This is a genomic window from Kitasatospora sp. NPDC051702, assembly GCF_040681575.1.
Classification (GTDB): domain Bacteria; phylum Actinomycetota; class Actinomycetes; order Streptomycetales; family Streptomycetaceae; genus Kitasatospora.
Map to the genome: position 1 here is coordinate 1 of NZ_JBFAZB010000063.1, position 46,561 is coordinate 46,561.

Sequence of the window (46,561 nt, forward strand, 5' to 3'; positions counted from 1 at the left end):
ACCAGCCGGGCGGGGACGGCACCCGAGGGGGCGGTCGCGGGCCGCGGGCCGTCGGGGCTGCGCGGCTGGACGATGCGCGGCGCGCGGGGGTGGGTCGGCGGGGCGCCGCGTGTGTGGTCCGGCGGATCAGATGGTCGCGGCGTCGATCACGAACCGGAACCGGACGTCACCGGACAGCACCCGCCGGTACGCCTCGTTGATCTGGTCCGCGCGGATCAGCTCGATCTCCGCGGTGATGCCGTGCTCGCCGCAGAAGTCCAGCATCTCCTGGGTCGCCGGGAGCCCGCCGATCATCGAACCGGCCAGCGAGCGGCGGCCGTTGAGCAGCGCATGGGCGTTCACCGTCACCGGCTTCTCCGGCGCGCCGACCTGCACCATGACGCCGTCGGTGCGCAGCAGGCCGAGGTAGGCGCTCAGGTCGAGGTCGGCGGAGACGGTGTTGACGATCAGGTCGAAGCTGCCCGCCAGCTCGGTGAAGGTCGCCGGGTCGGAGGTCGCCCGGTAGTGGTCGGCGCCGAGCTTCAGCCCGTCCTCCCGCTTGCGCAGCGACTGGCTCAGCACGGTGACCTCCGCGCCCATGGCGTGGGCGATCTTCACCCCCATGTGCCCGAGCCCGCCGAGGCCGACGACGGCCACCTTGCGGCCGGGGCCCGCGCCCCAGTGCGCGAGCGGCGAGTACAGCGTGACGCCGGCGCAGAGCAGCGGCGCGGCGGCGTCCAGCGGCAGGTTGTCGGGGATCCGCAGCGCGTACGCCTCGTCGACGACCAGCTCCGAGGAGTAGCCGCCGTACGTCGGCAGGCCGTCCTTGCCCGTGCTGTTGTAGGTGAAGACGGTGCCGCCGAGGCCGGTGCAGTACTGCTGGAGGCCGGCCCGGCAGTTGTCGCACTCCCGGCAGGAGTCGACGAAGCAGCCGACGCCGACCCGGTCGCCGACCCGCCAGCGGGTCACCCCGGGGCCGACCTCGCTGACCACACCGGCGATCTCGTGCCCCGGGACCATCGGGAAGATCCCGGTGCCCCAGTCCTCGCCGACCTGGTGGATGTCGGAGTGGCAGATGCCGGAGAAGCGGATGTCGATCACGATGTCCTGCTCGCCGACCGCCCGGCGGGTCACGGTGGTCCGCTCCAGCGGGGCGTCGGGCTCGGCCGCCGCGTAGGCGGCGACGGTGCGGGTGGTGAGGTGGGTCTCCGAGCCGTTCGTGGCGGTGTCCGCCGTCGTGCCCGTCGTGTTCGTGGTGGTCGGGTCGGTCGTCGTGTTCGTCATGCCCCCAGAGTGCGGCGGCGCGAGGGGGGCAACCAGACCAAGGATCATCGTAGGAACCCCGCACCTAGGAACCCCGCACCTAGGACCCCCGGACGTACGACCCCGGAACGTACGCACGGCAGTGTCACCCTCGCCCGCCCCCGGGCACGCCCCCCGGCCCGCATACTGCACACATGGACCAGCGCACCGAACTCAGCGAGTTCCTCCGATCCCGCCGCGCCCGGCTGCGGCCCGAGGACGTGGGCCTGCCGGACACCACCACCCGGCGCCGGGTGCCCGGACTGCGCCGCGAGGAGCTGGCCCAGCTGGCCGGAGTCAGCACCGCCTACTACACCCGGCTCGAACAGGGCCACGGCGAGAACGTCTCCGCCGCCGTCCTCGACGCCATCGCCCGCGTCCTGCGGCTCGGCCCCGCCGAACGCGAGCACCTCGGCCGGCTCACCAAGCCCGCCCGTCGCCGCGCCGGCCGGGCCGCCGCCCGCCGGCAGCGGGTCCGCCCCGCCCTCCAGCAGCTGATGGACGCGATGGACGGCGTGCCCGCGTACGTCCTCGGGCGGCGGCTCGACATCATCGGCTGGAACCGGCTCGGCACCGCCCTGCTCGGCGACTTCGCCGCCATGCCGCCCGAGCAGCGCAACATGGCCTGGCACGTCTTCCTCGACCCGGCGGCCGCCGAGCTGTACCAGGACTGGGAGGGCAAGGCGAGCGACGTGGTCGGGATGCTGCGCCTCGACGCCGGACGCGACCCGGACGACCCCCAGCTCGCCGCACTGATCGGCGAACTCTCCGTCAAGAGCGCCGACTTCCGCCGTCTGTGGGCCGCTCACGGCATCCAGGACAAGGGGCACGGCACCAAGCAGCTGCACCACCCGGTGGTCGGCGGGCTCAGCCTCCAGTACGAGGCGCTGCGCCCGGCCGGCGACGCCGACCAGGTGCTGATCACCTACCACGCCGAGCCCGGCACCACCTCGGCCGAGTCCCTGCGGCTGCTGGCCAGTTGGGCCGCCACCGAGTTCCTCCCCGAGCCGGGCGAGACCTCCCGCGCCGAGCCGACCAGGTAGCGGCGCCCCGGCCCGCCTCGGCCCCGCGTCGGTGGCGCCGTCCCGGGCCCCGGCCCCCTGGCCCTGTCCCCGGCCCCCTGGCCGGAACGGCCGGAACGGGCCGATGGTCCCGCGGCCGCCCGGGGCCATCGGCCCTTCTGCCGCCCGGCCACCCCGCAGTTGACTGGGCGGGTCATGGACATCACCAACAGCACCGCCGCCACCACCACCGCCACCGCCGAGTACGACCGGCTGATCGCCCGCCACCACGCCATGCGGCTGCGGCGCCAACTCCTCACCCCGGCCGCTCCGTCGGGGCCCGACACCGGGGGCGGAGGGTACGACGGCGCGGCCGACCAGCTGCTGATCCGGCGGGGCCTCGGCCTGGTCGCGCCGCTCGCCGACCTGATCGACCACCTCTACGGCGTCATGTTCCGCCGCCGCCCGTTCCTGCGCCCGCTCTTCCCCGCCTCGATGGAGTTCCAGCAGGCCCACCTGGAGCGGATCTTCCGCCACCTGATCGACCACCTCGACCGGCCCGCCGAACTCGACCAGACGCTCCGTCAACTCGGCCGCGACCACCGGAAACTGGGTGTCCGGCCGGTCCACTACGAGGCCTTCGAGGAGGCCCTGTGCGCGGCGATCCGGCACCGGGCCGGCGCGGACCGGACGGAGGAGCTCGAGGCGGCGTGGACCAGGATGCTGCGCTTCGCCGTCGGCGCGATGACCGCCGGCGCCGAGTCCGCGCTCACCGAACCCCCGTACTGGCACGCCGTGGTGACGGGCCACGAGCGCCGCCGGCCCGACCTCGCCGTGCTGCGGGTGCGCACCGGCGAGCCCTACCCGTACCGGGCCGGGCAGTACGGCACCGTCGAGCACCCGCTGCTCCCGCACACCTGGCGCCAGTACTCGATGGGCTGCGCGCCCCGGGCCGACAACGAGCTGGAGTTCCACGTCCGCCGCACCGGCCCCGGCGGGGTCAGCGCCGCCCTGGTCGAGCGCACCGCCGTCGGCGACCGGCTGCGGCTCGGCCCGCCGCGCGGCACCCTGCTCCCCGAGGACGACACCCGGGACCTCCTGCTCGTCGCGGGCGGCAGCGGCCTCGCGCCGATGAAGGCCATCATCGAGCAGCAGGCCGTCCACCGCCCGCCCGGCCGCCGCGTCCACCTCTTCGTCGGCGCCCGCGACCGCGGCGACCTCTACGACTGGTCGGCACTGGCCGAACTCGGCCTGCACAAGACCTGGTTGGCCCTCACGCCGATCACCGCCGGCCGCCTCGCCGAGGCCGTCACCACGGCCGGTGACTGGCGCGACCACCTCGCCTGCCTCAGCGGCCCGACCGGCATGGTCGGCTCCGTCCGCTCCGAACTGCTCGCCGCCGGCCTGCCCCCGGCCCGGGTGCGCCACGACCAGGTGTTGGTGGGGGCCCGCCCGGCCGGCTGGTGAGGTTCAGCCGAAGGCGGCCCCGCCGCCGGGGCGGCAGGGGGTCGCGGCCGGCCGCCGTGGTCTACCGGTGGCAGTAGGAGTCCGAGGAGGCGTCGCCGCCCGCGAGGTGGGTCTGGTGGACGCGCAGGCCGCGGAAGTCCGCGCCGTGCGGGAAGAACCGTTCGTCGACGGAGAGCCCGCCGGTCTCGGGGTCGGCGTCCAGCTTGACCATCCAGGGCTCGATGCCGTCCGGGTAGAACTGGTCGTCCCAGGCGCCGTACAAGGAGTTGGTCAGGTAGAGGCGCCGGCCGTCGCGGCTGATCTCGACCATCTGCGGGGCGCCGCTCAGCGGGCGGCCCGGATCGGCCGGGTGCGGGGTGCGCGCGGTGATGCCGCCGAGGCGCACCGAGGCGGCGAGCCGGGGGTGGAACGGGTCCGAGACGTCGTACTGGAACAACTCGCCGGTGCCCCAGGCGGAGACGTACAGCCAGCGGTCGTCCACCGACAGGTTGATGTCGGTGACCAGCGGCGGCACCGCGCCGAACGGCTGCAACGCGGGCGGCAGGTCCTCGGCCTTGGCCGGCTCGGCCGGGATCTCGATCACCTTGCGGGCGGTGAACGCCGGGCCCTGGCGATACCAGAGCCACACCGAGGCGGAGAGGTCCTCGACGTTGGTCACCACCCCGGCGAAGCCCCACTCGGCCTGCGGATCGTGTGCCGGGCGCAGCTCCAGCACCATCTGGTACTGGTCGCCGAGGTCGACCCGCTGCAGGTGGCGGCCGGAGTCCAGCTCCCAGAAGTGCAGCGCGTGCCCGTACTTGCGGCCCAGCAGCAGCTCCGGCACCACGCCGGCCTCGACCATCCACGGCGTGCCCCACTCGCTGGTCACGCCCACGTTCGTCCCCAGGTGCCACCAGACGTCGTAGGCGAGGTGCTGCGGCCCGCGCTCCGTCTCCCACGCCCGCAGCACGTCGAAGGTGGTGTGGTCGAGCAGTGCCACCCCGCCGGGCCCGTCGGTGCCCTCCGCCCCGCCCAGGCAGGACAGGAACACGCCGTCGGGCCCGCAGTGCAGCGTGTGCGGGCGCGAGTACCCGGCTCTGGACGCCAGCTCCGCCGCCTCGACGGTCTTCACCAGGCGCGGCCGCACCGGGTCGGGCCGGGTGTCCATCACGTGCAGCCGCGAGGAGCGCAGGCCCGGCAGCAGCAGGTAGCGCCGCTCCGGGTTCCGGTGGCAGGCGTGCGCCAGCGCGCTCGAGCAGGCGTTCCAGCCGAAGTGGTGCAACTCGTCGCCCAGCGTCGGCAGTTCGGCGAAGTTCAGGACCGTCCCGTAGCCCACCGAGGCCGGGTCGGTGTCGACGGTGAGCAGCGCGTCCGGCCGCCGCCCCGACCGGTCGAACCCGGCGACGTACGCCAGCGTCTCCGGCGGCGCGGCGATCGCCTCCGCCGCGGAACGGTACAGCGACGGATCGGTGTGCCCGCCCTGCGGGCCCTGACCGTGCGGCATCCCGGACTCCTCAACTCGCCCTGCTGGTACACGGACTGTGTCCTGCGTCCGGGAAGCGTTCCACAGGTCCACCGGCGCACAGCAGGCGCACGGGGAGCGGGCGGGAGGTGCGGGAGCGGGCGGCGGATCAGCGGAGCATCTTGATGTCCGCGAGCTCCAGTTGGACGTCGAACTCGGGCCCGTCGACCTGGGCGTGGAAGGAGAGTTCGCCGAGGAGGGTGACGGAGACCTCCACCATGTGCTCGTTCACCTCGTTCACCTCGTCCAGGATCGTGAGGCCGTCCTCGAGGAACACGTCCGCCTTGTGGAGGAACGCTTCCAGGGTGAGCTCGGCGGTCACCTTGACCTCGCCCACGACGGTGCCACCGTCGTAGGTCTCCACGGGATACCAGTCGATCGTCGAATCCTTGGGTTCCAGGAAGGAGATCGTGGCCTCGGTGGCGCCCGGAAGTTCCGGGACGGACGGACCGCCCTCGTCGTTGAACTCGATCGATCCGCCCGCGAGGTCCTCGCAGGCCCGCGTCACGGCTCGTCGCAGCGCCTCCTCCAGAGAGGCCGGATCCGATTCCTCGACCGGTACCCGAAGGACCAGATCGACATGGGGCTGGGAGCCCCCACCGGCCAGGCCGACGCGGGGAGAGATGTTGAAGAGCGACCGGTCCCTCGCGCCTCCGGACTGGTCGAGAACGATCGTGACGGTCAAGGGGGAGGAGAACCTCCTGGTCATGATGATGTCCACGGGGGAGAGCCCGCGACGACGGCGCACGGTCCTCACGTCGATCGGGATGTGGAAGGCCCCACCGACCTCCGAGCACGCGAGGTCCGATTCGTTGTCGCCGTTCCGGATCAGCGCGACGTTCTGAGCCAGGGCGTCGCGGAGGTCGGATTCCAGCGTCTCCTGCAACGCGGGGGCATACCCGTCCGGGCCTTGCGCGATGTAGTCGTGGGCGAAGCCGATCAGGGTCCGGAGGATCCGGCGGACGTCGTCGTGGGAGTGTGCCGGGTATTCGGTTTCCAGGAAGGTCTGCAGGGTGGAGCAGACCTCGTCGAAGACCTCACGGACGTGCGGTTCGAGGTAGCCCGGCGCCTGCCGGTTGCGCAGGATGGCGAGCGGCGGTGTGCCGGGGCGGGCGCTGGTGTACCACCAGTTTCCCGACTTACGGGTGAGGAACTCACGACTGATGTGGGACAGGTCGAGCATCTCGGTGGCGTCTTCTAGCCCTTGAGAGCCAGCCTGGAAGAGACAATCGGCGATTCTCGCCAGCGCTGTCGTGCCATCGCTGGCCTCAGCGATCATTATCTCGGCACCTGGATGACGTGTCATACCCGTCAGATCGAACGTCGCAGGCCCGACTTGGTCGCCTCCGCACAGGTCCATCAGCAGCACCACGTGGCCGGCCGTTGCTCGCATGAGGATCTCCGTCAAACGCCGGAGGGGAAGGCGTGAGTCGTCGCCCAGGATCAGATAGGTCTCGGTGCCGATGAGTACGCAGCGTCCGGCAACGTATACCAGCAGTGCGTCGGTCGCTTGGTTGCAGGCTGTTCGGATGGCATTGAGGGTCTCATGCTGTGAGCTCACGTCCAGCAGGACGTGGCACTGTTCGGGGTTGAGGCCCCAGCTGTTCGAGGAACACAGCAGGGTCGCCAGATCGGCCACGGTGTCCGGGACACACGACAGCGCGGGCGACGTGGCCGTGTCCGACACACCGATGAGCAGGGCCGCGCTCCGCTGCGGGTCCGGGAACACCGGCGCCGGCCCCGCGTCCGCCGACGCCGAGTCGTCCGGAGCCTCGGGCAGCGCCTCCGCCTCCGGCGCGCGCCGCGGCCGGCTCCCGTCCAGCAGTGCCAGCAGTTCCGCCGAGGCGGTCGCGAAGGGCCGGAGCTCCGGGGGCAGCGACGCCGTGTCGGCCACGGCGACGGCGGCCAGCCCGTTCCCCGCCCGGGGCCGGCGGGCGGCGACGTGCCGGGTGAGGGCGGCGTGGACGGTCCAGGCGTCGTGGCGGGTGAGGAGCGGGGCTAGGGCGGCGCGGGCGGCTGCACGGAAGGTGAGCACGGTCGGTCCGTCCGCGACGGTCCGGGTGTCGACGAGTCCGCTGGTCAGGAGTTCGGCGAGGTCGCCGACGGTGGCGTCGGGTACGGCCTCCTGGCGGATGAGCTGGAGCAGCGGGAGGCTGAGGCTGCTGAACGGGCTGCTGAGGCAGGCGAGCCGTTTGGCGGCCGGCGAGGCCGTGTGCAGGAAGGCGGCCACGTTCGGGGTGTCGTCGGGGCGTCGTGGGGCGTGCGCGGCGAACGGGGAGCGGAGGACCCCGGAGGCGGGGACGAGGACGGCGTCGTGGCCTGCGGGTGCGCCGCGCATGACGGCGTCGGCCCAGCGGCGCAGCGAGTGGGGGGTGAGCGCGAGGGTCGGCAGCGGGGTCCAGCCGGGGTCCGTGCCGGAGGGAGCTGCGCCGGAGGGAGCTGCGCCGAGGGGGCCCGGGCCGAAGAGGGCGCTGGTCATCAGGGGCAGTTCGTAGCGCAGGTCGGTGTTGCGGGCGGCGGGTCCGTCCTGCCGCACGCGGACCGCCGGCAGGTCGAGGGCCGTGCGGCTCCAGAGACGGCCGGGCAGCGGGTTGAGCAGGACGACCGGGGTGGTGGAGCCCCAGGTGCGCAGCAGCTGCCACACGGCGGGTTCGCGCCAGCCCGGCGCGGTGCAGTCGGAGAGGACGACGAGCAGCCGTCGGCCGCCCGGCGCCGTGACGCGTCCGCGGCCGACGGCGCGGCCCCGGCCGTCCGTGATCGTCGGCTCGCCGTCGACGGAGAGCCGCAGGCGGCGGACGCCCCGGAACGCGCCGATTCCGGCGAGCAGGGTGTCCAGCTCGTCGACGGTGTCGCGCCAGACGTCCATCGTCGGGTGGGTGTCGACCAGGATGACGACGTCGAACCACGCCTCCGGGACGGGCCCGAAGACGGGTGCGAGTTCGCCGCCCCTGGTGTACTCGCGCAGCGTCGCGTCGATGTCCAGGGCGCGGCGGGCGCCCCGTGGGTAGCGGCGCTTGAACGGCCTCAGGGCGCGGGCGAGTTCGAGGGAGCGGGGCAGCGCCCGCCCGGCTGCCACCTGGATGCTCCGACCGGGTGCCGGTCCGGCGGGCAGGTCCTCGTACAGCGGGACACCGGTGTCGTCAGCGACGTCGTCGGGCCGGCCCTGCGGTGCCGGGAGGCCCGGACCCGTGCCCGGGTCGTGACCGGATGACACCTGGGCGGCGTCGCGCGGTGACGGCCCGGACGCGGGCTCCCCGGCCCGGTCGTCCGCCCCGCGCCCCTCGGCGGCGGCGAGCCAGAGCAGGTCGGCCACCGTCGTCGCGTCCGTGTCCGGGGGCAGCGCCCGGCTGAGGGCCGCGACGAGCCGGGCGACGTCCTCACGCACTGGAGAGGTCCCTCAGCATCAGGTCCAGGAGGTGCCGCAGCTGCTCCCCGGACGGTGCCTTCCGGTCGGTGACGAGGCGGACGGCGTTGAGCAGCTGGTCCACCGCGAGGCTGTCCCCGCGGGCGAGGCGTTCGGCGAACGCCGTGATGAGGTCGGCCGCGGGGCCGGGGGCCGACACGGCGAGCCCGAGGTGGGACTCGACGGCCCGGCGCAGCGTGTCGGCTGTCGGGGTCGGCATGTCGTAGCGGATGCAGCGGCGCAGGAAGGGCGCGGGGAGGTCGCGGTCCCCGTTGCTGGTCATGACGATGAACGGGAAGACGGTGCACTGCACCTTTCCGCGTTCGATCAGGTGCGTGGTCGGTCCGTCCCACTCCCGTACCCGCACCTCGCGCTGCGGGTGCCGGACGAGCTCGGGGATCTCGAACCGCCCGCTCTCCAGGACGTCGAGCAGGTCGGCCGGCAGGTCGAGGTCGCTCTTGTCGATCTCGTCGATCAGCAGGGCCCGGGGCCGGTCACCGGGGAGGAGAGCGGTGCCGAGCGGGCCGAGCTGGAGGAACGGGGCGATGTCGGCCTGTCCGGAGTGCCGGGCGAGGCGGGCGACCCGGCTGCGCCGTCCGCCGTTGCCGCCGGAGTGGGCCTGCTGCAGCCGGAGGGCGTGGATGTGGCCGAGCGCGTCGTAGCGGCAGAGGGCGTCGGGCAGGGTGCTGCGGGAGGTGATGTGCCACCGGAGGACGGGGCCCAGCCGCAGCTCGGCCGCGACCTGTTCGATGACGGTCGACTTGCCGGTGCCGGTGTTCCCGGTGATGAGCAGCGGCCGGTGCAGGTACAGGGCGGCGTTGACGGCGTCGGTGAGGCCCTCGGGCGGCAGGAAGGCCCGGGGCCGGTCGCCGGGAGTGAAGCTGCGCCAGGGCGGTGGGGGCGCGAGCGTGACGTCCCGTGGCTCGCCGTCGCCGCGGTAGTAGGTGTTCCAGGACATCAGGTGCTCCTCGGGGCGGCGGGCGGGGCGGGCGGGGCGAGCGGGCGGGGTGGGGCGGCCGTGACGGTGTGTTGCGGGTAGCGACCGCAGAAGTCGAGCCAGTCGGTGTCGTGCCAGGCGGTGCGGAGGTCGGCCAGGCGGTCGAGGTGCGGGTCGGTCTCCTCGCCCGTGTCGCCGTCGTCCAGCCAGCGGCGCCGGTAGGCCTCGCCGAAGCCGTCGGGCAGGGTCTCCCAGAGGCGGTGGAGGCAGGCCCGCCCGGGGTCGGCGTGCTTGCCGTCCGTGTCGGGCCAGATCAGGATCGGGGTGTAGGGGAGGAACAGGGCGAGCAGCTCCCGGAGTCGGGGTGCAGCCGGGCGTCCGGCGATCCCGACGGCCCGCTGGTACCGGCCGGCCGCCAGGTGTCTCCCCAGCCGGTCGGGGGTGACGTCGGCAGGGTCCACCCAGTCGACCGGAGCGTCCTGGTCGAGTGCCTCCCGGCCGAGCTTCTCCAGCTGCTCACGGGCGAACTCGTTGATCCCGGCGAGGTGGTGCGGGACGACGAGCCGCCCCGCCCAGCGGAGCGTCACGGTGCGGGTGACCCCGAGGAGGCGGAGTCCGACCGCGGCCTGCTCGGGGCGCCAGTCCAGCAGGACCGGGGCGGGTGCGACGAGGTCGATGTCCCGGACGCGCTCGCCGGGCGGCAGCAGCCGTTCGGCCCAGGAGATGACGGCGGGCAGGGCCTGCTCGACGCCCGCGCGGTCGGGCTCGCACGGGAAGGTCTCGTGGTGCGTGCAGTCCGGGCCGCTCCGGAGGCAGACGGACAGCGAGTCCGGCCAGTCGACCCGGGCCGCGTGCAGGCTGATGACCAGGCGCCGCGCCCGTTCGCCCGCGCCGCGTTCGGCGTGCGTCGAGCGGGCGTCGTTCAGGGCGATCTCGGCGCCCAGCCGGCCGGACCAGCGCGCCACCCGGTCGTCCCCGGTGTCGAAGCCGCACTCTTCGGCCGCGGCGACGACGTACCAGGCCAGTGCCCGGTGGGTGGTGTCGGCGTCGGTGGTCGGTGTCCGCAGGGCCGCGTGTTCGAGGAGGTACTGGAGCAGCGGCCGGCCGGTGAGCGATGCGGGCGGCCGGACGGGCTCGGCGAGCCGGTGGCCCCACTGGCGGTTGAACGCGGCGGCCAGGCCGCGCAGCAGCGGGGTGGTGAGGGCGGAGCCGGCCAGCTCGACGATGAGGCTGCCGGTGTCCATCGCCGCCAGCACGCCCTCGGCCACCTCGGTGGCCCAGCGGCCGGCCGGGTCGTCGGTCTCCGCGGCGCGGCGGACGAGGTCGAGGAGGGCCGGGCGGGTCCAGACGGACGGCGTCGCGGGGGCGCCGGGCCACGTGGCCAGTGCCCGGGCGAGGTCCGTGACACCGGTCGGTCCGACGCCGCCGGCGGAGGAGGCGGCGGGCGCCTGGGGCGACGCCCCGCGCCCGGTGTTGAGCGCGAGCCACAGCGGACCGGCGGCGTCGGACTCGCCGTCGTACTCGAACGACCTGACGTCCTGCTTTCTGAGCTCCGGGGCGATCGCGAGTTTGACGTCCGCGGGCCGGAGGAACGCGCCGCTGCCGGACAGTCCCTGGGCCAGGGTCGAGCCCAGCGATCGGCTGAAGTCGAGGTCGTAGGCCCTCTGCTGCGCGCCGCAGGCCATCAGGACGGCGAGGCGTTTCCTCCCCGCGCCGAATCCCCCCGCCAGGGCCGCGGTGTCGGGCAGGGCGGCTCCCGCGTGGCAGGTGTCGAGGAGGGCGATGACCCCCGCGACCCCGTCGTGGTCGGAGGCCAGGGAGAGGAGGGCCGCCACGTCCACCGACCGGTCGGCGCGGCCGTCCTCGCTGTCGGAGGCCATGTACAGGAGCCTGCCTCCGGACTGCGGCGACTGGCCGTGCCCGAGCATGGCGATGACGAGCGTGGCCCGGGCGTCCCCCGCCGCGCGGACGGCGGCCTTCACGGCGTCCTCGATCTCGTCCGAGCGCACCGACCCCGACCGCAGGTGGGCGTGGTCGGCGGCGGGGCTGGGCGTGCAGGCTCCGATCGCGGGGTCGGTGAGCACCCGGAACAGGTCCTCGGCGGCCGTCTCCAGGCGCGTCAGCTTCTGTTCCGCCGCGTCCGACTGGGTCGCTATCAGCAGGAGGTGACGGTCCGGGGCAGGCGGCGGGCTCACGGCCGGTCCGGGGTCGCGAGCGCCTCCATCACCGGCCGCGCGACCTCCGGGCGCCGGAGGTACGTGGTGGCGCCGTGCGACCAGAGCGTGGCGGAGTCGAGGAGGTGCGGGACGGGGAGCACCCCGGCCGTGTTCGGCTTGACCAGCTTCGCCAGCGTGCGGCGCGGGACGACGACGTCGTCGCCGTCCCAGAAGTCGGCCCAGGCGCCCACCGACTCCGGGGTCGCCGGCGGCTGCGGGACCAGCCGCGGCCAGACGAGCCCGCGCGTGCCGATGGGCGAGCCGATGGTGACGAAGAGCCGGACCGGTCCGTCGTACTCGGCGAGTGCCTCCAGCGCGACCACGGTGCCGAGGGAGTGCGCGACGACGATCGCGGGCCGGGTGGGGTCGAGCTGCCGGTGCACGCGGTCGCGGATCCGCTGGTCCAGCGTCCGTCCGGTGGCGTCCGGCTCCGCCCGTCGCAGGTAGCGGCCGGGCTGGGACAGCACCTGCAGCAGCCGCGCGGCGCTGAGCCGCTGGGTGCCCCGGCGGAGACCGGGGACGGCGGCGACGGCTGCGACAACGCTGCCGAGGTGGCGGCCCGCGGCACCGACGCCCTGGCCCTGGCCGTCCGGGCGGACCTGTGCGCGCACCCGGGCGAGGCGCGGGTCTCCCCGGTGTTCGGGCCGTTCGGCCAGCTCGTCCAGGAAGTCGCCGAGCAGGTCCAGGATCAGCTCCGCCTGCTCCTCGTCGAAGGTGTCCGGGGCGCCGGTGCCCTGCGCCTCGCCGGTGTCGAAGAGGTCCCCGTAGGAGGCGAAGGCGCTGTCGGCGGACCAGTCCATGGTGAGTGCCGAGATCTCCGGGGCGAATCCGGCCTGCCGCGCGCCGTCGGCCAACGCGCGCTTCCACTCGGCGAGTTCCTGCTGAGGGTCGCGGGGGCCTCCGATGCCGTGCACGAACACCAGCCGGGGCTTCCCCTGGTCCGCGTTCACCGTCGTCCGTCCCCCCGTGCCGTCCGTACCCCGTGCCCGTACCGGCACGCCCGGCCGGCGGTGACCCGCCCTCGGCCCGCCGGCGGAACGGGGCTCAACCGTACCAACTCCGCCGGAGCCGGAGAGCGCCCGTCGGCCAGGAGGGCGGGGTGCCCGCGCGCGAACGTTCCGCTCCGCCGCCGCACTGCTCCCCGCGGGGCGGGGATCAGTGCGGCGGGCCGGGCTACCGGCCGGTATCGTCGGGCGCGGAACGGTGGAGACCCGCCGGAGCGGCGGGCCGAGCGGAGGACGGGTGCGGCGGCAGATGGAGTTTCGGGAAGACGTCCTGGGTGCCCCCTACGAGGCGGCCGAGCTGACCCTGCGGCCCGACGACGAGGGGCCGGTCTGCGCCACCCTGGTGCGGCGTCGGGTGCCCGGCTCGGAGCGGGCCGTGCTGTACATCCACGGCTACAACGACTACTTCTTCCAGACCAATCTGGCCGACCACTTCGCCGAGCTCGGGTTCTCGTTCTACGCCCTGGACCTGCGCAAGTACGGCCGCTCGCTGCGCCCCCACCAGTCGCCGAACTTCGTGCGCGACCTCGCCGAGTACGACGAGGAGATCGACGAGGCGGTGCGGATCATCCGGGAGGTGGACGGGCACCGGCAGCTGCTGCTGAACGGGCACTCCACCGGCGGGCTGGTCGGCGCGCTGTGGGCGTCCCGGCGCGCCGGGCGCGGGCTGGTGGACGGGCTCTTCCTGAACAGCCCGTTCCTGTCGATGCCGACCGCGCCCGCGGTGCGCACCGTCGGCGGCCCGGCCGTCACGGCGCTCGGACGGCTGGCGCCCACCCGGGTGCTGCCCTCCGCCCTGAACCCGCACTACACCCACAGCCTGCACAAGGACCACCGGGGCGAGTGGGACTTCGACCTCACCCTGAAGTCCCCCAAGGGCTTCCCGCTGTACGCGGGCTGGCTGGCGGCGATCCACCAGGGCCACCGCCGGCTGCGGCACGGCCTGGGCATCGACGTGCCGGTGCTGCTGGCGGCGTCCACCGCCTCGATCTCCACCACCAAGTGGCACAACGCGCTGCACCACGCGGACGGCGTGCTGCGCGCGGACGACATCGCCGCCGAGGGCCCGCGGCTGGGCCGGCACGTCACCGTCGTCCGGATCGAGGGCGGCATGCACGACCTGGTGCTGTCCGGCGAGGCCGCCCGCGCGCAGGTCTTCGCCGAGCTGGACCGCTGGCTCGCCGCCTACCTGGACGTCGTGCCGGCGGCCGGGGCCGCAGCGGCCGCGCCGTCCCGGGCCGGGGCACCGGTGGGGGAGTCGGCGTGACGGACGAGCCCGTCCCGGTCGGCCGGCAGACCGACCTCGGCTTCGCCAAGCTGATGCCGGACATCGACCGGGCGGGCGCCTGGCTGCTCACCCTGGACGGCACCCCGCAGTCCTACGTGGACCTGGCCGACCCCACCCACCTGGAGTTCGAGTACACCCGCCGGCTCGGCCACCTCGCGGACGCGCTGGCCCCGGCCGGCCGCCCGCTGGACGTGCTGCACCTGGGCGGCGGCGCGCTCACCCTGCCCCGCTACCTGGCGGCCACCCGACCCGGCTCCCGGCAGCGGGTGGTGGAGGTGGACGGGCCGCTGCTCGCGCTGGTCGAGGAGCACCTGCCCTGGCAGGCGCCCGGCGCGGACGTCACCGCGACGGTCGGCGACGCCCGGGCCGCCCTCGCCGGGGCCCCGGCCGGCTCGCAGGACCTGGTGATCGCGGACGTCTTCCACGGCTCGCGCACCCCGGCGCACCTGACCTCGGTGGAGTTCGTCCGGCTGGCGGCGGCCGCGCTGCGCCCCGGCGGCTGCTACGCGGCGAACCTCGCGGACGGCCCGCCGCTGGCCTTCGCCCGGGCGCAGGCGGCGACGGTCGCGGCGGTGTTCCCGTACACCTGCCTGGTCGCGGAGGCGCCGGTGCTGCGCGGCCGCCGTTACGGCAACATCCTGCTGGCCGGTTCGACGGCGCCGCTGCCGGTGGCGGAGCTGAGCCGGCTGCTGGCGGGCGACGTCTTCCCGGCCCGGCTCACCGAGGGCGCCGACCTGGCCGCCCTGGTCGGCCGGACGGCGCCGGTGACGGACGCCGAGGCCACCGACTCCCCGCCCCCGCCGGACGGGGCCTTCAGCGTCGGCTGAGCCCGGTCCCGCCGCTACCGGGCCCCGGTTTCGCCGCCGACCCGCGGCCCCACCCGGGCGGCGCGTCGTCCGGCGGCGGTGCGTTCTCCGGCGGCGATGCGCGGGCCGGGTGGCGCGATCGCCGGGCCCGCGGAGCCGGACACTCTGCCGCGCCCTCCGGTACCGCGTGCGGCCGTTCGGTAGTCTGCGGGTGATCCAGTTCCAGCGGCTCCGGCCGGGGATGCCGCCCCGGCGAGTCCACCGCGCCGCGCACCGGTGCCCGACCGAGGGCCGGCCCCCGTGATCCTCGCCGCCCTCGCCGTTCCGGTCCGGTCGCGGCGCCCCGCTGGTCCTGCCGCCGTTGATTCCGCCGCTCCTGAGGAGACCCGCGTGGCCACTGACGAACCGCCCGCGCCGCCGTCGACCGGACTGCTGTCGGTCGACCTGGGCGCCGTGCCCGAGACCGCGCTCTGGACGCTGTACCAGCGTGCCGTCGAGGCCGGCCGCCCGGACGCGGTGCTGCGCGACCCCAAGGCCGTCGAGCTGGTCGGACGGATCGACTACCCCTTCGCCGAGCGGTTCGGCACGAGCGGCAGCCAGGCGCAGCTCCAGGCGCTGCGGGTGGCCTGCTTCGACCGCGAGGTGGCGGACTTCCTGGCGCGGGAGCCGCGCGGCACCGTCGTCTGTCTGGGCGAGGGCCTGGAGACGCAGTACTGGCGGGTCGACAACGGGCGGGCCCGGTGGCTCACCGTGGACCTGCCCGAGTCGGTGGCGCTGCGGGAGGAGCTGCTGCCGCCCGGGCCGCGGCAGCGCTATCTGGCCGCTGACGCCACCGACCTGGGGTGGGCCGACGAGGTGGACCGGGAGCACGGGGTCCTGATCACCGCGCAGGGCCTGCTGATGTACCTCCCGCCCGAGCGGGTGAGGACCCTGATCGCGGGCTGTGCCGAGCGGTTCCCGGGCGGCTCGCTGGTGCTGGACGCGGTGCCGCGCTGGTTCGGCCGGGCCACCCGCAGCGGCCGGATGCGCATGCGCGGCTACCAGGTGCCCCCGATGCCGTGGGCGATGGACGCGGGCGAGCAGGTGAAGCTCGGCACCGCGAGTCCTGCGGTGGCCTCGGTGCGGGAGGTGCGGCCGGTCGGCGGCCGGGGGCTGCTCGGCGTCCTGCTGCCCGTCGCGCTGAGCGTTCCGCCGGTGGCCGCCCGTCGTCCCTCGATCACGGTCCTGGACTTCGCCGAGCGGGCCGGGCGTGCCGGGCGGCCGGGGCGGCTCGGGCGCCCTGAGCGCCCTGAGCTGCCCGAGTGACCTGCGCGCCCGGGGGGCCCTGTGCGCCCTGGGCGACTCCGGGCGTGACCGCTGAGGGGGCCGGCCGCTCCGGCTCGGACGGCCCCCGAACGGTGCCGGTGCCGGTCCCGCGGATCCTGCCCGTCCTTCCGGGGCCCGCGGCGTGCGGATCGGACGGCGGATGGATCGGACGGCGGGTGGATCGGACGGCGAGCGGATCGGACGGCGGGGCGGGATTCAGGCGGGCAGTGCGGCGAGCCAGCCGGTCAGGAGCCGGTTGACCTCGGCGGGCCGCTCCTGCTGGATCCAGTGACCGCAGCCGTCGAGCAGGTGCGAGGAGACCAGGCCGGGCAGAGTGGTGGGGAACGCGTCGATCGCGTCCGCCAGCCACCGGGTGGAGGCGTCCAGGCCGCCGCCGGCGAAGAGGGAGGGCTGGGTGATCGGGGCGCCGTCGAGGTCGGCGAGGTCCGCCCAGTCGCGGTCCATGTTCCGGTAGCGGTTGAGTGCGCCGCTGAGGCCGGTGCGCTCGAACTCCCCGGCGTAGACGTCGAGATCGTCCTCGCCGAGCCAGGAGGGCAGCCGGCCGGCCGGGAACCGGTCGCGCAGCGTGCCGCCCCGGGAGACGAAGTGCGGGTCCGCCTCGTGGGGTGCGGGCATGGTGTCGGCGGACAGCGCCGCGTAGAAGCCGGCGAGCCAGCCGCGCACATCGGGCTCGATCTCGGCCTCGGCCCGTCCGGGCTCCTGGAAGTAGGAGACGTAGAACTCCTGGTCGCCGCCCATTCCGGCGAACACCTCGCTGGGCCGCGGCCCGCCGCGCGGGGTGTACGGCACGCTGAGCATCCCCACCGCCCGGAAGACGTCCGGTCGCTTCAGCGCCGAGTCGGCGGCGATCGTGGCTCCCCAGTCGTGCCCGACGATCACCGCCGACCGCTCGCCCAGGGCCTGCACCACGGCGACGTTGTCCTCCACCAGGTCCAGCATCCGGTACGCGTCCACGGCCTCGGGCCTGGAGGAACGGCCGTACCCCCGCACGTCGATCGCCACCGCCCGGTACCCGGCACCGGCCAGCGCCGGAAGCTGGTGCCGCCAGGAGTACCAGGACTCGGGGAAGCCGTGGACGAGCAGCACCAGCGGGCCCGTGCCCTGTTCCACCAGGTGGATCCGGCCCGCCGGGGTGGGGACCGATCGGTGTACGGGGCCTGCGGTGACGTGCTGAGGCATGGGCCCTCCAAGGGGTGTCGACCGTCCCGCGCCGGGTCGGAGCAGGAGCAGCAGTCGGAGAAGGAGAGGGAGCAGGAGCAGGAGCAGGAGCAGGAGCAGGAGTCGGTCCGTCGTGGTCCGGTCCGGCGGGCTCCGATCCTGTCCCGCGCGTCGCGACCGCAGCCAGCGTTGTTGCCGTTTCGGCAAAGCGGGAGCCGGTCACACCCCTCCGTGCGGGGGCGGCCGTCCGTGGTCGCACCGCGCTTTGCCTATTCTTGGGATTCGCGGCACCGTACCGGAACCACGGCCACCCGCCGTACGTCGTAAGACCAGGTGCGGACCAGGCGATCGGCGGGGGGAACGGGCCCCTCCGGCGCGTTACCCTGCCCTGAGGGGGAGCGGCCTGGGGCCGCGACGGACGACTACCGGGACGGGCGCGCCGCTGAGGGCCGCGCCCGTCCCGGCCTGCCACGGAGGTACTGGCCTTGCACATCGACGCCTGGATCGAGAGCGTCCCACCGGGCGCGGTGTACGCCCTCGTCGGCCTGATCATCGGGCTCGAGTCGCTGGGCATCCCGCTGCCCGGCGAGATCGCGCTGGTGACGGCGGCCCTGATGTCGGTCAAGGGCGTGGTGAGCCCGTGGGGCGTCGCGGGCGTCGCGATCGCGGGCGCGATCATCGGCGACTCGATCGGCTACTCGATCGGACGCAAGGGCGGCAAGCCGCTGTTCGAGAAGCTCGGGAGAAAGTTCCCGAAGCACTTCGGGCCCTCGCACCTGGCCACCGCCGAGCGCTCGTTCCAGAAGTGGGGCATGTGGGCGGTCTTCTTCGGCCGGTTCATCGCCCTGCTGCGCATCTTCGCGGGGCCGCTCGCGGGCGCTCTGAAGATGCCGTACTGGAAGTTCCTGATCGCCAACGTGCTGGGCGGCGTGGTCTGGGCCGGCGGTACGACGCTGCTCGTCTACAAGGTCGGCAAGAGCATCGAGCCGTGGCTGGCCCGGTTCTCCTGGGCGGGCCTGGCCGCGGCCCTGGTGATCGGAGCGCTCTCGGCGTGGATCATGAAGCGCCGGGCCGCGAAGACCCACGCGAAGATCGAGGCCGAGGAGGCCGCCGCGGCCGCCGCGGCAGCCGGTGCCGCGAAGGCGCCGGTCGCGGACTGACGCACTGACGGGCCGTCCGCGGCGGCCACGGAGGGGTGTCGGGCCCCCGGAGTAGCATCGGCGGGGTACCTGTCGATCATGCACACCCAGGAGGGCCCGATGACCCAGCCGACGTGGGACGCCGTGGACGCGTACTTCTCCGAGCAGCTGGTCGGCCACGACCCGGCGCTCGAGGCCGCGGAGGCCGCCGCCGACGCCGCCGGGCTGCCGCACATCTCGGTGGCCCCCAACCAGGGCAAGCTGCTGCACCTGCTGGCGCTGACGCAGGGCGCGCGCCGGATCCTGGAGGTCGGCACCCTCGGCGGCTACAGCGCGATCTGGCTGGCCCGGGCACTGCCCGCCGACGGCACCCTGATCACCCTGGAGATCGACCCGAAGCACGCCGAGGTCGCCCGCGGCAACCTCGCGCACGCCGGGCTGGACAAGGTCGCCGAGGTGCGGCTCGGCCGGGCCGCCGACTCGCTCGCCGCACTGGTGCAGGACGGCACCGAGCCCTTCGACCTGGTGTTCATCGACGCCGACAAGCCCAGCAACCCCGAGTACTTCCGCCGGGCCCTGGAGCTCACCCGCCCCGGCTCGCTGATCATCGTCGACAACGTGGTGCGCGGCGGGGCGATCGCCGACGCCGACAGCACCGACCCCGCCGTGGTCGGCACCCGGGCGCTGCACGACCTGATCGCCGCCGAGCCGCGGGTGACGGCGACGTCCGTGCAGACCGTCGGCAGCAAGGGCTACGACGGCTTCACGCTGGCCCGCGTACAGGGCTGAGCCCCGGCGCGCCCGGGGGCCCGGGCGCCCCGCTCAACCCCTTCGCGCCACCTCGCATCACCTCGAACCACCCCGCATCAGCTCGCATCACCCTGAACCACCTCGCACCATCGCACCACGCAGGAACGGAGACACCGTGCGGATCGGACTGCTGGGCGCAGGCCCCTGGGCGGAGCGGGTCCACGCACCCGTCCTCGCCGAACACCCCGGCTTCGAGTTCACCGGCGTCTGGGCCCGCCGGCCCGAGGCGGCCACGGCCCTCGGCGGGGCGTACGCCGTCCGCGGGTACACGGACCTCGACGAGCTGCTGGCCGAGGTGGACGCGGTCTCCATCGCGCTGCCCCCGGCCGTCCAGCCCGGCCTCGCCGTGCGGGCCGCCGAAGCCGGCTGCCACCTGCTGCTCGACAAGCCCGTCGCACTGACCGTGCCGGACGCCCGCGCCGTCGCCGAGGCGGTGCGGGCCCACGGGGTCGCCTCGGTGGTCTTCTTCACCGTCCGCTTCGGCGGCGAGCAGATGCCCTGGATCGAACGGCAGGCGGAGCTCGGCGGCTGGTTCACCGGCCGCTCCGACTGGCTCGGCTCGGTGTTCGCCCCCGGCAGCTCCAGCCCGTACGCCTCCTCGCCGTGGCGCCGGGAGAAGGGCGCGCTGTGGGACGTCGGCCCGCACGCGCTGTCCGTGCTGCTCCCGGTGCTCGGCGACGCGACGCGGGTGACGGCCGCCGCCGGGCCGCTGGACACCGTCCACCTGGTCGTCCGGCACGCCGCCGGCGCGTCCAGCACCCTCGCCCTCAGCCTCACCGCGCCGGTCGCGGCCGGCGGCACCGGCATGGAACTGCGCGGCGAGCACGGTGTCGCCCAGCTCCCCGAACGCGGCGAGGGGCCGGTCGCGGCGCTCCACCGCGCCCTGGACGCCCTGCACACCTCGGCGGCCACCGCCCGGCCGCACCCATGCGACGCCGACTTCGGTCTGCGCGTCGTCGAGATCCTCGCCGCCGCCGAGCAGTCGCTGGCGACCGGCGCCCCGGTCGAGGTCTAGGTTCTGTCCGGGGGCCGGGCGGGCGGGCCGGGCGCGGCCTACGGACGGGCGCGCCGAAAACCGGTGGCGGCGGCGCGCGGCCCGTTGTTAGCGTGAGGCCGCTCCACCGTCGTCCCGTTCGTCCTCGTCAGGGCCGTGAGCCCACCGGAAAGGGTGTCTTGATGTCCCGGATCGCGCCGAGCGCGCCTCGCCGCACCGCGTAGCCGGTCCGCACGGACCGGTCGGGGCCGCTCGGCCTGCTCTTGCTGCCATCGCACATCTCCAGCAAGGAGCACCCCGGGTGTCCAGCACCACCAATGCCCTCAAGGCCTTCAAGACCGACACGTTCACCTGCACCTGGTGCGGGCTGACGGTCTCCACCCACGCCGCCGACGGCACGCGGCGCAACCACTGCCCGTCCTGCCTGCATTCCCGGCACGTCCTCGACCAGGTCGAGGGCGGCCCGAGCGAGTGCCACGGCCGGATGTCGCCGATCGCCATCGCGGTGCTGCGCACCGGCGACTGGATGGTCGTGCACCGCTGCGTGCGCTGCGACGAGCTGACGTCCAATCCGGTCTGCCCGGACGACAACCAGCTCGTCCTGATGCGGATGGCCGTCCGGCCGCTCGCCCAACCGCCCTTCCCGCTCGAAGCGTTCGGCACCCTCTGAACGGCCGCGCGAGGAGGGAGGAAGCGCCGAGCATGCCACGACGAAAGAACGAGCACGACGGCGGGCAGCGCCGTTCACGCCGCCGCCCGCAGCGGCACAAGGACGTCCTGCACGCCAGGGACGTGCTGCGCGCGAGGGGCGGGCACCGGGCGAACGACTTCCGGTGCGTCGGCTGCCGGCTGGACGTCCCGCTGGACGCCCCCGGCACCGCGCACCGCAACCACTGCCCGAACTGCCTGGTCAGCCTGCACGTCGACCGGAGGGTCCCGGGTGACCGGGCCGCCGACTGCCGGGGCCGGATGGCGGCGCTGAGCATGTCCGCCCGGCCGGACGGCGAATGGCTGATCATCCACCAGTGCCTGTCCTGCGGCGAGTTGAGCGCCAACCGGATCGCCGGCGACGACAACCCGCTGGCCCTGGTCCGGCTGGTGCTCAGACCGCTGCGGGACAGCCGGATGGCCGGCCGGGCCCTGCTCCGCCTCTAGCCCGGCGGACCGCCCCGGTGCCCGGACCCGCCCCCGTGCGGCTCCGGGCCCCGGGCGCATTGTCCGGCCTCACGGTGGCGGCACCATCTGAGCCGTGGCATCCAGGTTGTGTACGGGGCCGCTCTCCTCGTACGACACCGGTACGGCGCCGGCAAGTTCCGCCACGGCCTTCCTGAGGGCCGGCGACGTCGCACCCTCCCTGGTCGTGGTGACCGTGATCCCGGAAGCGTCCGGGAGCAGGGCCGCGGTATGGACCGGGAAGGGCAGCGAGCCGGCCTGTGCCGCGTTGCCGATCTTCTGGAGGACGGGGTCGACGGTCGCCCGGGAGAAGGCGGCGTGCCGGATCTCCGTGCGTTGCGTCTCGATGCCCGGGTGTGCCTTGCTCGCGGCCGCGACGAGTTCCTTCGCCCGTGGTTCGTCCGTCGCGAACAGCACGACCCGGCCGGCCGCCGGATCCAGCTTGAGCGCGCCGAAGGTGTCCTTGAACCCGGCGCGGCCCTGCTCCCCGAGCGCGGACGCCAGATCCTGCAGCGCCGTGAGCGCGAGCGCGTCCACGTGCTCCGAAGGTGAGGAGAGCGCGGGTCCTTGGGTGCCTCCGACGTTCCTTTCGTTCGCGGGAGGTGGCGAACCGCTCTCCTGCGACGTCGAGTTCGGCCTGCGTGTCGTCGAGACCTTCGCCGTCGCCGAACAGCCCACCGCCGGCGGAGCCCCAGTCGATGCCTCGGAACGGTATGACGGCGCGGGCGGGCTCCCTCCTGGGGAGCCCGCCCGCGCCGTCGGGGGTGGTCGGGGTCAGTCGCGGCGGTGGAGGACGGCCGTCTCGAAGTCGGTGAAGGCGCACTCCTCCTGCCACTGGGCCTGGGCCTTGGGGCTGGCGGCGAGCAGGGCGTCGCAGGCCGGGCCCGGGTGGGCGGCGCCGAGGGTCTCGCCGGCGCACTCGGGTGCCGGGCGGAAGCCGTCGCGGTCCTGCCAGAGGCTGCGGCCGGGCAGGAAGGCGTACTCGAGGGAGGTGCGGGCCAGGTCCTTCAGGTCGCGGTAGCCCAGCTGGTAGCGGGTGGTCGCCTTCCGGTACTCCTCGGTGATGTCGCCGCGCGAGACGCCCGGGTCGTCGGTGGCCAGCGCGGTCGGGACGCCGTTGCGCCGGTACAGCGGGAACGGGTGGTCCGGCCCGGAGACCTGCAGGATCTGCTCGTTGCTGGTCAGCGGCACCTCGATCAGGGTGTGGCGCTGCGCCAGCGTCCTCAGGAGGTCGGCCGAGTCGTCCTCGTGGACGACGTCGACGCCGTGGCCGACGCGCTCGGCGTGGCCCGTCAGCACGGCCTCGCGGATGTGGAAGCGGAGGTCCTCGGGCTTGACCAGGCCGGGGACCAACTCGCCGGCGTGGAGGGTGATGTGGGCCTTCGGGTAGAGCGGGTGCAGGTAGTCCAGCATCTGCATCTGCAGGGTGTAGTTCTCCAGCGAGGCCGGGTAGTCCTCCGGCTGGACGAGGTTGACGGCGACGAACCGGTCGTCCTGGCTGGCGAGTTCCATGCCCAGCAGCAGTTGGGTGAAGACCCGGGCGGGAGTGGAGGCCCGGGAGGCCTGGGAGATGATCCGGACGGTCACGGCGCAGCCGGGCGCCGGGTGGCCGCCGCCGCAGCCGGCCGTCGCCTGGTACTCGGCGAACATCGCGTCGGCGTCCGCGCGGGCCTGGGCGACGAGTCGGGCGATGCCGTCGTCGGCGAGGAGCTTGGCGCGCAGCGCGGCGAGGTCCGGGTCGAAGCCGACCTTGGCGGCGAGCGCGGCCGCCCCGCCGGAGGCCGGGGTGATCATCGTCTCCAGGTACTCCTGGTGCTGGTCGGCCATGGTGTCGGTGACCTCGGCGAGCATTCGGCCCGGGTGGCGCCAGCTGGCCTCGCCGAACTTGCCGAAGGTGGCGAAGAAGTGGTCGTGCCCGGACTCGGCGCCGGGTACGAAGTCCTGCATGGACCAGGCGCGGATGACGTCCTGGCGGAACGCGGGGTCGGAGAGGGCGTCGGAGGCCGGACGGGCACCGGGGGCGCAGGGCGCCTCCTGGGCCGTGAGGGTGGCGTCGATGCACAGGCCGTCGTCGGCGGCCAGCTGGATCAGCAGCTCGGTGGAGACCGCGCCGGAGAGGTGGTTGTGCAGGTCGCCGCCCTTGGGCAGCTCGTGCAGGAAGGCCCGCAGGGCCTCGGGCCGGTCGCGGATCCGGTCGAGGAGGGCGGAGACCCGGGCTTCCGGGCCGTGGGCGGCGGTGGCGGGGGACTGCGGCAGCGCGTGGGCCTGGGCGGGGAGCAGGGGGAGGAGGAGGGCGGCGCAGGCGGCGACGGCGGCGGCGCTGGTTCGGCGTAGAGAGAGGGACATGGCCGTATGGTCGTCGCGGCCGCTCCCGGGGGCGGGCTGCCGACGCCGTGTCAGGCGGCGTTCACCCGGACAGGCGGCCGGGCGGGGTCCGGTCGGCTGCGAACGGTTGAGCGGCCGGACGGCCTCCGGCGTCCGTCGGCGGTCGGACGCCGGTGGCCGGGAGGCCGTCCGGCGAGGGGAGGCGTGGCCGGCGGCTCAGGCGGGCGGGAGCGTGGGGCTGGACGGGCCCGGGCGGCGGTCGGTCGGGCGGGCCGGGGGGATGACCGGGGCGTGGAAGTCCCGCGGGCCGGTCCACAGCGCGGGCACGGCGTCGCTGCGGCGGGCCAGCTCGTAGGCGAGGGCCTCGTAGTTGACCCGCCAGCCGTGGAAGTGCCGCCAGGCGTCCTCGACGGGCCGCTCGTTGCGGAAGCCCGCGGCGGCGATCATCGCGACGGCGCCGATGTACTCGGTGTAGGTGAGGCGGATCGGCACGTCCGGGTCCGGGTCCGGGTCGAAGTCGACGCGCAGCGAGCGCCCGATGTCGCGCAGCGCCGTGAATCCGGCCCGCAGGACCAGCCGGGCCTCGGCCGGTGCGGTGCGGGGGCAGAGGGCGAGGTGGAGCGCGGCGGCGTCCATCACCGCGATCAGGCCGACCACCCAGCTGCGGTTCGGCTGCGGGGAGCGGAAGGAGAGCAGCACCGGGTAGTTGGAGTGGCTCTCGCCGATGTCGGCGGCCAGGCGCTCCCAGTCCCGGTACAGCTGGGGCAGCGCCGTCTCGGTGTCGACCAGGGTCTGCCGGGCGAGCAGCTCCGGCCCCCAGGCGGGCTCCCCGGCCCGGGACTGCAGCAGCGTCACCTCGGTCTCGCGCCGCTGGTAGGCGGCGTAGATGGTCGGCAGGTAGGAGATCTGCAGGGCGATCACCAGCGGCCCGCTGGCGGCCGCCATGAAGTCGATGACGGACAGGTGCAGGCGTTCGCCGCTCGCGAAGCCCAGGGTGAAGAGGCTCGACCCGGCCTCCCGGAACGCCACCGACCAGTCGAGTTCGGAGGTGCCGTGCAGCAGGAGTGTGTACGCGATGAGCATGCCGCCCAGCCACACCGCGAGCATGCCGAGCAGGACGAGCGGGGCCAGCCAGGTCAGGGCCCGGTCCTGGGCGTGGTAGGTGCGGAACGGTGTCGCGTAGAGCCGCAGCACCGTCCGCAGGACCCGCCAGAGCCGGTGCACCAGGGCCGAGTAGAGCCCGCGCGGGACGACCAGGGTGCGCAGGATGCTGCCGATGACCAGCAGGAGCAGCAGGGCGCCGAGCGCGGTGTGGATCAACCTCATGCGGTCATTCTGTCGGTCGGGCGGGGCGGTGGCGTGCGCAGGTGGGCCTGCGCCGCGGTCGGAGTGTAGAAGCGCCTGATCCGGCCCGAGGAGCCCGGCACGCGCAGGTAGGCGTGCCGGGCCGGGTCCCAGAGGCCCCAGCACTCCAGGAGGAGGAAGTGCGGGCTGCTCGGCGGGATCAGGCGGACCTCGTAGCGGGACTCCGCGGTCACGCGGGTTCCGGGGCGGGGGCGTTCCGGAGGACCCAGGCCTGCGCGAGGGCGTACGAGTAGAAGCGCAGGGGGGCGTCGGACGGCGGGAGGGCCCTGACGGGCTCGCCGGTCGTGCGGTCGCGGACGATCCAGACCGGGTAGGAGGAGCCGTCGCAGGCGTCGTCGGCGGGGATGATCGCGTAGCGGCCGGTCGTCATCGGCGGGTCGCCACCTGGATGAAGCCGGAGGCCTTCTCCACACGCTCGGCGAACTCGTTGAACTCGCCGTCGATGGGGGAGATGGTGGCCTTGGTCGGGACGAGGATGGCGCCCGCCTCGCGGTCGAGGAGCCGCTGGAGCGCGGCCCGCAGCATCGGCCGGTGCTCCGGGCCCCTCACGTCCACCTCGTCGTCCACGACGATGAGGGAGACCCCCCAGTCGAAGGCGGCGGCGTACCGCTCGCAGACGCGGAGCTCGCGCTCCGGGAAGCCGGCATCGGTCTTGGCCAGGTACATCACGACCTGGAGGCGGTCCACGGCCCCGACTCGGGGCGCGTGCGGGGTCGTGGGGGGCTTGGGGCTGCTCACAGTCCGATCCTCTCCGTAGTTGTGCGACTACCAGGGGTGCCCAATGTCCTCTAAGCTTGGCAACCGTTCAACTTGTCTGTGTCTCAGGTGGAATTGGGGGCGGGCTTTGAATCGCAAGGAGCTTGATCCGGCGTCATCTCCCCGTGAGTCCTTCGGCGCACTGCTTCGCAGCTCGCGCGAGGCGCTGGGCTGGACCCAGCAGGACCTGGCAGCGGCCATGGGCTACTCGGACAGCTACATCTCGGCGGTCGAAACGGGTCGCAAATCCACCAGCCGAGACTTCGTCAGGGCGGCGGACAAGGCCCTCGGGACGGGCCAGACGCTGGAGCTGATGTGGGTCGGGATGAGGCGGAAGGGCTTCCTGGAGGGTTTCCCCGAGCACGCTGCGCAGGAGGCTCGCGCGTCGGAGATCAGGATCTTTGAGCCGAACCTGATTCCAGGGTTGTTCCAGACCAAGGCCTACGCCTCCGCGCGAGAGGCGGCGGCAGTCCTGCGAGGAAGCAGCACGCAGGATCAGGCGGAGGAGCGAGTGAGGTTCCTCGCCGCCCGGCAGCGGCTTCTCAGGCGTGCCGAACCACCGGTCATCCACGCGGTGATAGATGAGAGTGGCATTCGTCGTCCGGTGGGGGGTGCCGTGACCATGCGTGCGCAGCTCGATCACCTGGTGGAGATGGCGGCCAGGCCCGATGTGATCTTTCAGATCGCGCCGTTCAGCTTGGCCGAACACGCCCCGCTTCGATCGGTCGTCACCCTGCTGACGTTCGCGGATCGTTCGGTGGTCGGCTACACCGAATCTGCCGACCAGGGCTACGTGGTGCGGGATGACCGGACTGTCAGGGCGTGGGAAAAGGCCTACGATCGGTTGCGGGCGGAAGCGCTGACCAGAGCCGCGACCCTCGACCTGATTCACAAGGCCCGAAAGGAGCTCTGACCATGACTCGACCAGACCTGTCCCGCGCCTCATGGTTCAAGTCGTCGTACTCCGACAACGGCGGTACCTGCGTGGAGGTTTCGCCGGACTTCCCGGGTGTCGTTCCCGTCCGCGACTCGAAGGACCCGGAGGGGCCTGCCCTCGTTGTCCCGGCCGAGGCCTGGCGGGCCTTCGTCGCCGCGACCGCCGCGGGAGAATTCGGCGACGTCTGATCTGAGACGCTCGCTCTGGTCCACTGCTACGGAAGGAGCTCGATGATGTTCCTCGACCCGACTGGTGCTCGATGGGTGAAGTCGAGCTTCAGCCAACAAGGCGGCAACTGCGTCGAGATCGCCCCCGCGTTTCCCGGTGTGATGCCCGTCCGGGACTCCAAGGACCCGGAGGGACCCGTCCTGCTCTTCCCGGCCGACGCCTGGCGGGCCTTCGTGGCCGCCGCCGCTGCCGGCGAGTTCGGCGACGCCTGACGCAAGGCCATGCCATGGTCCGCGTGATCGAAGGAGCTTCTATGGCGAACATCGACCTTGAAGGCGCCCGATGGGTGAAGAGTCGTCGCAGTGGCAATGGTGGGAATTGCGTCGAGGTCGCGCAGGGCCTCACCGGCGTTATGCCTGTTCGCGACTCGAAGGACCCGGCCGGGCCCGTCCTGCTCTTCCCGGCCGACGCCTGGCGGGCCTTCGTCGTCGCGGCCGCTGCAGGAGAATTCGGCGACGTCTGACCGGGGCGCTCGCTCTGGTCCACTGCTTCGGAAGGAGTTCGCTGATGGTCGCCGACCTGACGCCTGCCCGATGGGTGAAGTCGAGCTACAGCCAGAACGGTGGGAACTGCGTCGAAGTCGCCTCCCACCTTCCCGGTGTGATGCCCGTTCGGGACTCCAAGGACCCGGAGGGGCCCGTCCTGCTCTTCCCGGCCGACGCCTGGCGGGCCTTCGTGGCCGCTGCCGCCGCCGGAGAGTTCGGCGACGCCTGACGGACCACCGCCCTACCCCTGCGAGCCCCTGGACCCTGCGGTCCGGGGGCTCGTTCCGTTCCGTCCGCCATTGACAGGTGCGCCCTCCGGCTGAATGCTAAGCAAGCGCTTAGTCAACGCCACGCCCACCCCCGAGGAGCCGCCCGATGTCCGAGACACCCGCCGATCCGCCCGGGCTGGACCTGGGCCGCCTGCGGAACCACCTCGACCGGGAGCTGCCCGGCCTCGTCCAGGGCCCCCTCACCGCCTCCCTCATCGAGGGCGGCCGCTCCAACCTCACCTACGTCCTCTCGGACGGCACCACCCGCTGGGTCCTGCGCCGCCCCCCGCTCGGCCACGTCCTCGCCACCGCGCACGACATGGGCCGCGAGCACCGCGTGATGACCGCCCTGCGCGACACCGACGTCCCCGTCCCGCGCACGCTCCTCCTCGACCCGGGCACGGACGTCCTCGGCGCCCCCTGGTACCTCATGGAGCACGTCCCCGGCACCGCCCACCGCGACGTCGCCCCGTTCGCCGCCCTCGGCGCGCCGCGCGTCCACGCCCTCGGCCGCCGCCTCGTCGACACCCTCGCCGCCCTGCACCGGATCGACCCGGCCGCCGTCGGCCTCGCCGACTTCGGCCGCCCCGACGGCTACCTGGAGCGCCAGCTGCGCCGCTGGTCCACCCAGCTGTCGAACTCCCGCAGCCGCGACCTGCCCGCCGTGGACCGGCTGCACGGGCTGCTCGCCGAGCGCCTCCCCGTCTCGCCCGCACCCGCGCTCGTCCACGGCGACTACCGCCTCGACAACGTCCTCGTCGACGACTCCGGCGACACGGACGGCACCGCCGGCACCGACGTCATCACCGCCGTCCTCGACTGGGAGATGTCCACCCTCGGCGACCCGCTCACCGACATCGGCCTGCTGGTGATGTACACCGAACTCGCCGGAGTCGGCGGCGGCATCATCCCCTCCGCCGCGACCGCGCCCGGCTTCCCGAAACCCGACGAACTCGTCGCCCGGTACGCCGAGTCGACCGGCCGGCAGGCCGCGGACCTGGACTGGTACGTGGCCTTCGCCTCCTTCAAGCTCGCCGTCGTCGCCGAAGGCATCCACTACCGCTTCCAGCAGGGCCGCACCCTCGGCGCCGGGTTCGAACGGGCCGGAGAGATGGCCCCGATCCTCGCCCGGCACGGCCTGAGCACCCTCAAGGAGAACTGACCGATGGACTTCGCCTACGACGCCCGGACGAACGAACTCCGTGCGCAGCTGCTGGCCTTCATGGACGCCCACGTGTACCCCGCGGAGGCCGTCCTCGCCGAGCAGCTGGCCGACCCGGACCGCGCCCCCTGGGCCGTCCCGCCGGTCGTGGCCGAGCTCCAGGCCGAGGCCCGCAAGCAGGGCCTGTGGAACCTCTTCATCCCCGGCGAGCACGGCGCCGGGCTCACCAACCTGCAGTACGCGCCGCTCGCCGAGATCACCGGCCGCAGCCCGCAACTGGCCCCGCCCGCGCTGAACTGCGCGGCCCCCGACACCGGGAACATGGAGCTGCTCGCCCAGTTCGGCTCGGCCGAGCAGCGCGAGCGCTGGCTGCGCCCGCTGCTGGACGCCGAGATCCGCTCCGCCTTCGCGATGACCGAGCCGGAGGTGGCCTCCTCGGACGCCACCAACATCGCCACCCGGATCGAGCGGGACGGCGACGACTACGTGGTCAACGGCCGCAAGTGGTACATCACCGGGGCGATGAACCCGCAGTGCCGGATCCTCATCGTCATGGGCAAGACCGACCCGGGCGCCGAGCCGCACCGCCAGCAGAGCATGGTGCTCGTCCCGCGCGACACGCCCGGCGTCACCGTGAAGCGCGGCATGACGGTCTTCGGCTACGACGACGCCGACCACGGCGGCCACGCCGAGGTGCTCTTCGAGGACGTCCGCGTCCCGGCGGGGAACCTGATCGGGGCGGAGGGCGCCGGCTTCGCCATCGCCCAGGCCCGGCTCGGCCCGGGCCGGATCCACCACTGCATGCGGGCGATCGGCATCGCCGAGCGGGCCCTGGAGCTGATGTGCCGCCGGGTGGGCGAGCGCGTCGCCTTCGGCCGCCCGCTGGCCGAGCAGGGCGTGGTCCAGGACTGGATCGCCGAATCCCGGGTGCGGATCGAGCAGTTGCGGTTGCTGGTGCTGAAGACGGCCTGGCTGATGGACACCGTCGGCAACCGGGGCGCGCACACCGAGATCCAAGCGATCAAGATCGCGACGCCGCGCACCGTGGAGTGGATCCTGGACAAGGCCGTCCAGGCGTTCGGCGCCGCCGGAGTCAGCCAGGACACCCCGCTCGCCCAGCTCTGGGCCGGCAACCGCACCCTGCGCCTCGCCGACGGCCCGGACGAGGTCCACAAGCGCTCCCTGGCCCGCCGCGAGCTCCGCCGCCACGCGGGCGACTCCTGACCGACTGCCGCGCGGGGTGCGGACGCACCGGCCCCTCCGGCCGGGCCGGTGCACGTCGGACGGCGTCACGGGCCGGGGGCGGCCGCGGGCTCGGCCGGTCCGGGCCTCCCGGCGGTGCGGCGGCGGGGGGACCCGGCGGACTCCGGCGTCACCCGGAGGTGCAGGGCGGCGAGCAGCAGGCAGAACACGGCCATGACGGACCACAGCACGGTCGTCCCCGCGCGGGCGAGCAGCTGGGTGCCGAGGACGGGCGCGAGCGTCGCGGCGATGCCCCAGCTGGTCCCGAAGACGGCCAGGTAGCGGCCGCCGGCACCGGGTGGCGCGAGCTCGGTGACGAGCGCGTAGATGCGGCCGATCACCAGGAGGTCGCCGAGGCTCAGCACCGCGGCGGCGGCGAGCATCCCCGGCAGGGTCCCGGCGAGGGCGTAGCCCGTCAGCCCCGCGGCCAGGAGGAGGTGGGCGAGGGCGAGCGCGACGGGCGTGCCGAGCCGGGTCGTCCAGGGCATCCGGACCAGCGGCTGCGCGAGCACGGTGGTGGCCGCGGCGGCGGTGAACAGCAGCCCGGCGTCGGCGGCGGGCAGGCCGTGCCGGGTGAGGGCGAGCGGCAGGGTGACCACGGCCTGCTGGTTGATCAGGGCGTAGGCGGTGCCGGTGGCCAGGACGCTCAGCAGGGCCCGGTCGCGCAGCGGGCGTACGGCGGCGCGGCCCCGGTCGGCGCCGGGTGGTTCGGGACGGTCGTGGGGCAGGGCGAGCCGGATCAGCAGGGCGCAGGCCAGGCAGGTGACGGCGTCGGTGACGAAGAGCCAGCGCAGGTCCCAACGGCCGAGCAGGGCGGCCAGCAGCCCGGCGCCCATGCCGCCCGCCGCGAGCGCGGCGCTGAACAGGCTGAACGCGCGCACCCGGTGCTGCTCGGGGACGGACTCGCCGATGATCGCCTGGCTCGGGGGCTCGTAGAGCTCGAAGGCCAGCCCGAGCAGCACCGCCCCGGCGACCGCCCAGGTCAGTGACACGGACGCGGCGATCGCCAGCTGCGCGACGGCGCATCCGCAGAGCCCGAGCACGATGGTGGTGCGCCGGCCGATCCGGTCGGCCAGGTGCCCCCCGGCCAGCCGGGAGGGGATCGTCGCGAGCCCGAAGGCGGCGCTGACGAGCCCGGCGGAGGTGAGGCTCGCGCCGTGGTCGGCGCTGATCAGCGCGGTGAGGAAGGGCAGCGAGAAGGCCCCGAGCCGGTTGACGACCCGGGCGAGCAACAGCAGGCGGACGGTGCGGGGCAGCGCTTCGGGGCGCGGCACGGCGCCTCCTGTTCTCGTGCGTCGTCGAGGCCGGCGATCAGCGGGTGGCGGTGATCCGGGCGGAGACTACCGGCTTCCTGGACGACGCCGCCCGGGCCGCTCCGGCGGCCGGCGCCCTGCTCCCGTCGGTGCCCCGCGCCCCGAGCCCGAGCCCCGCCCCCCGTCGGCCTGACGGCCCCTAAGGGAGTCATACCCTGGTACTCAGGGGTGAGTTGGCTCCCCGGTATGACGGTTTCGCCCCGCCCCCACCCGTACCGTCCTGCTCAACGGACCGCGCGAACCGGGCGGGCCGACCGATCGAGGGCGAGGAGCACGGGATGCACAGGCGGGGACGGGGAGTGGCGGCGGCACTGCTGGCGGCGACGGCGGTGCTGGGAGTGGTCGGCGCGCCCGGGGCGGTGGCGGCGGCCCCGGACGGCGGGGGCGCGGCCCGGCAGGCGCAGGCGTGGCTGCCGCAGCCGACCGGACCGTACCCCGTCGGGACCGCGACGCTGCACCTGACCGACCCGAGCCGGGAGTTCCGGTGGAAGCCGGGGAAGCCCCGCGAGCTGATGATCAGCTTCTGGTACCCGACCGCCCGGCCCGCCACCGGCCGGGACCGCGCCCCGTACATGGAGCGCTCCGCCGCCGACCACTTCGGCAGCGCCGGCAGCGTCGGCCAGTCGGACTACGGCTTCGAACCCGGCCGCACCGACTGGGCCGGCGTCCGCACCCACGCCCGCACCGACGCGCCCGCCCTGCCCGGCGGCAAGCGCCCGGTCGTGCTCTACTCGGCCGGGTTCGGTGACCCGCGCACCTGGGGCACCGGCCTGGTCGAGGACCTCGCCTCGCGCGGCTACGTCGTCGTCACCGTCGACCACACCTACGACGCCTCCGAGGTCGCCTTCCCGAACGGGGACCTCGCCACCTCCGTCTTCCCCGAGCTGCTGGGCAAGCCCGACCTCGACCTCGCCGACGTGCTGCGCACCTCCCTGCAGACCAGGGTGGACGACACCCGCTTCGTGCTGGACCAGCTGCCCGGGCTGTGCCGCGACCAGAAGCTGCCGGCCGGCCTCGCCGACTCCCTCGACCTCGACCGGATCGGCATGGTCGGCCACTCGGCGGGCGGCTCCACCGCCCTCCAGGCCATGCACGACGACCCGCGGATCGCGGCCGCCGTCAACATGGACGGTCAGCTGCACTTCCCCGGGCCGGACGGCCACACCGGGGTGGTCCTGACGAACGTCGCGGCGGAGGGGGTGGACCGCCCGTTCCTGCTGATGGGCACGCGGGAGGAGGACTCCGGGGACTACCACCACCAGCCCGGCTGGGACGCCCTCTGGCAGCACAGCACGGGCTGGCACGCCGACGTCACCCTCGACGGGTCCCGGCACGCCTCCTACACCGACGCGCAGTCCCTGCTGCCCCAGCTCGCCCGGCAGGGCGCGATCACCCCCGAGCAGCTCGGCAAGGACCTGGGCGAGGTCCGCCCGGAGCGCGCGGTGCTGGCGACCCGGACGTACGTGGCCTCCTTCTTCGACCGCTGGCTGCGCGGCCACGACGACCACCTGCTGGACGGTCCCTCGCCGCGCTTCCCGGAGATGGAGTACGCGAAGTAGCGGAGGGGCGCGCGGGCCGGTGGGGCGGTCAGCGGACCTCCGAGTCGGGGTTGGCGGCGTCCCACCGGCGGCGGGAGTCCACGATCGCGTCGTGGTGGTCGTAGGACCAGTCCGCCACCGCCCGGACCAGGTGGGTCAGGCTGTGTCCGAGGGGCGTCAGCTCGTACTCCACCTGCGGCGGGACGGTCGGGTGGACCGTCCGGGAGACCAGGCCGTCCCGCTCCAGCCGGCGCACCGTCAGCGTCAGCATCCGCTGCGAGATGCCCGGCAGGGCGCGCTGCAGCTCGCGGAACCGCCGTACGCCCTGGGCGAGTTCGACGACGGTCAGGACGGACCACTTCTCGCCGAGCCGGCTCAGCAGGTCCTGGATCCCGCAGTCCACGCCGTCCTCGCACCAGACCACCGGGCGAGGGGTGGTTATCGCGGTGTGCCCTGCTGACATGGAAGTGCCTCCTTACGCCGGGCGCCCCGGCGGCCGACGATGGTCAGGAATCCGCCCCCCGATCATCCCCGGAGGAACCATGCTGCTCGTCACCGGTGTCAACGGCGCGCTCGGAACGCTCGTCCTGGAACGGCTCGCCGGGCGCCCCGACGTGGCCGCCGGCAGCCGCACGCCCGGGACGGTGCCCGCGGAGGTGCCGTCCCGGCTCGTGGACTTCGACCGGCCCGAGACGCTCGCGGAGGCGTTCCGCGGCGTGCGGACCCTGCTGCTGATCTCGGCGGGAGTCGCCGAGGACGACGTGGTGATCGCCCGGCACGGCGCGGCGATCACGGCGGCGGAACGGGCCGGCGTCGAGCACGTCGTCTACACCAGCCTCTCCGGCGACGGAGACCACCTGCCGTACGCCCTCGCCCACCGCTGGACCGAGCGCCGGCTCCGCGCGTCGTCCTCCCTGCGCTGGACGGTGCTGCGCAACGGCCTGTACGCCGAGTTCCTCGGCGCGATCGCCGCGCCGGGCCCGGACGGGGTGGTCCGCGCCCCGCTCGGGGACGGGAAGCTCGCGGCGGTGGCCCGGGCGGACCTCGCCGAGGTGGCGGCCGCCGTCGCACTCGCCCCGGAGGCCCACGCGGGGCGCACGTACGAGCTGGTGGGGGAGCGGGCGCTGGGGGGTGCGGAGGTGGCCGGGGCGCTCGGCGCCGAGTACCGGCCCGGCCGGCTGACGCAGGCGCGGGCAGCGGTGGCGGCCTCGGACGCGCAGGACTTCCAGGTACCGATGGTGGTCGGCACCTACTCGGCGATCGCCCACGGCTTCCTGGCCGGGCCGGGCGGGGCGGGCGACCTCGCGGAACTGCTCGGCCGCCCGCCCCGCCCGGCCCTCGACGTCATCGCCGGCGCCCGCTGAGCCCCCACCTGCTGAGCCCCGGGCGGCCCGACTGCGCCGGGGGTCGGTCGCGTGGGCGCGGTGCTGGCGGGCGGGCGCTCCGGTCAGTCGCCGAGGACGGCGATCCGGCCGGTGCTGCGCCCGTCGGCGACCAGCTGGACGGCTCCGGCCGCGTCGGCCAGCGGCACCCGGGCGCTCACCAGCGGGCGCACCGCGCCCTGCTCGGCGAGCCCGGTCAGCGCCTCGTGCGCGGCGGCGACGGCCCGCGGGTCGTGGGTGTTGTAGAGCCCCCAGTGCAGGCCGAGGATGGCGTAGTTCTTCACCAGGGCGTGGTTGAGCGCGGGCGCCGGGATCCGCCCGGCGGCGAAGCCGACCACCACGATCCGGCCCTCGAAGGCCACGCACTTGGTGGAGCCGGTGTAGGCGTCGCCGCCGACCGGGTCGAACACCACGTCGGCGCCGCGCCCGCCGGTGAACTCCTTGACGGCGCCGACGAAGTCCGCGGCCGTCCGGTCGACGACCAGGTCGGCGCCGAGCGCCCGGGCCGCCTCCGCCTTCGCGGGGCCGCCGACCACGGCGACCACCCGGGCCCCGGCGGCGCGGCCGAGCTGCACCGCCGCGCTGCCCACCCCGCCCGCCGCGGCGTGCACCAGCAGGGTCTCGCCGGCCCGCAGCCGGGCCCGGCGGTGCAGGGCGAACCAGGCGGTCTGGTAGCCGATGTGCAGCGCGGCCGCCTCGGCGTCGTCCAGTGCCGCGGGCGCCGGGTGCGCGGCCGCCGCGTCCAGCAGCGCGTACTCGGCGAAGGCGCCGTGCGGCAGCACCGGGTTGCCGATCAGCCGTTCGCCCCGCCGCGGCCCGTCCGCGACCTCGCCGCACAGCTCCACGCCGGGCGTGAACGGCAGCGGCGGGCGCACCTGGTACTCGCCGCGCACCATCAGCGCGTCCGGGAAGTTGACCGCCGCGGCCCGCACCCGGACCAGCAGCTGGCCCGGGCCGGGCACCGGCCGGGGCAGCCCGTCGACCAGCCGCATCACCGCGCCCGGCTCGCCGAGCTCGGGCACCTGCCAGGCCCTCACAGCGCCTCGCTCTCTTCCAGCCCCTGCTGGAGCCGGTTCATCGCGGTGATCCAGCGGTCTGGGTCGGTGGCCCGGGCCCGGTAGTAGTCCGCGACCTCGGGGTGCGGCAGGACCAGGAAGCGGTCCTCGGCCAGCGCCGCCAGGGTGGCCGCGGCGACCTCCTCGGCCTCCAGCGCGGTGGGCGCGAGCAGGGCCTGGCCGACCGCGCCGGTGGAGGCGAGCATGTCGGTGCGCACGCCCTGGGGGCAGAGCGCGTGCACCCGGACGCCGCGGTGGCGGTACGTCGCGGAGAGCCACTCGGCGAAGGCGAGCGCGCCGTGCTTGCTCACCGCGTACGGGGCCGAGCCGAGCATGGTGAGCAGTCCGGCGGCGGAGACGGTGGCGAGGAAGCGGCCCTCGCCGCGTTCCAGCCAGCGGGGGAGGAGCAGGTCGGCGGCCCGGACGTGGGCGAGGACGTTGACCTCCCACGCGCCGGCCCAGGCGGCGGCGGGCGCGTCGGCCCCGCCGACCGGGGCGACGCCCGCGTTGGCGCACCACACGTCGATCTCGCCGAGCTCGGCCCGGGCCCGGCCGACCAGCTCGGTCAGCCCCTCGACGGAGGCGGCGTCGCCGGGGGCGGCGCTCCCGCCGCAGTCGCGCGCCACCTCGTGGGCCGCCTCGGCGTCCAGGTCGTTGACCACGACCCTGGCACCGGCCGCGGCGAAGGCCCGGGCCAGCGCGGCGCCGATGCCGCGCCCGCCACCGGTCACCACGACGCCCTGCCCGGCGAGGTCACCGCCCGCGCCGGTCCCCGCGGCCGCGCCGCCGGGGGCCGGGGAAGCCGGGCCGCGGGAGCCCGGGCCGCCGCCGTCCGGGGAAACCGCGCCGCGGGAGCCCGGGCCGTCGACCGCCGCGCTCACAGCCCACCGCCGAGGGTGACCCCGCCGTCGACGACCAGGGTCTGGCCGGTGATCCAGGCGGAGTCCGGGGAGAGCAGGAAGGCGACCGCGCCCGCGACGTCCTCCGGGACGCCGAGCCGGCCCAGCGGGTAGGCGGCGGCGACCTGCTCCTCGCGGCCCTCGTACAGGGCCTCGGCGAACCTGGTCTTGACGACGGCGGGTGCGACGGCGTTGACCCGGATGCCCTGGCCGCCCAGCTCGGCGCCGAGTTCGGTGGTGAGCCGGATCAGCGCGGCCTTGCTGATGCCGTACATGCCGATCCCGAGCGAGGCGCGGATGCCCGCGATGGAGGCCACGTTGACCACCGAGCCGCCGTGCTCGCCCATCCAGGCGGCGTGGGCGCGGCGGGTCCAGGCGAGCGGGGCCAGCACGTTGACGGCGAAGATCTTGGCCGCCGCGGCCTCGTCGGTGTCGAGGACCGGCCCGTAGACCGGGTTGATGCCGGTGTTGTTGACGAGGTGGTCGAGCCGTCCGAAGGCCTCCAGGGTGCGGGTGACCGCCTCCTCCTGGTGGGCCGGGTCGTCGGACTTGCCGGCGACGGCGATGGCGTTGTCCGGCCCGCCCAGGTCGCGGACGGCCTCGGCGAGCGGGTCGGGGTTGCGGGCGGTCAGGCAGACCTTCGCCCCGCGGTCGACCAGCTCGCGCGCGATGCCGAGGCCGATGCCCCGGCTCGATCCGGTGACGACGGCCACCCGGCCCTTGAAGGAGTGCGCCACGGAGGGGTCCTGCCTTTCGCGCGGTTCGACGGACTTGCTTCGACGGATCTGCTTCGACGTACTTGCTGCGCCGGGGACTTGCTGCGACGGATCTGCTGCGACGGACTTCGACGGGTGCCACGGGTGTCGCAAGTCCTCGTGGGGGCCGGCGGAGTCCGGATGGGCCCGGCCACGACCGGTGACTAAGCGCTTGCTCAGCATGGTGGTGGTGCGGGAGCCTGTCAACAGCCGCCGACCGCCCGGCGGGGAATGCGTGTACGAGTTCTCTGGGAGGATGGCGCCATGACCAGCACGCCCATCGCCGACCTCTGGCCCGTCCTGCCCGGCGGCGCCGACAGCCGCCCCGAGGCGGCGCACCGGCTGCTCCGGGCGGCCGTCGAGTCCTTCGCGGAGCGCGGCTTCCACGCCACCACCACCCGGGACATCGCCACCGCGGCCGGGATGAGCCCGGCGGCGCTGTACATCCACTACCAGTCCAAGGCCGCGCTGCTGGCCGAGATCAGCCAGGCCGGCCACGCGGCCACGCTGGCGCTGGTGCGCGACGCGGTGGCGGGCGGCGGGGACCCGGTGGTGCGGATGCGGCGGCTGGTCGAGCAGTTCACCGCCTGGCACGCCCGGGCCCGCACCGTCGGCCGGGTGGTCAACTACGAGCTGCACGCGCTGCCCGAGGACGCCTACGCCGTCGTCGCGGCGCTGCGCCTGGACATCGAACGCGAGGTCAGCGCGCTGATCGCGGCGGGCGTGGCGGCCGGCGCCTTCGAGGTGTCCGAGGTCCGCACGGCGGCTCGCGCAGTGACCTCGCTGGGCATCGACGTCTCCCGCTGGTACACCGACCGCTCCACCGAGACCCCCGAGGAACTCGGCCGCCGCTACGGAGAGTTGGTGCTCCGGATGCTGGGCGCCCGGATCTGAGACGGGCGCGTCCGGGCGGGCCGGCCGGCCCGCCCTTGACCTGCCCCGGGCGTGCGCGCAGACTCGTATACGCAGTACGTGTGCCTCGTAGGCGTACGGCGCCGACTCCGGCGCCCGCCCCCACCGGTGCCCGTCGGCCCGACCCGACGGACCCCCGGCACGGTCCCGACACCGTGCCCCGCGCGGCCCGACACCGCGCGTCCCAGCAGAACCCCTCCCGCGGCGGCCACGCCCCCCGACCGGCGGCGCCGACGGGAGGCGACCCCCGGCCCGGACCGGCCCGGCCGGTCGTGCCGCCGTGCCCACGGGCACGACGGCACCAGGACGGCGCGCCCGGCGCGCCGTGCGCGGCCCGGGCTCCGGGGAGACGGGAGGCGCAGCGATGCCCCTCCAGCAATCCCGTCCGGTCCGGCCCCGTTTCTGGCTGGAGACCGCCCTCGGCACCCTGTCCGGGCTGCTGTTCCTGATCACCCTGGTGTGGCCGCAGTGGATCGAGACCCTGCTCGGGCTCGACCCGGACGCCGGCAGCGGCGCGGCCGAGTGGCTGGTCGTCGCGCTCGCGGCGGCCCTCACCGCGGTCTGCGCGCTGGGCGCGCGGACCGAATGGCGCCGGGCCCACCCCTCCACCGCCCGCGCGGCGCGGTGACCCGGCGACCGACGATCGGAGAGGAGGATCGTCATGAGCGACTCGACACCCGCCGCCGCGGCCGGTGACCTGGCCGCACTCGTGCGCCGGGCCCCGCTCGGCTTCCGGGGCACGGTCACCAGGGTCGGCGGCACTTCGCTGGCGGCCGTCCCGCCCGGTGCGGACGACGCGCGCACGGCCGTCGTCGCGGTGACCGAGGTGCTGCACGCGCCGAACGGCTTCCGGCGGCTCGCCGGCAGCGAGGTCACCGTCCGCCTGGCGGCCGACGCGTCCCCGCTCGCGGTCGGCGACACGGCCGCGTTCTTCACCCGGGGCCTGGTCTACGGCGAGGGCCTCGGCGTCGTCGAGCTGGGCCGACTGCCCGCCGACGCCGTCCAGCAGCACGTCTCGATGGCGGCCACCACCGCCGACGAGATGCCCTTGTCGTCGGTGCAGCGCACCATCCGCGAGGAGGACCTCGCGGCGCACGCCGGGCAGACGGACGCCGTGGTCGTCGCCACCGTGGTCGGCCTGGAGGACGTCGACCGGGCGTCGCACTCGGAGCACGCCCCGCACTGGTGGCGCGCCGCCCTCGACGTCTCGATCGTCGAGGCCGGTGACGTCGCCCCCGGACGGATCACCGTCCTCTACCCCAGCAGCGGGGACAGGCGCTGGCTGCACGTCCCCAAGCCGGCGCCCGGGCAGGAGGCCCTGTGGCTGTTGCACGCCACGACGGGCGAGCTCGCCGCGGAGGCGCCGTTCCAGCTGCTCCACCCCGACGACCGTCAGCCGGTGCAGCGACTCGCCGTGCTGCGGGAAGGGAGGTGAGCCGGGATGCCCACCATCAAGGTCGTCGACATCACCCCCAGGGCGCTGAGCGGCGACACCAGCCTGGACAGCGAGCCCAACCTCGCCGTCAACCCCGAGAACCCGAACCAGCTGGTGGCGACCGCCTTCACGCCGGATCCGATGGGCGGGCCGCTCGCCCCGGTCTACGTCTCGGCGGACGGCGGCGACACCTGGGTGCTGCGCAGCGTCGTCCCCGGCAACGCCGACCCGGGCGGCACCGGCGACATCAGCGTCGGCTTCGCGCCGCAGGGCGGCACCCTGTACACCGGCATCCTCAACGGCGAGGACGGCGACCTCCAGGTCCTGCGGGCCGCGGACGTCACGTCGGACGCGCCGATGGAGGTCCTCGTCGACCGCGCCGCGGTCCACAATCCGGACCAGCCGTGGGTCGTCGCCGGCGGCACCGTCGTGAACGGCTCCGGCCGGGACGTGGTGTACGTCGGCAACAACGACGGCGACCACCAGCCGCACAGCGCCACGGTGGACGTCTCCGCCGACGCCCGGCACGGCCACGGCGCCTTCCGGTCCGTCCAGGTCGACCAGCGGGCCCACCGGGTGTTCGACGGCCCGCCGGTGCGGATCGCGCTGCACCCCGACGGCACGGTGTACACCGCGTTCGAGAGCTGGAGCGACTTCTCCGGGCTGGTCGTCACCTTCGACGTCGTGGTGACGCGCGACGACAAGGGCGCCCTGGTCGCGAGCCCGTTCCAGGACCTGCGGGACTCCGACGACGGCGTCGCCGGCCAGCGGGTGGCCGCCGGGCGGAGGGTGCGGTTCAACGTCAAGGCGGCGACGCTGGGGCAGGAACGCACCGGCGCCGACCTGTCGATCGCCGTCGACCCGACCGACTCCGGCACCGTCTGGATCGCCTGGTGCGACGGCACCGGCGGCACCGTGCCCACCGACTACGTCCTGCACGTGCGGCGCTCGACCGACCGGGGGCAGACCTGGGCCCCGGCGCGCGCGGACCTCGTCAACGCCAAGAACCCGGCGCTGGCGATCAACGCGGACGGGCTGGTCGGGCTGGTCTACCAGCAGCTGGCGCACGACCAGTGGACGACGGCGCTGGAGCTGACCGCCGACGGCGGTGCGACGGCCGAGGCCCACGTCCTGCACCAGGCCCCGGGCGACGTGCCGAAGGCCCCGCCCGGCGCCCTGCCCTACCTGGGCGACTACATCCGGATGGTCGCCGTCGGCCGGGACTTCTACGGGATCTTCGCGGGGAACAACACCCCCGACCGGGCCAACTTCCCGGTCGGCGTGACGTACCAGCGCAACGCCGACTTCACCACGCACCAGCTGCTGGACCTGGACGGCGTCAGCCGGGTGCCGCCCTCGCTGGACCCGTTCTTCTTCCACCGGGCCGCCTGATTCCACGCCCCCACCCGCACACGTCGGGTGCCCGCCACGACCGGTCGTGGCGGGCACCCTGCTGTCGGGCACGATGGTTCAGGCGGTGGCCAGGCAGAACTCCACGAGTCCCGCGTCCACGTCGAGGATGATGCGGCTCATCTCGGCCCACGGCGGGTGGAAGCTGGTGCCCCACTCGACGGTGAAGCCGAGCACCTTGCCCTGGTCGGGATCGTCGAAGTGGCGGGCGTAGACGTAGTCGTCACTGGTCCCGCTGGTCGGGTACAGGTGGAACCCGCTCATCGGCTTGTAGGTGCGGCCGCGCACGCCCTTGACGCCCTGGCAGAACCGTTCGGCGAGCAGGACGGCGCCGTCCTCGTCCGTCTTGGGGATGTACTCGGCGTACGCGACGTCGTTCGGCAGCCCGCGGAGGCCGTCGAACTGCGCGTTGCGGTAGTTCATCGCCGGGTCGACCGACTGGTTGTCGTCGTCGCCCCAGTTGTAGAGCATGTCCTCCGAGTAGCTGTGCACGTCGACGAACCACCTGGTCCGCGGGAACTGGTCCAGCAGCCAGCGGACGTTGCGGGTCTCCGGCTCCGAGAACGGCCTCGGGCCCTGGTAGACCTGCGGGTCGCACGGGTCGGTCGACACCTGCGGGTTCGCGGTCGGGGCGAAGGCGGTGCCGAAGTCGAACAGGAAGTCGTAGTTGCGGTTGAGGTCGACGCCCACGCAGTCCGGGTCCAGGCTGATGCCGGAGTTGGCCGGGTTGCGGTTCTTGCGCCACATCGGGTCGACCTTCTGGCTGTACCGCCGGCCGTCGGGGTTGACCAGCGGGAAGAGCACCAGGTCCAGCCGCCGGAGCAGGTCGTGGACCTCCGCGGCGGTGACGACGGTGGCGCCGTAGCCGAGGCCGGTGCCGTTGTGGTCGGCCTCCAGCAGGTCGGCGGCCAGGTGGACGAGGATCTCGCAGCTGCCCCACTCGCGGGCGTGGACGCCGCCGATCATCATCACGCAGGCCTTGGGGATCGGGGCGGGGCCGCCGATGTGCAGCGCGTGGGCGGTGCGGCCCTCGACGGAGTCCTCGGGCAGGGTGATCAGTTGGGTGGTGCCGGGGTAGGCGGTGGCCAGGCTGGCCAGGGCGGACTCGACCTCGGTGGTGTTCAGGTACGGCATGACGGTCCTCCCGGGTCAGCCGGCGAGCTTGGCGGCCAGGCCGCGCGGGACGGCGTCGGCCGGGGCGAAGCGGTCGCCCTCGCCGACCTCGGCCTGGGCGGCGCGCCCGGCCTCGCTGGCGTTGCCGATCCGGGTCACCGAGACGCCGTCGCGTTGCAGTGCGGCGACCCGGTCGTCCGGGACGTAGGCGTCGATGCTGACGCGCCCGTCGGCCTCGACGTACGGACGGCCGCCGACGTCGGGACGGGTCTCGCGCAGCAGCGTGCGCAGGGTGTCCGCGTCCTTGGCGGTGACGCGGAGCCTCAGGATGTCGGGTCGGGAGGGAGTGGAGGGTCCAGCGGACATGGCGACCTCTTCCGGGCGCCGTCGGGGGCGCTCCGCGCCGGTCACGCCTCGGCGATCGCGGATCGCGGTGTGGCGGCGGTGCCGTGCTGGTGAGCGGATATGTCCGACGTGTACCTCGTATCCTCAGGATGCGCCGCCGCCGTAGAACGCGTCAAGGGGGGCCGCCGGCAGGCCGTCCAGGAGGGCGTCCAGGCCGTTCAGCAGCTCTCCCGCGTCGTCGAAGTCGGCGAACCGGGGGACCAGCGCGCGCAGCCGCGGGTACTCGGCGGCCGGCAGCCGGTGCAGGCCGAGCCGCAGCACCGGATCCGGCTCCTCCGGGTTGTCGACCACCTGGCGCTTGTCCACCAGCAGGCAGCCCAGGTTCCACGCGACGAACGCGCGGTAGACGGTCAGCGCGGCGGCGTCGTCGAAGCCGGCCCGCCCGAGCACCGCGAGGATGTGCTCGGTGAGCTGCAGCACCGACGCGGGCCGCCGGGCCACCGGGACGCTCAGCGGCCTGGTCGCCACCAGCGGCAGGATCTCCGGGTGCGCGTGCGCCACGGCGGCGAACGCCCCGGCGATGCGGCGCAGTTCGGCCCGCCAGGCGGGGCCGGGGGAGGGCCCGGCGGCGGGCGCGCGGACGGCGGTGGCGCGCAGCCGTTCGTTGAGCTCGGTGAAGTAGGCCTCGATCAGGCCGTCCAGCAGGGCCTCCTTGCCGGGGGTGTACCGGTAGAGGGCCATCGACTCCACGCCCAGCTCGGCCGCCAGCCGGCGCATGGTGAGCGCGGCCAGGCCCTCGCGGTCCACCAGCGCCACGGCCGCGGCCAGCACCAGCGGACGGCTCAGGCGTGCCCGCCGCTCGGGGCCGTCCTGCTCAACCATGTCCGCACTACTCCTCCGCGTCGGTGCCGACAACGTCGGGCCGCGCCCGGGGTCCGTCCGGCAGGTCAGGCGGATACACCACCAGGATACAAGCGAAGTTTCCACCGGTTCGGGGTGATGTGTCTCTCCGTGACGGCCCGCGGGTCCTCCGGGGGTGGTGCCGGATGCCGTCCGGGGGCGGCCCCGGCGCCTCGCCCGGGGGCCGGGTGAGGCGCGCTGCGGGGCGGTCCGGGGTGACGCGGGGTGATGCGGTGCGGTGTCGGCGCGGTGCTCACCACGAGGCCGCGAGCAGCTGCACGGCCAGCGCGGCCACCAGCGCCGCCGAGCCCAGGGCGGTGCCCAGGCGCCCCCGGGCCCCGGTCAGCAGCCGGCCCAGCAGGGCGCCGCCGGAGGCCAGCAGCAGCTGCCAGCTGGCCGAGGCCGCGAAGGCCCCGGCGGTGAACACCGTCCGGGCGACGGCGTCCGGGGCCGGGCCGCCGCCCAGCACCAGGGCGGTGAAGTAGAGCACCGTGAGCGGGTTCATCAGGGTGATCCCGAGCAGCGTCAGGAAGGCCCGGCCCGGCCCCGGCGGTGCCCCGGGAGCGTCGGCGGCGGATCCGGAGCGGCCGCGGTGGGCGCGCAGGGCGGTGCGGGCCGTCCGGGCCGCGAGCGCCAGCAGCACCAGCGCCGAGCCGACCCGCAGCGGCCGGGCCACCGGCTCGACCAGCGGGGCGAGGGCGCCGCCCCCGAACGCCGCCAGTACGGCGTAGATCCCGTCCGCCGCCGCCACGCCGAGCGCGGCGCAGACGCCGGTGCGCAGCGTCGTCCGGGCGGTCAGCGCCACCAGGTAGGCCCCGACGGCCCCCACCGGCACGGCGACGCCGTACCCGGCGAGCAGGCCCGCGACCAGGGCGGTGCTCACGCGTGCGCGCGGTCGGGCCTCCGGGGGCGGCCGGGCTGCTGCTGGACCGGGGCCGGACGGGCGGCGGCGGTCACGGGCAGCGGGCGGGCGGTGTGGTCGGTCATGCCGGGATGGTGGCGGTCGGGGCGGCGGCGCGGCAACCGGTTTTCCGACGGCCGCCGGCCGGTGTCCCGTACGGGCGAGTCGCGCACGCCCGCGGCCCGTGCGTCCGCGGCCCGCCCGGGTCGGCCGCTCCGCGGCATCGATCGGCGACGCACGATCTGGCATGCCCCTTTCAAATGAGGGGCTTTGCTGTCACGCTGCTGCTCCCGGTTCGCTCCTTCGAGAGGTTTCGATGAAAAGACTCCTGCGCACCCTCACCGGCGCCGCCCTGTTCCTCGCCGCCGGCACCACGGCCCTCGCCACCCCCAACGTGGCGAGTGCCGCTGACTGCACGCCCGCCCAGGTCGTGGCCAACGGCGGCTTCGAGTCCGGGACTTCGCCCTGGACGGCGCCGAGCGGCGCGATCACCAGCGGTGGCGGCCAGACCGCGCACTCCGGAAGTTCCTTCGCCTGGCTCGACGGGTACGGGTCCACCCACACCGAGACGCTGTCCCAGTCCGTCACCCTCCCCTCCGGGTGCGGCACCGCCTCGCTCGGCTTCTGGCTGCACGTCGACACGGCCGAGACGACCACCACCACGGCCTACGACAAACTGACCGTCAAGCTCGGCTCCACCACCCTGGCGACCTACTCGAACCTGGACGCCCAGAGCGGGTACGTGCACAAGACCGTCGACGTCTCCTCCTTCGCGGGAAAGACCGTCACCCTCGCCTTCACCGGCGCCGAGGACTCCAGCCTGCAGACCAGCTTCGTCCTGGACGACGTCACCCTCGACGTCTCCGGCGGTACCACGCCGCCGCAGCCCGGCGACCCGACCCGGACCCCGGCCGCGCCCGCCTACACGGTCGACCTCACCAGTGACGCCACCGGCGCCGGCTGGACCGGGCACGAGAGCGTCTCCTTCAGCAACGCCTCGGCCGCCCCGCTGAACGAGGTCTACCTGCGGCTGTGGGACAACTGGCACGGCAGCTGCCCGAGCACCCCGATCACCGTGAGCAACGTGACCGGCGGCACGGCCGCCCCGCTGTCGGTGAACTGCACCGCCCTGAAGATCACCCTGCCGGCCCCGCTCGCCCAGGGCCAGAGCGGCACGGTCGGCTTCGACCTGGGCATCACCGTGCCCAGCGGCGCGGACCGCTTCGGCCGCGACGGTGCCTTCAACTTCCTGGGCAACGCGCTGCCGGTGCTGGCCGTCCGGGACGCGGCCGGCTGGCACCTCGACCCGTACACCAACAACGGCGAGGCCTTCTACTCGCTGGCCTCCGACTTCACCGTCACGCTCGACCACCCGTCGAGCCTGCTGGTGCCCGCCACCGGCACCTCGGTGGACACCCCCGGCAGCTCCGGGCGGACCGTCACCAAGGCGACCGCGAGCAAGGTGCGCGACTTCGCCTGGGGCGCCGGGCCGTTCACCCGGATATCCGGCACCTCGTCGGCCGGGGTGAAGGTCAACATCTACTCGGTGGCGGGGATCAGCTCCTCCGACGCGCAGTCGATGCTCTCCACCGCCACCTCGGCGGTCGACGCGCACGCCCAGCGCTTCGGCGCCTACCCGTACGGCGAGTTGGACGCCGTGATCGACAACAACTTCTGGTTCGGGGGCATGGAGTACCCCGGCTTCGTCCTCGACCTGGTCAGCACCACCGCGCTCACCCACGAGATCGGCCACCAGTGGTTCTACGGCATCGTGGGCGACGACGAGTACAACAGCCCCTGGCTGGACGAGGCGTTCACCGACTACGCCACCGACCTCGCGCTCGGCAAGACCGGCTCCGGGTGCTGGAACAGCGTCTCCTGGGCCTCGTCGGCCGAGAAGATCACCAACTCGATGGCCTACTGGGACGCCAACTCCTCGCGCTACTCCACGGTGGTGTACGGCTACGGCAAGTGCGCCCTGCACGACCTGCGCCGCGCCATCGGGGACACCGCGATGGCCGGGCTGCTGAAGGGCTACGCGCAGTCGCACTGGTACGGGGTCTCCACGACGGCCGAGTTCAAGGCCGCCGCGCAGGCCGCCACGACCGTCGACCTGACCTCCTTCTGGACCCAGCACCGGATCGAGGGGTGACGGCCTGCTGATCGTGTGACCTGCTGGTCCCGTGACCTGTTGATCCGGTGATCCGGTGGCGGGTGGTGCGGGGTGCGCCCCGGGGTCGTACGCGCCTTCGAGCGACGGCGCACCGCCGGTGGGCCCCACCGGCAAGCACGTCGTCTCCTATCACGACGTCAGACACTTCACCTTGGTT

General features: G+C 74.4%; 46 protein-coding genes. 24 read left to right on the forward strand and 22 right to left on the reverse strand.

From position 1 onward, the window contains the following. Positions 1-126: 126 nt before the first annotated feature. Entirely contained in the window at positions 127-1,263 is a 1,137-nt protein-coding gene (locus tag AB0N04_RS34765) for an NAD(P)-dependent alcohol dehydrogenase (protein WP_360220278.1), read from the reverse strand. A gap of 173 nt (positions 1,264-1,436) precedes the next feature. Between AB0N04_RS34765 and AB0N04_RS34770 the strand changes: the two genes are divergently transcribed. After that, positions 1,437-2,324, forward strand: a complete 888-nt coding sequence (locus AB0N04_RS34770) for a helix-turn-helix transcriptional regulator (RefSeq protein WP_360220281.1) — start codon at positions 1,437-1,439, stop codon at positions 2,322-2,324. A 174-nt stretch (positions 2,325-2,498) separates the two neighbouring features. Continuing rightward, entirely contained in the window at positions 2,499-3,749 is a 1,251-nt protein-coding gene (locus AB0N04_RS34775) for a globin domain-containing protein (RefSeq protein WP_360220284.1), read from the forward strand. A 61-nt stretch (positions 3,750-3,810) separates the two neighbouring features. On the opposite strand, the gene AB0N04_RS34780 is transcribed toward AB0N04_RS34775, so the two are convergent. From AB0N04_RS34780 to AB0N04_RS34800, 5 genes are all read right to left on the reverse strand, one after another. Next, entirely contained in the window at positions 3,811-5,232 is a 1,422-nt protein-coding gene (locus AB0N04_RS34780) for a selenium-binding protein SBP56-related protein (RefSeq protein ID WP_360220287.1), read from the reverse strand. Between the two features lie 127 nt (positions 5,233-5,359). Then, the gene (locus tag AB0N04_RS34785; protein WP_360220290.1) at positions 5,360-8,635 is read right to left on the reverse strand and encodes an SAV_2336 N-terminal domain-related protein; all 3,276 of its coding nucleotides are present in this window, start codon (positions 8,633-8,635) and stop codon (positions 5,360-5,362) included. Next, complete coding sequence (locus tag AB0N04_RS34790; RefSeq protein WP_360220293.1) at positions 8,628-9,611, reverse strand: AAA family ATPase; 984 nt, start codon at positions 9,609-9,611, stop codon at positions 8,628-8,630. The genes AB0N04_RS34785 and AB0N04_RS34790 overlap by 8 nt, the downstream gene beginning before the upstream one ends. Beyond that, positions 9,611-11,785 carry a hypothetical protein gene (locus AB0N04_RS34795; protein WP_360220296.1) on the reverse strand — a complete coding sequence of 725 codons (2,175 nt, stop codon included), beginning with the start codon at positions 11,783-11,785 and terminating at the stop codon, positions 9,611-9,613. The genes AB0N04_RS34790 and AB0N04_RS34795 overlap by 1 nt, the downstream gene beginning before the upstream one ends. After that, the gene (locus AB0N04_RS34800) at positions 11,782-12,756 is read right to left on the reverse strand and encodes a hypothetical protein (RefSeq protein ID WP_360220298.1); all 975 of its coding nucleotides are present in this window, start codon (positions 12,754-12,756) and stop codon (positions 11,782-11,784) included. The genes AB0N04_RS34795 and AB0N04_RS34800 overlap by 4 nt, the downstream gene beginning before the upstream one ends. Before the next feature lie 304 nt (positions 12,757-13,060). On the opposite strand from AB0N04_RS34800, the gene AB0N04_RS34805 reads away from it, so the two are divergent. The 3 genes from AB0N04_RS34805 to AB0N04_RS34815 all read left to right on the forward strand — a co-directional run bounded on the left by AB0N04_RS34805 (position 13,061) and on the right by AB0N04_RS34815 (position 16,209). Beyond that, positions 13,061-14,077, forward strand: coding sequence for an alpha/beta hydrolase (locus AB0N04_RS34805; protein WP_360220301.1), 1,017 nt, complete (start codon positions 13,061-13,063; stop codon positions 14,075-14,077). Positions 14,078-14,130: 53 nt separating this feature from the next. Next, positions 14,131-14,925, forward strand: a complete 795-nt coding sequence (locus AB0N04_RS34810) for a fused MFS/spermidine synthase (protein WP_360220374.1) — start codon at positions 14,131-14,133, stop codon at positions 14,923-14,925. A gap of 369 nt (positions 14,926-15,294) precedes the next feature. After that, entirely contained in the window at positions 15,295-16,209 is a 915-nt protein-coding gene (locus AB0N04_RS34815; protein ID WP_360220304.1) for a class I SAM-dependent methyltransferase, read from the forward strand. Positions 16,210-16,425: 216 nt separating this feature from the next. On the opposite strand, the gene AB0N04_RS34820 is transcribed toward AB0N04_RS34815, so the two are convergent. After that, entirely contained in the window at positions 16,426-17,409 is a 984-nt protein-coding gene (locus AB0N04_RS34820) for an alpha/beta hydrolase (protein ID WP_360220307.1), read from the reverse strand. Positions 17,410-17,873: 464 nt separating this feature from the next. Between AB0N04_RS34820 and AB0N04_RS34825 the strand changes: the two genes are divergently transcribed. From AB0N04_RS34825 to AB0N04_RS34845, 5 genes are all read left to right on the forward strand, one after another. Next, on the forward strand, positions 17,874-18,548 hold the full coding sequence (locus tag AB0N04_RS34825) for a DedA family protein (RefSeq protein WP_360220310.1): 675 nt from the start codon (positions 17,874-17,876) through the stop codon (positions 18,546-18,548). A gap of 99 nt (positions 18,549-18,647) precedes the next feature. Beyond that, a complete protein-coding gene (locus AB0N04_RS34830; RefSeq protein WP_360220313.1) occupies positions 18,648-19,316 on the forward strand; it encodes an O-methyltransferase in 669 nt (222 codons plus the stop codon). Between the two features lie 136 nt (positions 19,317-19,452). After that, positions 19,453-20,352 (forward strand): Gfo/Idh/MocA family oxidoreductase, encoded by a 900-nt coding sequence (locus AB0N04_RS34835; RefSeq protein WP_360220316.1) that lies wholly within the window; start codon positions 19,453-19,455, stop codon positions 20,350-20,352. 280 nt (positions 20,353-20,632) lie between these two features. Beyond that, on the forward strand, positions 20,633-21,001 hold the full coding sequence (locus AB0N04_RS34840; RefSeq protein ID WP_360220319.1) for an RNHCP domain-containing protein: 369 nt from the start codon (positions 20,633-20,635) through the stop codon (positions 20,999-21,001). A gap of 32 nt (positions 21,002-21,033) precedes the next feature. Beyond that, complete coding sequence (locus AB0N04_RS34845; protein WP_360220322.1) at positions 21,034-21,486, forward strand: RNHCP domain-containing protein; 453 nt, start codon at positions 21,034-21,036, stop codon at positions 21,484-21,486. A gap of 69 nt (positions 21,487-21,555) precedes the next feature. On the opposite strand, the gene AB0N04_RS34850 is transcribed toward AB0N04_RS34845, so the two are convergent. The 6 genes from AB0N04_RS34850 to AB0N04_RS34875 form a co-directional block, all read right to left on the reverse strand. Further along, positions 21,556-22,041: a hypothetical protein gene (locus AB0N04_RS34850; RefSeq protein WP_360220325.1), complete on the reverse strand. Its 486-nt coding sequence runs from the start codon at positions 22,039-22,041 to the stop codon at positions 21,556-21,558. Between the two features lie 237 nt (positions 22,042-22,278). Then, positions 22,279-23,850, reverse strand: coding sequence for an adenosine deaminase (locus AB0N04_RS34855; protein ID WP_360220327.1), 1,572 nt, complete (start codon positions 23,848-23,850; stop codon positions 22,279-22,281). A 195-nt stretch (positions 23,851-24,045) separates the two neighbouring features. Then, positions 24,046-25,155: a hypothetical protein gene (locus tag AB0N04_RS34860; protein WP_360220330.1), complete on the reverse strand. Its 1,110-nt coding sequence runs from the start codon at positions 25,153-25,155 to the stop codon at positions 24,046-24,048. Then, on the reverse strand, positions 25,152-25,367 hold the full coding sequence (locus tag AB0N04_RS34865; protein ID WP_360220332.1) for a hypothetical protein: 216 nt from the start codon (positions 25,365-25,367) through the stop codon (positions 25,152-25,154). Before AB0N04_RS34865 ends, AB0N04_RS34860 begins: the two co-directional genes overlap by 4 nt. Further along, positions 25,364-25,564, reverse strand: a complete 201-nt coding sequence (locus AB0N04_RS34870; protein WP_360220335.1) for a hypothetical protein — start codon at positions 25,562-25,564, stop codon at positions 25,364-25,366. Before AB0N04_RS34870 ends, AB0N04_RS34865 begins: the two co-directional genes overlap by 4 nt. Then, on the reverse strand, positions 25,561-25,881 hold the full coding sequence (locus tag AB0N04_RS34875) for a hypothetical protein (RefSeq protein ID WP_360220338.1): 321 nt from the start codon (positions 25,879-25,881) through the stop codon (positions 25,561-25,563). The genes AB0N04_RS34870 and AB0N04_RS34875 overlap by 4 nt, the downstream gene beginning before the upstream one ends. A gap of 157 nt (positions 25,882-26,038) precedes the next feature. On the opposite strand from AB0N04_RS34875, the gene AB0N04_RS34880 reads away from it, so the two are divergent. The 7 genes from AB0N04_RS34880 to AB0N04_RS34910 all read left to right on the forward strand — a co-directional run bounded on the left by AB0N04_RS34880 (position 26,039) and on the right by AB0N04_RS34910 (position 30,255). Further along, the gene (locus AB0N04_RS34880; protein WP_360220341.1) at positions 26,039-26,863 is read left to right on the forward strand and encodes a helix-turn-helix transcriptional regulator; all 825 of its coding nucleotides are present in this window, start codon (positions 26,039-26,041) and stop codon (positions 26,861-26,863) included. A gap of 2 nt (positions 26,864-26,865) precedes the next feature. Further along, positions 26,866-27,075 carry a DUF397 domain-containing protein gene (locus AB0N04_RS34885; RefSeq protein ID WP_360220344.1) on the forward strand — a complete coding sequence of 70 codons (210 nt, stop codon included), beginning with the start codon at positions 26,866-26,868 and terminating at the stop codon, positions 27,073-27,075. A gap of 42 nt (positions 27,076-27,117) precedes the next feature. Then, positions 27,118-27,327: a DUF397 domain-containing protein gene (locus AB0N04_RS34890; RefSeq protein WP_360220347.1), complete on the forward strand. Its 210-nt coding sequence runs from the start codon at positions 27,118-27,120 to the stop codon at positions 27,325-27,327. 41 nt (positions 27,328-27,368) lie between these two features. Next, positions 27,369-27,578, forward strand: a complete 210-nt coding sequence (locus AB0N04_RS34895; RefSeq protein WP_360220350.1) for a DUF397 domain-containing protein — start codon at positions 27,369-27,371, stop codon at positions 27,576-27,578. Between the two features lie 44 nt (positions 27,579-27,622). Next, positions 27,623-27,829 (forward strand): DUF397 domain-containing protein, encoded by a 207-nt coding sequence (locus AB0N04_RS34900; protein WP_360220353.1) that lies wholly within the window; start codon positions 27,623-27,625, stop codon positions 27,827-27,829. A 146-nt stretch (positions 27,830-27,975) separates the two neighbouring features. Next, positions 27,976-29,031 carry a phosphotransferase family protein gene (locus tag AB0N04_RS34905; protein ID WP_360220356.1) on the forward strand — a complete coding sequence of 352 codons (1,056 nt, stop codon included), beginning with the start codon at positions 27,976-27,978 and terminating at the stop codon, positions 29,029-29,031. Positions 29,032-29,034: 3 nt separating this feature from the next. Further along, entirely contained in the window at positions 29,035-30,255 is a 1,221-nt protein-coding gene (locus AB0N04_RS34910) for an acyl-CoA dehydrogenase family protein (protein ID WP_360220359.1), read from the forward strand. Between the two features lie 65 nt (positions 30,256-30,320). Here AB0N04_RS34910 and AB0N04_RS34915 read toward each other — a convergent pair whose 3' ends face one another. After that, a complete protein-coding gene (locus AB0N04_RS34915; protein ID WP_360220362.1) occupies positions 30,321-31,547 on the reverse strand; it encodes an MFS transporter in 1,227 nt (408 codons plus the stop codon). Positions 31,548-31,864: 317 nt separating this feature from the next. On the opposite strand from AB0N04_RS34915, the gene AB0N04_RS34920 reads away from it, so the two are divergent. Beyond that, the gene (locus AB0N04_RS34920) at positions 31,865-33,145 is read left to right on the forward strand and encodes an esterase (RefSeq protein ID WP_360220365.1); all 1,281 of its coding nucleotides are present in this window, start codon (positions 31,865-31,867) and stop codon (positions 33,143-33,145) included. A 28-nt stretch (positions 33,146-33,173) separates the two neighbouring features. On the opposite strand, the gene AB0N04_RS34925 is transcribed toward AB0N04_RS34920, so the two are convergent. Continuing rightward, positions 33,174-33,587: a helix-turn-helix domain-containing protein gene (locus AB0N04_RS34925; protein ID WP_360220368.1), complete on the reverse strand. Its 414-nt coding sequence runs from the start codon at positions 33,585-33,587 to the stop codon at positions 33,174-33,176. Between the two features lie 79 nt (positions 33,588-33,666). Between AB0N04_RS34925 and AB0N04_RS34930 the strand changes: the two genes are divergently transcribed. Continuing rightward, entirely contained in the window at positions 33,667-34,488 is an 822-nt protein-coding gene (locus AB0N04_RS34930; protein WP_363365644.1) for an NAD(P)H-binding protein, read from the forward strand. A gap of 83 nt (positions 34,489-34,571) precedes the next feature. On the opposite strand, the gene AB0N04_RS34935 is transcribed toward AB0N04_RS34930, so the two are convergent. The 3 genes from AB0N04_RS34935 to AB0N04_RS34945 all read right to left on the reverse strand — a co-directional run bounded on the left by AB0N04_RS34935 (position 34,572) and on the right by AB0N04_RS34945 (position 37,197). Next, complete coding sequence (locus AB0N04_RS34935) at positions 34,572-35,543, reverse strand: NADPH:quinone oxidoreductase family protein (protein WP_360222886.1); 972 nt, start codon at positions 35,541-35,543, stop codon at positions 34,572-34,574. Continuing rightward, positions 35,540-36,295: an SDR family oxidoreductase gene (locus AB0N04_RS34940; protein WP_360222919.1), complete on the reverse strand. Its 756-nt coding sequence runs from the start codon at positions 36,293-36,295 to the stop codon at positions 35,540-35,542. Before AB0N04_RS34940 ends, AB0N04_RS34935 begins: the two co-directional genes overlap by 4 nt. A gap of 143 nt (positions 36,296-36,438) precedes the next feature. Beyond that, positions 36,439-37,197, reverse strand: coding sequence for an SDR family oxidoreductase (locus tag AB0N04_RS34945; RefSeq protein WP_360222889.1), 759 nt, complete (start codon positions 37,195-37,197; stop codon positions 36,439-36,441). A gap of 282 nt (positions 37,198-37,479) precedes the next feature. On the opposite strand from AB0N04_RS34945, the gene AB0N04_RS34950 reads away from it, so the two are divergent. The 4 genes from AB0N04_RS34950 (at position 37,480) to AB0N04_RS34965 (ending at position 40,954) form a co-directional block, all read left to right on the forward strand. Beyond that, a complete protein-coding gene (locus AB0N04_RS34950; protein ID WP_360222892.1) occupies positions 37,480-38,109 on the forward strand; it encodes a TetR/AcrR family transcriptional regulator in 630 nt (209 codons plus the stop codon). Positions 38,110-38,491: 382 nt separating this feature from the next. Next, positions 38,492-38,755 carry an ABC transporter permease gene (locus tag AB0N04_RS34955; RefSeq protein ID WP_360222895.1) on the forward strand — a complete coding sequence of 88 codons (264 nt, stop codon included), beginning with the start codon at positions 38,492-38,494 and terminating at the stop codon, positions 38,753-38,755. Positions 38,756-38,788: 33 nt separating this feature from the next. Then, a complete protein-coding gene (locus AB0N04_RS34960; protein ID WP_360222898.1) occupies positions 38,789-39,562 on the forward strand; it encodes a hypothetical protein in 774 nt (257 codons plus the stop codon). A gap of 6 nt (positions 39,563-39,568) precedes the next feature. Further along, positions 39,569-40,954 (forward strand): hypothetical protein, encoded by a 1,386-nt coding sequence (locus AB0N04_RS34965; RefSeq protein ID WP_360222901.1) that lies wholly within the window; start codon positions 39,569-39,571, stop codon positions 40,952-40,954. A 78-nt stretch (positions 40,955-41,032) separates the two neighbouring features. On the opposite strand, the gene AB0N04_RS34970 is transcribed toward AB0N04_RS34965, so the two are convergent. The 4 genes from AB0N04_RS34970 to AB0N04_RS34985 form a co-directional block, all read right to left on the reverse strand. Beyond that, positions 41,033-42,106 carry a M14 family metallopeptidase gene (locus AB0N04_RS34970; protein ID WP_360222904.1) on the reverse strand — a complete coding sequence of 358 codons (1,074 nt, stop codon included), beginning with the start codon at positions 42,104-42,106 and terminating at the stop codon, positions 41,033-41,035. Between the two features lie 15 nt (positions 42,107-42,121). After that, positions 42,122-42,451, reverse strand: coding sequence for a hypothetical protein (locus tag AB0N04_RS34975; RefSeq protein ID WP_360222907.1), 330 nt, complete (start codon positions 42,449-42,451; stop codon positions 42,122-42,124). A 123-nt stretch (positions 42,452-42,574) separates the two neighbouring features. After that, positions 42,575-43,312, reverse strand: a complete 738-nt coding sequence (locus tag AB0N04_RS34980; protein ID WP_360222910.1) for a TetR family transcriptional regulator — start codon at positions 43,310-43,312, stop codon at positions 42,575-42,577. A gap of 271 nt (positions 43,313-43,583) precedes the next feature. Then, entirely contained in the window at positions 43,584-44,213 is a 630-nt protein-coding gene (locus AB0N04_RS34985) for a LysE family transporter (protein ID WP_360222913.1), read from the reverse strand. 334 nt (positions 44,214-44,547) lie between these two features. On the opposite strand from AB0N04_RS34985, the gene AB0N04_RS34990 reads away from it, so the two are divergent. Then, positions 44,548-46,383 (forward strand): M1 family aminopeptidase, encoded by a 1,836-nt coding sequence (locus AB0N04_RS34990; protein ID WP_360222916.1) that lies wholly within the window; start codon positions 44,548-44,550, stop codon positions 46,381-46,383. Positions 46,384-46,561 lie beyond the last annotated feature (178 nt).

Excerpts from the sequence above, each read along its gene's own strand:
- AB0N04_RS34920 (WP_360220365.1), top strand. The coding sequence starts at position 31,865 with ATGCACAGGCGGGGACGGGGAGTGGCGGCGGCACTGCTGGCGGCGACG.
- AB0N04_RS34870 (WP_360220335.1), bottom strand. The coding sequence starts at position 25,564 with ATGACGACCGGCCGCTACGCGATCATCCCCGCCGACGACGCCTGCGAC.
- AB0N04_RS34805 (WP_360220301.1), top strand. The coding sequence starts at position 13,061 with ATGGAGTTTCGGGAAGACGTCCTGGGTGCCCCCTACGAGGCGGCCGAG.
- AB0N04_RS34770 (WP_360220281.1), top strand. The coding sequence starts at position 1,437 with ATGGACCAGCGCACCGAACTCAGCGAGTTCCTCCGATCCCGCCGCGCC.
- AB0N04_RS34780 (WP_360220287.1), bottom strand. The coding sequence starts at position 5,232 with ATGCCGCACGGTCAGGGCCCGCAGGGCGGGCACACCGATCCGTCGCTG.
- AB0N04_RS34970 (WP_360222904.1), bottom strand. The coding sequence starts at position 42,106 with ATGCCGTACCTGAACACCACCGAGGTCGAGTCCGCCCTGGCCAGCCTG.
- AB0N04_RS34890 (WP_360220347.1), top strand. The coding sequence starts at position 27,118 with ATGATGTTCCTCGACCCGACTGGTGCTCGATGGGTGAAGTCGAGCTTC.
- AB0N04_RS34845 (WP_360220322.1), top strand. The coding sequence starts at position 21,034 with ATGCCACGACGAAAGAACGAGCACGACGGCGGGCAGCGCCGTTCACGC.
- AB0N04_RS34960 (WP_360222898.1), top strand. The coding sequence starts at position 38,789 with ATGAGCGACTCGACACCCGCCGCCGCGGCCGGTGACCTGGCCGCACTC.
- AB0N04_RS34830 (WP_360220313.1), top strand. The coding sequence starts at position 18,648 with ATGACCCAGCCGACGTGGGACGCCGTGGACGCGTACTTCTCCGAGCAG.
- AB0N04_RS34855 (WP_360220327.1), bottom strand. The coding sequence starts at position 23,850 with ATGTCCCTCTCTCTACGCCGAACCAGCGCCGCCGCCGTCGCCGCCTGC.
- AB0N04_RS34955 (WP_360222895.1), top strand. The coding sequence starts at position 38,492 with ATGCCCCTCCAGCAATCCCGTCCGGTCCGGCCCCGTTTCTGGCTGGAG.
- AB0N04_RS34900 (WP_360220353.1), top strand. The coding sequence starts at position 27,623 with ATGGTCGCCGACCTGACGCCTGCCCGATGGGTGAAGTCGAGCTACAGC.
- AB0N04_RS34790 (WP_360220293.1), bottom strand. The coding sequence starts at position 9,611 with ATGTCCTGGAACACCTACTACCGCGGCGACGGCGAGCCACGGGACGTC.
- AB0N04_RS34930 (WP_363365644.1), top strand. The coding sequence starts at position 33,667 with ATGCTGCTCGTCACCGGTGTCAACGGCGCGCTCGGAACGCTCGTCCTG.
- AB0N04_RS34925 (WP_360220368.1), bottom strand. The coding sequence starts at position 33,587 with ATGTCAGCAGGGCACACCGCGATAACCACCCCTCGCCCGGTGGTCTGG.
- AB0N04_RS34885 (WP_360220344.1), top strand. The coding sequence starts at position 26,866 with ATGACTCGACCAGACCTGTCCCGCGCCTCATGGTTCAAGTCGTCGTAC.
- AB0N04_RS34950 (WP_360222892.1), top strand. The coding sequence starts at position 37,480 with ATGACCAGCACGCCCATCGCCGACCTCTGGCCCGTCCTGCCCGGCGGC.
- AB0N04_RS34860 (WP_360220330.1), bottom strand. The coding sequence starts at position 25,155 with ATGAGGTTGATCCACACCGCGCTCGGCGCCCTGCTGCTCCTGCTGGTC.
- AB0N04_RS34910 (WP_360220359.1), top strand. The coding sequence starts at position 29,035 with ATGGACTTCGCCTACGACGCCCGGACGAACGAACTCCGTGCGCAGCTG.
- AB0N04_RS34975 (WP_360222907.1), bottom strand. The coding sequence starts at position 42,451 with ATGTCCGCTGGACCCTCCACTCCCTCCCGACCCGACATCCTGAGGCTC.
- AB0N04_RS34980 (WP_360222910.1), bottom strand. The coding sequence starts at position 43,312 with ATGGTTGAGCAGGACGGCCCCGAGCGGCGGGCACGCCTGAGCCGTCCG.
- AB0N04_RS34905 (WP_360220356.1), top strand. The coding sequence starts at position 27,976 with ATGTCCGAGACACCCGCCGATCCGCCCGGGCTGGACCTGGGCCGCCTG.
- AB0N04_RS34965 (WP_360222901.1), top strand. The coding sequence starts at position 39,569 with ATGCCCACCATCAAGGTCGTCGACATCACCCCCAGGGCGCTGAGCGGC.
- AB0N04_RS34810 (WP_360220374.1), top strand. The coding sequence starts at position 14,131 with ATGCCGGACATCGACCGGGCGGGCGCCTGGCTGCTCACCCTGGACGGC.
- AB0N04_RS34820 (WP_360220307.1), bottom strand. The coding sequence starts at position 17,409 with ATGCCTCAGCACGTCACCGCAGGCCCCGTACACCGATCGGTCCCCACC.
- AB0N04_RS34775 (WP_360220284.1), top strand. The coding sequence starts at position 2,499 with ATGGACATCACCAACAGCACCGCCGCCACCACCACCGCCACCGCCGAG.
- AB0N04_RS34895 (WP_360220350.1), top strand. The coding sequence starts at position 27,369 with ATGGCGAACATCGACCTTGAAGGCGCCCGATGGGTGAAGAGTCGTCGC.
- AB0N04_RS34990 (WP_360222916.1), top strand. The coding sequence starts at position 44,548 with ATGAAAAGACTCCTGCGCACCCTCACCGGCGCCGCCCTGTTCCTCGCC.
- AB0N04_RS34765 (WP_360220278.1), bottom strand. The coding sequence starts at position 1,263 with ATGACGAACACGACGACCGACCCGACCACCACGAACACGACGGGCACG.